We start from the raw sequence: 56,795 nt of genomic DNA, 5'->3' as shown, positions 1-56,795 counted from the left end.
AACCAATAATTACTTCAATATCGTTCAGATGAAGCTGGACGCGCTGGGTGATTCCGAATAGTTCATCAACGTGATCGCTGCTCCCCTGAATCTCACCAAATCCATTCGATCATCGCGATGTTCTGTAGCGGTGGCAATGCTGTTGACAGCCTGCAGCAGCATCACCAATCCATTGGATACCCGGCTCGTCGAATCGATGAGTACGCAGATATCCGATATTTTCGTCAAAGATGAAGTGGTCGAGTATGACAAGGAAGAACTGGAAACGCTGAAGAAAGCCGACCGTATCCCTCTGAAATGGAAAGGCAAGGTCGAAGAGAATCAGATCGCATCGTTCTATAGCGCATTTGATAATGACGCTTTGTATGTCGCCGACGAATCCGGAAAGCTCACTAAATACGATGTGGCGAGCGGCAAATCCGTGTGGGAAGTCAAAACCAAAAGCAAATTTTCCGCCGGCGTCGGTATCGGCGAGGGCCTCATCCTGGTAGGCACCTTCAAGGGTGAAGTCATCGCTTATAACGACACAGGTGCGATGGTATGGCAGACATCGGTCAGTAGCGAAATTCTCAGTCCCCCGCAAATCCAGAATAACGTGATCGTCGTCCGCACGCTGGATGGCCGGATTTATGGGCTGGATGCGCTGGATGGCAACCGCAAATGGGTGTATCAAGGTGCGACACCGTCGTTGACGGTGCGCAGCACGGCGGGCGTGACGCTCGCGCATGGCGCAGTGTTTGCCGGATTCCCTGGCGGCAAGCTGGTCGCTTTGAGCTTGTTTACCGGCAATCTCGGCTGGGAAGTCACTGTTTCGCAGCCCAAGGGCGTCACCGAACTGGAACGCATGACCGATGTGACCAGCGCGCCGGTCGTGAATAACCAATTTGCGTGCGCCGTCGCCTATCAGGGCCGGGTGGCCTGTTTTGCTATCAATGACGGTTCCCAGATCTGGGGACGCGAATCATCCAGCAGCGCGGGTTTGACGATGGATCGAGACTATCTCTACGTGACCGAGGAAAAAGGCGTGGTGGCAGCGTATGATCTGATCAGCGGCGCCGGCATGTGGAAACAGAGCCGATTGGGCAGCAAAAAATTGACCCGCCCGACCATCGTCGGCGCGTATATCGTGGTCGCGGATGATCAGGGTTTTGTGAATGTGATCCGGAATTACGATGGCGGTCTGGTAGCCCGCTCAAAGACCGACGGCAGCATGATCAGCACTGCGCCGACACCCCTGCCGGATGGATTTGCGGTGCAAACGATCGAAGGCGGCGTCTATGCATTCAGTACCCAATTCTAGCTATTCACGGTAAATGTTCGGTTTAAAACCATAAATTTCAGCCGCAGCATAACTCAACGCAGTAGTTTTTCAGAGCTTTCCTAATTTTAATTCATCGCAGCGAATGCCCATCCATAGCCGTCAATCATGAAGCCCACACTTGTTTTAGTTGGCCGTCCCAATGTCGGGAAGTCAACGTTATTCAATCGTTTGACCCGCACGCGCGATGCGATCGTCGCCGACATACCCGGCTTGACCCGCGATCGCCATTATGGTCATGGCCGCATCGGCGATAAGCCCTATCTGGTAATGGATACTGGCGGATTTGAGCCGGTGATCAAGGAAGGCATCCTGCATGCGATGGCGAAACAGACCCTGCAGGCCGTTGATGAAGCCGACAAAGTGCTGTTTATCGTCGATGGCCGACAAGGCGTGACGGCGCACGATAAAATTATTGCTGAACAATTGCGTAAATCTGGGCAAAATATTCTATTGGTCGTCAATAAAACTGAAGGCATGCGGACAGCGGTGGTGACGGCGGAGTTCTTTGAATTGGGGCTGGGAGAACCGTGTGCGGTTTCCGCGATGCACGGCGATAATATTCATGAGCTGGCAGATTGGGCTCTGGCGGATTTTCCCGATGCCGAAGAAGAAACGCCTGCCAGCGATCATCCCAAAATTGCCATTGTCGGCCGTCCGAATGTCGGGAAATCCACGCTGATCAATACGTTGCTCGGTGAGGAGCGAGTCATTGCGTTTGACCAGCCGGGGACGACGCGCGACAGTATTTATGTCGATTTTGAGCACAAAGGCAAACAGTACACGTTGATCGACACGGCTGGGTTGCGGCGCCGCGGCAAGGTGTTCGAGACGATCGAGAAATTCTCGGTCATCAAAACCTTGCAGGCCGTCGAAGATGCCAATGTGGTGGTGCTGGTGCTCGATGCGCGCAATGAGATTTCCGATCAGGATGCGCATATCGCTGGCTTCATCCTGGAAGCAGGGCGCGCGTTAGTGATTGCCGTCAATAAATGGGATGGCCTGGACGATTATCAGCGCGATACCGTCAAGCGTGAAATGAGCCGCAAATTGGCCTTTCTGAGCTTCGCGCAATTGCATTATATTTCCGCATTGCATGGCACTGGCATGAAGCATCTGCTGCCGTCGATCGACCAAGCGTACGCTGCTGCAATGGCGCATTTGCCGACGCCCAAATTGACGCGTGCGCTGATTGCGGCCGTCGAAAAACATCCACCGCCGCGCGGCGGCATGTCGCGCCCGAAAATGCGCTATGCCCATCAAGGTGGCTCCAATCCGCCGCTCATCATCGTGCATGGCACGATGCTCGACCATGTGCCGGAAACGTACCGGCGCTACCTGGAAAACACCTTCCGCGACGTATTCAAATTATTGGGCACACCGCTGCGCGTCGATTTCAAGACCGGTCACAATCCCTACGCCGACAAAAAAGCACCGCCTCCCACCGAAGATGAACTGCGTCGTGCCCATAACCGGCGGCGGCGCAATCGGAAGAAATATGGATAGGTCAGCAATAGTCCTGTTGCTGGTTAACTCGTTTGCTTCTATTCGGTAGAGATATTTTTTATTCGTTGAGTGCGGTGTTTTGTCGCATTGTTGTTCTCTTGTTTGATGAATAGATAAAAATCTTATAGTTAATTTACAGTTATTAAATTCTAGAAAAATTATGGAGTACGAGCTTAGACCTGCTCGGTCAGAAGATTATTCATATTGCTATCGCTTAACTAAGCGGAATATGTTTGAGCTTTTTTGTCGCCATTGGGGAAGTTGGGTTCCTCAAGAATTCCGACGGAGGCTTGTATATAAGAATGTGATAATGGTTTTTATTGATGGAAAAAGAGCAGGTTATATAAATGTTATTAAAGAGTCGCTCCCTCTTTATATCGTTAATTTCCAGCTGTCTTCTTTATGGCAAAATAAAGGAATTGGCACAAATATACTGAAGTATTTATTTGTCCATTATCCCGATTGTTGCATTCAGCTTACAACCTTTGAAGATAATCCAGCTAAAAGGCTATATGAGCGTATGGGGTTTGTCATTATTGAAAAAAATGGCATGACTATAAAAATGGAAAAAAGGCCACATCATAATGTGAAAAATGCATGTTAAGTCTATTTCAACGCATCATGACTAAACGCAGCAGTTTTTTGAGCTTCCTTGGTTCTCATACTTGCAAAGTATTTGGGTTTCGCAGTGGTTTAACTAAGCGAATGAAATGCAGGTTCTTACATGCTAAAGCGATACCTGAGTATGTTCAGATATCGCCCAGAATTTATTGATGGGGTTGTTTAAAATGCTTCCCAGTCCTCTCCACCGGCTGCGGCAGCCTTGCGCGATGGGGCGGTCAATTTTTCCGATGTCGTGTCTGTTTTAACGTCGGCCACTGCTTTCTTCGGAGCTAGTCGACGATTGGGCAATTTGATCAACGTGCCTGATTGCTGTTTCTGTGCTTTTGGTGCGGCGGCAGTTGCAGCACTGCGATGCTCGAATTTGAACACGCTGACGGCCTGAGTCAATACATTTGATTGTTCCTTCATGGACTCTGCGGCAGCGGAAGCTTCTTCCACCAAGGCAGCATTCTGCTGCGTAGCTTCGTCCATTTGCGAGACTGCCTGATTGATTTGCTCGATTCCCGAGCTTTGTTCCTGCGATGCGGCAGAAATTTCACTCATGATGTCAGTGACTCGCTTCACGGCGGCGACGATTTCATCCATGGTCGTTCCGGCTTCGTCGACCAGTTTCGTGCCTTCGTCGACTTTTGCGACGGAATCATTGATCAATCCCTTGATTTCCTTGGCTGCGGCTGCCGAGCGTTGTGCCAGAGTGCGCACTTCGGTGGCCACTACTGCGAAACCTCTGCCTTGCTCACCGGCCCGGGCTGCTTCAACCGCTGCATTCAGCGCCAGGATATTGGTCTGGAACGCGATGCCGTCGATGACGCCGATGATCTCCACCACTTTCTTCGAGCTGTCATTGATCGAGCTCATCGTTTGCACCACTTGCCCTACCACGGTTCCGCCTTTCATCGCCACTTCCGATGCGCCGGCGGCCAGTTGATTCGCTTGGCGCGCATTCTCGGCATTTTGTCTCACGGTCGACGTCAATTCTTCCATCGAAGAAGCGGTTTCCTCCAGGCTCGATGCCTGTTCTTCGGTACGTTGGCTCAAGTCCATGTTACCCGATGCGATTTCGCCCGATGCCGTGGCAATCGATTGCGTGCTGTGGCGAACTTTGCCGACCAGGTCCAATAAATTATCGTTCATCGTTTTCAATGCCTGAAGCAAACGTCCCATTTCATTGGTCGAACGCACTTCAATCCGGGTCGTGAGATCGCCTGAGGCAACGGCATTGGCGATGGTCACGGCTTCGTTCAAAGGCCGAATGATGGCGCGCATCAGTAAAAATCCGGCAAGGACGGCGAGAATCAGGCCAGCCACAGTCATGCTATTGCTGAGCGTCACCAGGTTCTGGTAAGCGCCGTGCGCTGCCTTGTACTCATTCGATCCCAAGACGCGCTGCAAATCGAGTAATTTGAACATCGTGGTATGGGCTGCATCGAATTTGGCGAACATGTCATCATGCAGATTTTGCTGGGCTGCTTTGAAGTCTTTGTTCAGCGCTGCATTCATCGAACGGTCCACCGATTGCGACAAACTCTGCCATTGCTGCTCGAAGTCCTTGGCAAGCGCGGCTTCTTCGCTGGTCAACTTGGTCGCCATGTATTGTGGCCACAAGGTCGAAATTTCGGCAAATCGCTGGTCATTGAGCGGTTTTCTCTCCACCACGATGGCCGGATTTTCAGCATAACTGGAAATCACTGTATTGAAACGTATCCGTTGGATGCGATCCAGAACCACACCCAGGTCACCCAGCGGTAAAACGCGGTCGTCATACACGCCCTTGAATGCTGCATTCATCTGGTTCATTCCATAGACACCGAGACCTCCAGTGCTGACCAGCAGCGCAGAAAGAAATCCGATGACGATGATTAATCGAGACTGAATGGTCATATTGTTAAACATCATGATGCTCCTTGAAAAAGAATTGATGAAATCTGTTCGATAATTCGTCTAATGGGAAATCAGACCGATATCGCTGCTGCGCATCAATTTTTCGATGTCGATCAATATCAGCATCCTTTCGTCCACGGTACCCAATCCCATGATGTAGTCGGTTTCGATCACCGAACCCAGGCCGGGAGCCGGGCGCACTTGATCATCCGCCAGCGTGATCACGTCCGACACGCCATCGACCAGGATTCCCATGACTCGGTCTGCGACGGTCAGAATGATCACGACCGTGAATCGATCATGGGCCGCATGATCCAGATTGAACTTGATGCGCATATCGATGATGGGCACGATGGTGCCGCGCAGATTGATCACGCCTTTGATATAGTCGGGTGAATTGGCGATATGCGTGATTGCATCGTAACGGCGGATTTCCTGGACTTTCAGGATCTCGATGCCATATTCCTCACTGCCGAGCCGGAACGTCAGATACTCATTCGTGATCCCATCAGATGCGATCAGTGGCGCTGCTGCTGTACGTTTTGTTGCTTGTCCTGGTGTTGCCATGGTTCCCTCCCATCATCGAGATTCAACTGAATTCGTTTTTTTAATCAGAAGAATGAGTATCTTCCATGAATAAAAAAACACGTTACTGCATGGAACGAACTATACCGAGGGGAGGGTGTTCAATTGTTGAGAGAATGTAAACTCTTTGCAAATTAAGCGACACAATGGCATTTGTGGGCTGCGCCGAGACGCATGGCGCACTTTAATTGCAAGATATAGAACAGATCAGCCGCATTACTTCTCGTCGGCCTGGGTCACGATCGTTATACGCGGTGTCAGGTTATAGGTCAGTTTGGTGATGCCCATTGTGGTGTGGCCAGGCTGCGCTCATAGCTCAAATACGCCCGCGAAGAAAGCCGTTTCTCCACCACGAAATTTGTTGGCTTTATTGCAACACTGCTTGAGAACTTCAATGTCATGAGGCAGTGTGCGTCGATTGCATTATTTTTACTCCGCTATGTATTGGGGAAACTTCATTCCAATATTCATTAGCTTCCAATCTCATGGTTCTGAGAAAATCAACGATTTTTATCCGATCTCTAAAATCCTTGCGATAGAAGGGACACCTTCAGCATTCCACACAAACAGCAGGTAAAAGCCTGGCGGTGCTATGTTGGCTGTTTTTGGAGACCGGACGGTGACAATGTTCCCGCTTCGTGAAATGGGAAGATTAAAAAAACGGGTCTCACTATTGAAAGAATGTGTGACTGCACCGACACGCACCAGCGTGACTTTGGCAATGCTTTCGTCCGCCTGGAGTGAAAAATTTTCATCCCAGCCGATCATCGATGTCGGGGCATCAATGATTTCCGGACGAAACGCAAATTCGCCGCTGCCATCTTTTTTGAACAGGTAAGGCGGATAATAGATTTCACCGTTCAAATGTTTGAAAGGACCTTCTGCACCTCCTCCGCCAGTCAGTACAGATCCATCAGCGAGAAGAATCGAAGCAGAATGATACAATCGTGCGGCCGCCGCGCTGGCTGTTATTGTCCATTTATTGGTTGTCGGATTCCAAAGTTCCGACGTTAATACCATACCGACTTTCGAATTGCCGGTCGTTGAACCGCCGTTAACCCAGACCTGGCCATTAGCAAGTACTGTCGCATTGCTGTGCTGGCGATCCTTGGATAACAAGCCAGCCGAGGATATGACAGGCTCACCAGTGCCATTGATATTAACGATGATTGCGGCGCGATTATTGCGGAGGGAGAGAATGCGCCCGGGCGCAAACATTACGCTCGGCAAGGTATAGTTACTGTTTATAGCTTTTGTTGCATATTTGGTGAGCGTACCGGTTCCTGATGTAACAAGCTTGTACATCAAACCATAATGGCTAAGAACGAATAGATTACCTTGCGGGTTTACCCAGGCACGAGGATAAAACCACGAGTCTCCGCCATATTCTCCATAAGCGAAATCGCTGCTTGCTGAACTCAGAGAACGCCAATTACCGTTTTTCGCACGTACTTCCGGTATGGACGAATAAGTTGATGGTCCTATCCAATATCTGTTGCTCCGACCACCCAGTATGGCATGTTCCCCATTTGCTAAGGTTATTGCGGTTCCATACCAGCGTTTAAAAGCCATATTCTTGCTCTGCCGTACCAGCGCATCTGCATTTGGATTAAAGATGTTGACATTATTATTTCCATAATTGCGCTCCCCTTTCACTGTAGCATCTCCGCCGAGAAGAAGCGCATGACCTGATCCGGGAATCAATGCTTGCGCGCCGCAGAAGATGTCGGTATTGGTGGTATTGGGTAGTGTTTCAAATGCATTGGCGCCAATACCTTCTGAAGGATTCCAGATGGCGTAATGCAATTTAGCGCCTTGTTCGCCTTGAGTATCAGTGCCATAAGCGAATATCCGCCCATCAGGCATGAGCATCATGGCGATCGGGATGATGGGCCAATCGTGCAGCGGACCAAATTTCCCTTTCAAATGAGCATCTGATACTGCCAGGGCGGGAGTTATGCTTGTGTAAATAGAAGATAAGATTAAAACAGTGAATAGGCGTGATTTAAGATACCGAACCATTGGCGCAGGAAAATAATTTTTGGACACAATAACACCTTCTGATATTAATTTTAGCGCTAGATTAACAGAGTTAATAAAATCTGATAAGTAGCCGAAGTTCATCAGCAAATTCATCAGATTATTTCCCCACCTCACCTATGTGTCAGTTCTGATTTTCAAGGGTGTGCTGCGCTGGGAGTATCGGGAAGGGGATCAGTTACAGCTTGCTGAAGAAATCATCGATGGCCACAAACGGGTACTGACGAGGCTCATTGGCAGATTGCCCTTTCAATAAGGAAAGCTGTTCGGTATCGAAGTAAACAAGCGCATTAATCAAATTGCAGCGTATAGAACAGATCAGCCGCATTATCTTCACCGGCCTGGGTCACGATCGTTATTCGCGGCGTCAGGTTATAGGTCAGTTTGGTGATGCCCATCGTGGTCGTGGCCAGGCTGCGTTCATAGCTCAAATACGCGCGGGATGAAAGTCGTTTTCCAACCACGCCGATCTGTCCGCTCAACGAGCTGCCGACACCGGCCTGCTTAATCGTCAATTCATCCAGACCGAAGGTACGGGTGATTTGCTCGGTGATGCCGCTGCCGGATTGCCCGCCCAGGATCGACCCGGCTGCGGCCACTAGCGCCGTGGCATCGAGACCGCCGGGATCGGGTTTCCGGCCAAGAACGATCCATGACAGTTTTTCGGTTTCCGAGACATTCGGCGTGGAAACCAACCTGACTTGGGGATGGCGTACCGAGCCGAGGATTTCAACGCCCGCTTCGACCTGCAATCCTTCGCGCACCGCCAGTACACTCAATGCCGGATCATCCAGCGGCCCCTGAAAGCTGACGATGCCCCGCCTGACCGTCAGATCCTGGCCGTACGCCTTGAATGTAGTGTCCTGTGCAGCTATGGTGCCGTTGACCTTGAGTTTGCGCTTTTTGTCGTCCAGTATTTGCAACTGGCCAGCGAGCCGGCCTTCCAACCCCGAAGCTCGGATGAAGAATCGTTCCCCGAGATTCAGATTCATGTCTAGATCCAGCGATAATTTTTGCTGTGCAGGATCTGGCGCAACATTGGTAAACACAATGTCATCAGACAATTCCGGACGATTCTCCGGAGGTTGCAACAATAACCCGGCATCAGCCGTCAGATGACCGGTGAGGCTTAAGCGTTTGGATTGCAACCGGGCCTGGCCGGATCCGGATGCAATGATCCAGTAATTGGTTTTGTGCGCGACCGGTAATTCGCTCAACGTGATATTCAAACGGCTTTCATTGCCGGTGAGTCCAAGGTGCCCTGCGACAGTCAACGAACCGCTTGTATGGTTCAATTGCACATTCTTGAGCAATCGATCCTGCGGTGGTGGAGGATGCGGACTGACAAAATGCAGTCGGTCGATCACCAGATCAGCCTGTTGGAACGTGGCGGAGAGATTGCCCTGCTGCAGATCAATGCCCTGTTCCAGCAATAAAATACTGAGCTCCTTGCCGGTGACCGTGCCCTGAATATCGGGCTTGCTGAGTGTTCCGCCAATATGCGCTTGAGCCTGAAGCCGTCCGTTCATCGAAATGCCCGCGCCCATCAGCGAATCCAGCCATTTCAAGTGATTGATTTGCGCGCTCACGTCGCCGGTCAGTGGCGCATTATCGGCAACCGACCAGCGCTGGTTCGAATGTTTGATCGGTACGTTCAGGCGCGCTTTGGCATTGCCCAGATGTTGGCTGATCAATTCAAACGAGCTCGCAATGGCGTCACGCTGCGCGGTGACGTGTAGCTGAAATCTTTCCAAACCGGCCAGCTGCGGTATGTCTCCGGGTAATTGCCAGTCTCCCCGTTCGCGATGGAGATGCAGATGGCCTTTTAGCCGGTTATCCGAAATAAAATCCCAGTTGCCGCCCATGTGCAGCGCCAGGGGAGGGATATACTGCGGATTGCCTGGGTAAATCGCAATGCCTGAGAAATGTCCCTGCGTTTTCCATGACTTGGGTGTCCACGCCAGATGCTCGATGCTCAAAAATCCGTCGGAAATGGCCAATACGGCATGGTCGAGCGTAAGGGAGTCCGCGCTGATCGATAACGACGTCGGCGCTTGCAAACGGATGGGTATTTTTCCGGACGAGGAGAGTTTACTCAATTGGCCCTGCCAGCGCAGCGCAGACAACTGCGTTTTCATTGTGATCCGGCCATTGGCTTCGATCTGCAGCGGAATGTCGTCATTGATCAGCGCGCTGGCGCTGATGCGATGATCGGACAGAGCACCGTTCATTCGAACATTCAAGTCCTTCAGCCGCGATGTTCCGCTCGCGACATATTGCGCGGCGGTCAGATTGAGCGTCACCGCGTCACGGTGCATCTGACCCTCTGCACTAAATCCGAATATCTGATGATTTCCCGACAACTGCAGCCGGCGGCTGGCGAGTTTTAGAACGATATCGCGCGCTGCCCGCTGTTTCTTTCCACTGACGTTCGCCTGCACATCGCCACTCAGACCAAATCCCAACTGTTCCAGCGCTGGCGCATTGATCGTGAGTTGATAGGCATCGTTGGTTGCGCCCAGGTCGCCATGCAGCGACAGTCGGTTCGACCCGATCGTCAGTTCTGCTTTGCCCTTGAGTTGTTCCCATCCGTTGAATCCGAGCTGACCGACGCCGGTTACTGCGGATTTGCCGAGCCTGCTTTTCTGAATCGTATAGTCGAGTGTTCCCGATGGTTCAGGAGATAATTGACCGGAAGCGTGAAACACCGCGTTCAGGTTGGAAGCCGGCGCTTGAATGAATTCGGCGATATTGAAATTGCTCAACTGTGCAGTCAGTTGGAACACGCGTTTTCCGCTGGGATCGAGTTTTCCATGTCCGGTTAGCTGAGATTGATTGCGCCGCAGCATGAATTGCTCGAGCGTGATCGCATCTTCATCGCGCATCACGTTGGCGGTTAAATTGAACGCGCGATCCTTGAGGTCGATGTGAGCGGATTGGCGGTGCGCATCTGTGGCAACAGTGATTTGCCCGGATACCCGGCCGGCATGGATGCGGCTGTCGATATGCTGAGGATTGACTTGCTTAACCTGGAGCTGTGCGGATGCCGACTGTTCTTTCCAATGCCAGGTCAGGCTGCCTTGGATGGCCTGACCGTTGCCGATTTCTGCGTGTAAATCGGTTAATTGCAACGTTTCGCGAAAAACTGCCGTCTGTGCACGGATGTGTGTGAATGGCAAGCCGTTCTGATCGATGGGGAGTGCGACTGTATTATGAATGTGAATAGTGCCTGCCAATCGCTCATCACTGCCGGTTGCCAAATGCGCGGTGATAGCTAGGCTGGCGCTGGGCACTTCAGAGAAAAAATGCGCTGGATTGAGTTGTTGTGCATCGACGTCGAGCTGCGTCAGCGGATTGGCTGAGAATGGCTGTAATTGGGCATTGAGTTTCGCGCTGGCACCCGGTTGCTCGGCAGTCATGCTGATAGTTATCTGCTCCAGATTTCCGCTCATCTCGGTGCGTATACTTTCCCAGGGCTCCGGACCTGATAAATCGATCTGACCGGATAGCGCAAAAGGCGCTTCGCCTTCGAGCTGGGCTTGCGCGCGAGCGATGCCCCAGGGCGTCAGGGCATGCAAGCGCGTCAGTCGATGGCGATCACCGTCGCTGTTCAGAGACAGCGTAAGGTCGGACATGATGTCTTCAGGAGCTTCTGCGCCAGCCGGCGTGAACTGGACTGCATCGATTTTCAACGCGTCCAGCGCAACACTGACGGGAAGACGAAGGCTGTCGGGTAGCGTGGAACGAGCCTGTTCCGATGACGGCGGCAATAGCTGGATATGCACGGATGCAGCCGACAAACGGTGAATATGGATTTGTCTCTGAAGGAGTTGATTGGGATACCAGTCGGCCCGGAGATGGCGGGCGGTGAGTACGTGCTTATCGCTGATGATATGAACGTTGTCGATGGATAGGTCGTGCAGCGTGCCGTGAACGCCGTCAAATTGTATCGTTCCGGAACTTAAGCGGCTGATCGAAGCAAGCGTCAATTGCAAACCGGCTGAACTATTGAATAGCCAATAGCCCGTCATGACGCCGACTATCAGTGTGGTCAATGCCCACCGCAACCATCGCCGAGCGCGCGAAGGTTTGCTGGGGATGGGGTGAGTGGGATCGGGTTGATCTGACATACAGTACCTAATACCTAAAACACAATCGCCATTGAAAAATGAAAACGCAGCGTGCCGGTTTCGTGGGAGCGGGCTAAGTCCAGCGCAATCGGCCCAGCCGGGCTGCGCCAGCGAATGCCACCGCCATAGCCCAGGAAGGGATGCATTCTATGCCAGCTATCTGCAGCACTGCCGATATCTGCAAATGCAGCGGCGCCCCATTGCTGCGTCAGCCAGTGCGTATATTCGACGGTACCGGTCGCCATGATACGGCCTCCGACGATGGCGCTGCCTTCCTGGACGCCGATACTTTTGAAATCATAGCCGCGAATCGATTGAATACCACCGGCCCGGAAAAGATATTCCTGGGGTATGCCGAAGCGGGAGGAAGCCAAAGTATAGCCCACTTCGGCTCGAAAAAAGATCACATCCTGGGAACCGACCGGCCACCAGCTTTGATGGCGTGCATAGGCGCGAATGAAATCCTGGTCGGATAACAGAAATTGCGTGCCGCCACCGATGCGGATTTCAGTCGCATCACCGCGGCGGATGTGGAGCGGATTGTCGATGATTTGGCGGCGCCAGCGCCAATCCAGGGTCAACGCCTTATTAATCTGATGAATGGCGCCGTCGGGACGCTTATCTTCGCGCTGCCAGTTCAACCCGAATTGCATTTGCGTCTCGGCTGTCTGAAAATTGCGGCTCAGGCCGATTTTCTGCTCGATGGTTTTCAAGTTTTCGATATCCGTCATTTGCAGATTCGCGCCGAGCGAATAAAACACATTATTCCGGTCGGGCAATGTATCGATCCCGGCAAAAAATGTCTGGCGCCTTTGTTCCAGGCGCAGCATGCTGGTCAAATTCCAGGCGCGATCGAGAAAATTATGATTGCGGTAATTGATTTCTCCGCGTCCGCCATTGTTGGAGCTGTAGCCCGCGCCGAAAGCAAAACGCTGTGACTGGATCTCGGTCACGGCCACCTGCACGGGCGTGGCCGCATGCTGGGCAATGTCGGTCGAAATCGTGACTGATACCGTGCCGAATTGCGGCGCCTTTTGCAGCGTGATCTGAAAAAGCTGCAATGCGTCGCGCCGGTACGCATCGCCTGCCTTGAAGGGAGCGAGATCGAGGATCATCGATTGATCATAACGCTCCAGTCCTTCAATGTGAATGTCGCCCAAATAAAATACCGGCCCGGAATCAATGACAATGGCAAGATTGGCGCGAGCGTGCTCAGGATCAATGCTGGCCTGGCTGGATACAATCTGCGCTGCGGCAAAATCTTCTTCGGCGACCGTGGCGAGTAACGTTGATTTTGCTTGCTCCCAATCACCAGAACGAAATGGCGCATCGCGCTTTAATGACCAACTCTCGCGTATGTGTTCGATCCGCTTCCGGTAGGCTTCACGATCCTGGGTAATATCGCCTTGGAAAGTAATCGATACGTCCCCGACGCGCATCAGCGGGCCAGCATCGACCTGGATTTCGTGCTGAACGCTGTCATCCAGAGCGCGATGGGACAGCGTAATCTTGGGCGAAAAATAGCCTTCGGTTGCCAATAAGCTGGGTATCTCTTTCTGAAGGCGGTAAAGGAACGTTTTTTCAGCGCTGCTATCAGAAAACGGTTCGGCCGGTAATTTGACGTATTTGAGCAGAAATTTTTGGATATCATCGGAAGCTGACAAAATGACCGGCCCCGGGTTCTTGGTTGCTTCGAGCGGAATAATGGCGAATGCGGCATCATGCATGAGCATGACGAACAGTCCGATGACGAACCGGCATAGGATCGCGGAATGTGCAGTTTTGCAGAGGTGACTGAACATGGCGGCTCGTTCGAATGCCTAGCATTTCAGCGCATGGATTACGCTGCGGAAAGGCGTTGAATTGCAGTGGCGCATGTGAGAAAGTCCCCGGAAGTTATGCAGAGCCATATTTTCAATGAAACAACCATCATCAATGAATTCACTTCACCTATGACAAAAGATTCTGTACTGCATTCCTGCCGTGTCCCGGATGTGCTGGATTGCCAGCAGTGCCAGCGCCTGGCCGGTTTTTTGCAATCCGTGCGAACGCAACATCCCAGTTACCATGCTCGTCCGGTCAGCGCGTTTGGCGAAAATTGGCCTAAGCTGTTGATTGTCGGTCTCGCCCCGGGCATGCATGGCGCGAACCGCACAGGACGTCCATTTACCGGCGATTATGCAGGAATTTTACTGTATCAGACATTGCATAAGTTCGGTTTTTCAACGCAGCCGGAATCGATTGCCGCCGATGACGATCTGCGGCTCATCGGTTGCCGCATCACCAATGCGGTAAAATGCTTGCCGCCGGAAAACAAGCCGACACCGCAGGAAATAAAGCAATGCAATCAGTATCTGGCAGCCGAATTGAAACTGTTCGCTGAGCATGACGGCGCGGCAGTGCTCGCACTCGGAACCGTTGCGCATCAAGCAGTATTGATGGGTTTGCAACTGAAAATGAAGAACTATCCTTTCGCTCATGGTGCCGTGCATGATTTGCCGGCCGGCGATGGTCTGAGACTTTATGACAGCTACCACTGCAGCCGCTACAATACACAAACCAAGCGCTTGACGACGGCGATGTTCGAGCAGGTATTTACTCGCATCATTGCCGATATCGAGCCCTAACCATTAAATTTCCAAGGAGACTTGTATGCCGTATGTGAATATCCGTGTGGCCGGAACATTAACGCGTGAACAGAAAAAACAGATTGCCGAGGAACTGACCGATACGCTGGAGCGCATTGCCAAGAAACCCAGATCGTATACGTATATCAGTTTTGATGAAATTCCTGATGAGAATTGGGCAGTCGCAGGCAAATTGCTGGACGGAGAGGGCTAAGTCCGTTGTCGAACGCTGGCTTCAATCCCAAGGAATTCTGCACTCATTTACCGCTGCAACCGGGTGTTTATCGTATGATGAACACTGCCGGTGAAGTGATCTACGTCGGCAAAGCAGTCAGCCTCAGAAAGCGCGTTTCTTCCTATTTCCAGAAGACTCATCTTGGGCCGAGAACTCAATTGATGGTGTCGCAAGTGGCGAACATCGAGACTACCGTAACCCGCTCAGAAGCCGAGGCGTTGTTGCTGGAAAATAATCTGATCAAGAGCCTGAAGCCGCGTTACAACATCCTGTTCCGGGATGACAAATCCTATCCGTACGTCATCCTGAGCGGGCACGAATTTCCCCGCTTGGGGTTTTACCGCGGCGTGCTGGATAAAACGCACCAGTACTTTGGGCCTTATCCGAATGCCGGCATCGTGCGGGAAAGCATTCAGTTATTGCAGAAGATATTCCGGTTGCGCACGTGTGAGGACAGCGTGTTTCATAATCGTACCCGGCCGTGCTTATTGTTCCAGATCAAGCGTTGCAGCGGGCCGTGCATCCGGCAAATCGATCAGCAAGACTATCAGAATGATGTTCAGAATGCTGAGTTATTCCTGCAGGGCAAGCAGACTGAGGTGATGGCCGTCATCGAAGCGAAAATGCAGCAAGCTTCGGAGCGGATGGAATACGAACAAGCTGCAGCACTGCGCGATCAGATTCAAGCACTGCGCAAAATCCGTGAAAAACAGTTCGTCGACAGCGGCAAGGCGCTGGATGCCGATGTCATTGCGTGCGCGCTGATGGAGGGTGGATCGGGGAAAGTCTGCGTCAATCTGGCCATGGTCAGGGGAGGGCGACATCTGGGAGACAAGAGTTTCTTTCCACAGAATGCCGACGATTGCACTGCAGCGGATGTGGTCGAAGCGTTTCTGGCGCAGCATTATTTGAACCGCAGCGCGCCACCCTTGATCATCGTCGGCGAAAAAATCAAGCGCGAAGCCTTTCAGCAACTGCTGGCTGCTCAGTGCGGACACAAAATTACGATTCAGTCCAATCCAGTGGCCGAAAAACGCGCCTGGCTGACGATGGCGACCGAAAACGCACAACAGGCGCTGAAACAACTGCTGAGCCGTCAGGCCAGCCAGGAAAAACGCCTATTGGCGCTGCAACAGGTATTGCACATGCCCGGTCTGAGCCGCATCGAATGTTTCGATATCAGCCATACGCTCGGCGAGGCGACTGTGGCTTCGTGCGTGGTGTATGACAATTTTTCGATGCGCAACAATGAATACCGCCGCTACAATATCGAAGGAATTACGCCGGGCGATGACTATGCCGCGATGCGTGAGGCACTGACCCGGCGTTATCAGAAAGTGGTCAGCGGCGAAGGTCAATTGCCGGATCTGATCCTGATCGATGGCGGCAAAGGGCAAGTCACGGCAGCGCAGGAAGCATTGCAGGAACTCGGCATTTCCGAAGCCAAGCTGTTGGGAGTGGCGAAAGGCGAAGGGCGCAAACCCGGGCTGGAACAATTGATTTCTCCAGCTTTCGAAAAGCCGTTACAATTGCCGAGTGAACATGCGGCGCTGCATTTGATCCAGCAGATCCGCGATGAGGCGCATCGTTTTGCCATCCAGGGGCATCGGGGCAAGCGCGCGAAAACACGTACCAGCTCCAGCCTGGAAGATATCAGCGGCGTCGGCCCAAAACGCAGGCAACGTTTATTGGGGCGGTTCGGCGGATTGAAAGGCGTACTGACGGCAAGCATAGAAGAATTGCAACAAACCGAAGGGATCAGCAGGAATTTGGCGGAAAAGATTTATAAAGAATTGCATTGAGCAAACGCTGAAAAGGGCAACATGGCCGAGAGTGGTCGTTTTCAGAGCTTCCTTAGATTCATCTTTCCATTTTTATCGACTATCGTATGCCTTACAATCTACCCAATCTATTGACGTGGCTCCGTATTCTGGCCATCCCGTTATTTGTCGGAATCTACTATCTTCCGCATGACTGGCTTTCTCCCGTCAATCAGAATCTGGTCGCCACGCTCATTTTCACAGGCGCTGCAGTAACGGATTGGCTGGACGGTTATTTGGCACGCGTTCTCGATCAAGCTTCCGCATTCGGTGCATTTCTGGATCCCGTGGCTGACAAATTGATGGTGTCTGCGGCGTTGATTGTGTTGGTATATCTGGGTCGGCTGGATGCACCGATTGCGTTAATCATTATCGGACGGGAGATTACGGTGTCGGCATTGCGTGAATGGATGGCGCAAATCGGACAATCCAAAAGCGTCGCGGTGTCTTTTCTCGGTAAAATCAAGACCTCCTCTCAAATGATCGCGATCCCTCTGCTGCTGTACCATGAAAATATCGGTGAATACTTTAATTCTCAACAGATTGGCACATGGCTGATCTATATCGCTGCTGTGCTGACGTTGTGGTCGATGTTTTATTATCTGAAGGCGGCCGTGCCACAAGTGCTCAGAAATGGATCGGACGATGCGCGTTAATGCGCTGAGAACTCCTGCGCTTAAGTCTGCTGCGTTAAAATGTTGCTCAAAGCGAAATCTCTGGAAACCGAGATTTATTGCCTGAATGTGCCTTGCTGGCCATCCATACTGCTGTTTTAAGATCTTACTTGAAGATTTGAAATTAACTTATTTCTGTTCTCGGCTCGAGGAATTTTTTGGTTTTCTGCCGGGCTTCAGAAAGACAGCAAGCATCCGTGCCTCGATTTGCATGGCGTTCAAGAAACCAAACAATGGATCGGAAACCCTTCTACCGCGAAGAAATTCGCATCAGGTTATCGATCTGCTCAATGTGAAAATTCCGGAGAACATTCATTCCCAGCAGCGCATCGCCCGGCATACCGGGCAGTATGCTCACGGTCACATTCGTGAGTTTGAATGGGCCAAAGGTGATTTCTGCGGCTGTTGCGGCGCATCCTTGCACCCGGTCATTTGCGGTAATCACGAAATGCGGGGTGCATTTTTGTATGCCTGCCCGGACTGCCATCTCAGCCGAGATGGCCACGAAGGTGGCGCCTGTATCAATCATGAACACCACTTCAGATCCATTGATGGCACCTGTGCTGAAATAATGCCCGTTCGTTGTTTGTTTGAGTTCAAGTTTTCCCGGGGCAATGATTTCGGATGAGCCGTTTTTTTCCTGTTCAGAGAGGTTGATGTGGCGGTAAGCCAACGCCAATTGAATGGGATCCAGCCCGGCGCCGTAAAATTGCATCTGAGAGGTTACGCCGGGAATGATAGCCACCTTTTCCGATACGGAAACGTGTGCGCCATCCGAGAAGCCAGCAATCAAATTGCACCATTTTGAGCCGATCAGTAATTGCATGTCATACTGACCGATTGGGACACTGACTTGAAGGGCCTGGTCAGGAAAAATAAACAGAGCGAGCGATGGCCTCGAACTTCCAGGATTCGAAAGAATTACGGCTAGGGGATAGTTAAAGTCATTTTGGATTTCCAGGCCCGAATAGCGTACATCGGTGCGATTCATCACGGAGGGATCCATGATGAATGCGGATCCATGAGGTGGTAACGGTTCGCACAGGCTTGGCGCAGTTGCAGCGATGGTTTGTGTTGGCACGCTACGAGATTGGCGAAAATAATTCCACAACATTTCCTCATCGAAGGCAGCGAGCAGAGATAACGCGACCATCGTCCAGGCAAAGAGCGAAAAGATCAGGGATTTCCATCGAAAACCTGTCGAATGCCGCATTTTAGTCTTGTTTGTGGCAATAGCAGCATCGTGATTGGATTTTCGGGGAATCGTTTTTTGGGGGGGTATGGCCATTATTTTCTCTTCAGAATTTATTGTTTTTACGGTTGCAGTTCGTGTTTACTTGAAGAAAACATCAGGCTTCGCTCCGATTGTCTGGAACAGATGCATGGTTGCGCTGCATTCAGCGTTTATTCAGTATTCAATCTCTACAATTCCCGGAAAAGAGACAGGTTGGATGTAAGCCGCTGAGTGTTATCAATGTAAGTTATTTGAATAACCAAAAATGATGAGATATTTTTTTGATGAGCTAGTCAGTTTCAGAATGATCGACTGGAAAACAGCAGGTGGGTTAGCGCTGGCATTCATGGTGATAAGTGCTGATATTGCCTGGGCCCGGGGTGGACATGGTCATCATCGCCATCGCCATTTCGATTTTGGGATCAGCATCGGTGGACCTGGCTTATGGTACGGTCCGGGATTTTATGGGCCAGGGTTTTATGGAGGATATTCTTCACCGTTCTGGAATACGCCGTATTACCGTCCACCGCCGCCAGTCGTGGTGCCGATCACGCCGCCCGTTTATATTCAGCAGGAACAATCCAGGATGGCTCTGCCTCCAACCGGTTATTGGTACTATTGCTTAAACCCTGAAGGTTATTATCCGGATGTTCGGGATTGCTCAAATGGATGGATACCAGTAGCTCCCCAATCAACGGCACAATAGAATGCAAAGGCAAGCTGATGAGAAAACTTAGAAACTTATTTATTTTAGTGGGGGCCGGGTCGCTCGCAGCATGCGTGCATTTACCGTCGGGCCCGAGCGTAATGACTTTGCCGGGTTCAAATATGAGCTTTGATCAGTTTCGGTCTGATGAATCAGAGTGCCGTCAATACGCGCATGAGCAACTCAGCGGCAGTTCGCCGCGGCAGGCCTCGCGAGCGAGTGGTGTTGAGGGCGCAGTGGTTGGAACTGGACTGGGTGCTGCTGCGGGTGCTGCGCTTGGAGGTGGCGAAGGTGCAGCCATTGGTGCGGGCTTGGGATTATTGATAGGTAGCTTGATGGGATCCAGCACTGCCACGGCATCGGGTTATGCTAATCAAGAACGGTACGACAACAGCTATGTTCAATGCATGTATGCCAAGGGGCATCGCGTTCCCATCAATGGCAAAATCATAAATGGCCCATCAAACAACAGTGGCAGAAGAACTACTCCACCTGCAGCGGATTTTGTGCCGCCTCCCCCTCCACCCGGTAATCCCCCGCCACCGCCCCCTCGGTAATGATTACAGCGGAGGTTAGTGTAGACCGCCGCTGTCGTGATTATATATGTTGCAGAATGATGTGAAGTTCTTTTAATTCTGATGACGTTATTGTTGCGCTTGCCGCCGCTTGAGGAATTTATCCGTGATTAACGCCAACAGCAAAAAAGTGATCAGATACGGTATTGCTTTGAAAACCATTTCTGTGTAATTGGTCATTTGAATTCGTATAGGATATTCATATTGCAAAGGCGGAACCCCTTCGCCAGTTACAAACAACGTATATTGACCTTCGTCGAGATTAAATTCTCCTTTAATGATGCCGTCGGCATGATTGGTGGAATATAACGATGCAACGGTATCGCTTAAAGCTTGACCGCTACCTCTGACGATCTTGATGCCGATCGGCATATCGCGCAATGCCTGATCAACAAGATCCAGCACCCAGACAGTTTCACCTTCTTTGGGAATTTCAGTGCAATATTCCGCTTCCGGGTCATATTGAGGCTGATAAGTACTCAAATGCACCATGCTGCCTGATATATTGCGTACACATACATCCGCTTCCAGCGTCACTTTACCGTGCGCAGCGACCAAACCCGAATACAGTGAAATGGAAGCCAGGGCTGCTAAAGTCCATGTGTTTATTAGTTTCTTAATCATATAAAAAATCTCCTGCCTTGGTGAACGATGTTCTAAAGAAGCTCTAAAAAACGTCTACGCTCAGTCGCGTTGCGTGGAAATGAAACTCGAAATGCTGATTGATTTGAAATCGCGGTTCTTCACCCCGATTCCGTTCTCACTTGACTTTTGCTCGCTACTTTTTCAAAGCTTCTCTAATGAGTATGACTGCTTGTTTTTGGTTCCCTGGTCAAGCGCCACAGGCCGGATTAAGGAATAATCCGGTTATTGAGATTTCTTTGCTTTGGTTATTCCAGATGACGTCTGTCAGGTTCGAATAACGGGTGATGATCTGTGCTGCAATTCCACCTGAAAACAGGCCTGCCCAGCCCAGAATCACAAAGCCCCAATGCAGTGGCGCACTGAACAGTTCTTCCATCCGCAAGGCACAAAGGCGACGTTTTGCATGCCATCCTCTGCGGTTGGGATACAACTTACGGATGATTCTGAGGAAGCGGGAGGCTTCTTCTCGCCTTCATTCTCATGCAATTGCATGGGCCATTAATGAATGATGATGAGGCCAGCTATCGCCTTACACTCGCTTACGCCTGAAAATATAATCGTTCAGGACTAACTATGCATTGATATTTTTTGAACCGAAAAGGGGGAATGTCAACTTATCGGGAGACAATGAGGAAAAGTAATGCACGCTTCTGAGGGTTGGTCAGGATTTTTGTTTATCGTTTCATGCTGCAGAGATTTCTTATTGATAAAAAAACAGCGCTATTTCCATAGCGCTGTTTCAACGGAGAAAATGTAAAAACTAAGCAGTAGTATTGATATTCTGCCCGAGGTGCGAAGGCAACCTTTGTACGGACTGAGCATCGGGAATCGCTTCGATCAATGCGAGTGCGCCTGCAGCGCTCACATCCATTGCCTTCTTTAAGACAGCAACACTGACTGCCTGATTGGTACTGGCTTCAGACATTGCTGTCGCTACATTTGCTATACCTGTAACATCCATAGAAATACTCCTTATCTTTTACAGAGGTAATAGCGGCATTTGAGGAGGGATATTTAAGAAATAGCTCAATCTATTCATTCATTATGGATGTGCGTCAAGGAAACTCGGATTGATTGACTGTGCCAGCGTATTGCATTGGTGAGCAATACTCACTTTCTAGCCTATCGCTTCCATTCGTTCACCGAAGTAATCGGCGTTTTACTTGAGGAGCTGGTTGTTGGGTATCTAATGGTTCTTCATGAAGGTGGAAAAAAGTTTTCTGAGATGATCTCTCCACTCCAGACCAACGTTCAGCGGAACTTTGACCTGAACGCGGCTATTGTCCGCATGCGTTCCGTCCAGATACAGAAAATATTGACCCACTTCGCTCAGCTTGATCGACTGTGTAATGACTCCCGATTGATGAGGCTTGGCAGGAAGGGAAAAAACTTCGGATTCTTTGGAAGTTTCTTTTTCATTGGACTCCACTTTGACTAAACGCAGTGCAAGCGGGGTATCTCGCGCCGATTCCGGATACAACAAATCGATTGAAATATTGATCGTGCCAGGTTCGGGGATTTTTCCGCATTGAACGGGCATGAACGGAGATCGGATGGTATTGCTGGGAGCTTCATAGTCGTCAGGAAGATAATATCCCGAGTAACCAATCGTCAAGGAATCTGTTTCGACAGTGCAGGCACCGCCGCGAAACCCCTTGGGATACGTATCAGCAAAATCGCCTTGAGAACTGGCGCGATACAACATTCCAAACGCCAGGAACGAGCTGAAAATAGCCATCAACAATCCAATTTGGAATTTACTACGGGATGACAATTTAGATGGTGCCGACATCGGTATCCTTAAGTGTTTGATATATCATCTTGTTATGACTTAGCTCATCAAGAATTAAGGGCTTCTTGATGAGCAGTCAGTTGAAATTAATCCTGATGAGAAACAGTTACATTATTGCCGCATATTCAAACCGCGAGCGCCCCCTGTCGCTTTCGTGAATGCCTCAGGGAATCTCGCTTCTATGTGTGAATTATAATTTTTCGGCATGGTGACTGAGGTATTCTGCAACGCCCTCGGGGCTTGCTTTCATGCCTGGGTCGCCATGTTTCCAGCCTGCGGGACAAACCTCGCCGCGTTCCTCGAAAAACTGCAGTGCATCAACCATGCGTAACATCTCATCGACATCCCGACCCAGCGGCAGATCATTGACGACCTGGTGGCGCACGATGCCTTTTCTATCGATCAAGAACGAGCCGCGCAATGCGACATGGTTCGGATGACCGACGCCATATGCATGCATGACTTCGCCACCCAGATCCGATACCAATGTGATATCGATCGGGCCTATCCCTCCTTGCGTAATGGGTGTGTTACGCCAAGCAAAATGAGTAAAATGGGAGTCGACGGATACACCGATGACTTCTACATTTCTTTGCTGAAAATCTTTGGCACGATGCGAATGCGCAATGATTTCGGAGGGGCAGACAAAAGTGAAATCGAGCGGATAAAAAAACAATACCGCATACTTATCACGAATATGGTCATGAAAATTGAAATTTTCATCAAAATTGCCATTGGGTAGAACGGCAGGTTTAGTAAAATCGGGTGCCAAGTGAGTGACGAGTGTAGACATTTTTTCTCCTTGATGTCATGTTAAGGAATTTTTAATTATGAGGGAACATCCAATTTTGAATTACAAATATGAAGATTGATGAATATTTATTCATCACTTTTCTGAAGTATTTTTCTTCACGGCGTGTAGTATAAAAATTCGACATCGCTTTTGTCTAAAAAATCTGATCATGGATAACAAAAAATGAATAATGCTGATATCGTAGCTGACAATGTGCAGTTGCGTAATAAATCTGCACTTGAGATAGTGCAGTGGGGAGTTGCGCGAGGCAACGGGCATGCTTTGGTGACGACGAATTTTCGTCCTTTTGAAGCAGTTGTCCTGCATTTGTGTACTCAAGTGCAACCGGATATGTCGGTGCTGTGGGTGGACCACGGATACAATCGGCCTGCGACGTATCGGTATGCGCAAAAACTTCGTGATCGCCTTCGCCTCAACCTCAAACTATATTCGCCCAGAATGACCGCTGCGCATCACGACGCTGTTTATGGTGCTATTCCCACTATTGAGGATGAAGCCGAATTGAAGCGGTTCAGTGCCGTAATGAAGCTTGAGCCATTTCAGCGTGGTATGGAGGAGCTGGCTCCAGCCATCTGGTTTACATCGCTGCGCAAAGTGCAAAACGAGTTTCGCGCGGGATTGGACATTCTGTCGGAAGATAAGACGTATGGGACGCTCAAAATTAGTCCGGTCTTCTATTGGACTGACGCTGAGATGGAAGCCTATATGAAACAACATGATTTACCCAATGAATGGGATTATTTCGATCCTGCGAAAGCGGATGAGAAACGTGAGTGCGGCATTCACGTCAACTCATGAATGATTCCATGAAATGATCACATGGAGAGTCTGCGATGAACATGATAAGCCGGGTCTGGCATTTGACTGACCCTGTCGGTAACCACAAAGTTCAAGTATGTGACAACGATATTTCTCAAGAAGAAGTTGTTACCCGTTACATTCAGGGAGGCCTGATGAAGGGTGAAGCGGTGATCGTTCTGGCTCGGCCTGCTTTGCGCAGAGCACTCATGTCGAATATCGATGTGCTGGGTTTGGATGTCAAAGCCATGAGAAATATGGGTCAAATCAGATGCTTCGACGCAGAATTGTTGCTTTCAAGCTTGCAGATGAATGGCGTGCTTGACGAACGTGCTTTTCAGGATCGCATCATCACCTTACTGCAAGTGTCGCGGTCACAATTCGATCAGATTCACGTCTTTTGTGGGATGATCGATAGGGTGTGGAAAGAAAAGCAATCCATTACCGCAATGCAATTGGAATCGTCATGGGCCGATTTGGCACGGACGCAAGAATTCTCGCTGCTATGTTCCTACTCTTTGGATGGTCTGGATGCCGCACTTTATGAAGAGTCGTTGCAGCGTATTGATGAATGTCATCGTCATCTTATTTCCTGTGATTCATCTGAAGCGGCGACGGACCAAGCCGCACAGGATGCATTTGAAACCGCCTGGAATCGCGTGAAGGAAAGGCTGGCTACCTCCCCGAAGCTGCCCAGTGAAATCACCCAGACACTACTCAATTAATCCATCACGGCTCCTTTCGGGGCATGTCTCTATTCATCACCCTGCCGTTCAAGTTCGGTACGGTCAGCCTTTGAGGAATTTTATCTGATCCGCGGCGGTGAATGACGGGGATTTCAGCTTCACATCGTTGCATTATCCTTTCGTTTCGTTTCGTTTCGTTTCGTATCGCATCGCATCGCTTTATCTACGGGATGCTGTAGAGCATTTCAGCAGCAGTTTCTTGATCTGTATTGAGCAAGATCGTTGTTTTCAGAATCATTGATGACTACGCCCAGCTCCGAATTGAAATCAACTCAGAGGCTCAACCTCTTCTATGTACGCTAGCGAACTGTTTCTCCTTGAAATAAAGCATTTAATTGTTGAGGCACTGCAGAATGAGATTGATTGTTTAGTTTATAAAACAGCTTGATTGATCTGCTCTTGAGTAACCGCATGGAGACAATCCAATGGATAAAATAATGAAGAACTGTTTTGATCCTGCTTCGAGACATCGAGCGGGGTTGATGACTTATATATTGATACTGGTATCTGTCATGGCCGGTTGTGCAAGTGTTCCAGCGCCGACGGAACAAATGGCGGTTTCCAAAACTGAAATCGACAACGCATTGAACGGCGGAGGCAATGAAGCTGCGCCGCTGCAACTTAAATCGGCAATGGATAAGATGACGGCAGCCGAACGTGCAATGGCTGACAAAGAGTATCTGCGCGCCAGGCGCCTGGCGGAACAGGCACAGCTTGACGCCAAACTGGCAAGAGTCATGGCGCGTTCAGCCAAGGCGCAAAAGGCGGTAGATGCCTTACAAGATGACCGCAGCGTGCTGCGCAATGAATTAGAACGGCAGATTCCGTAATCGTCAATGGAGCCCATGATGAAGAATAATAAATATCTTTCTTTGAACATCGGATTAGTGATCTTTGTCTCTGCGTGCACTTCGATTCCCCAGAATGCAGCGCTGACAGAAGCTCATAATAATTACAATACAGTCCGCACAGATCCACAGGTAACCAGTATGGCTGCGCTGGAACTGCAGGAAGCCAGCAATTATCTGGAGAAAGCGGATCATGCGTTGAAAGAACGTAAAGAAGATGAGGCAGTCAATCATTTGGCCTATTTAGCCAATCAACAGATCGCCATTGCACGCGAGACTGCAAAAGCAAAAAGTACCGAATCGCAAATTGCCGAGGCAAAGGCAAAACGCGATCAAGTATTATTGGCAGCTCGAAGCGCTGAAGTTGATGAAGCCAAACAGCAGGTAATTGCCAGTCAAATGCTGATTGATCAGCAACAACGGGAACTGGCAGAATTGAATGCGAAGAAAACGGCGCGCGGCTTGATGGTTACGCTGGATGATGTATTGTTTCGCACCAATATGTCCCAGTTGGAGCCCGGAGGAATCCGTACTGTTCAAAAAGTAGCTGATTTTTTGAGGCAATATTCCCAGCAAAGAGTGCTGATCGAGGGTCACACGGATAGCACCGGCAGTCACCATTACAATCAGGCATTGTCAGAGCGCCGCGCCAACGCCGCCCGGCAAACGCTGATCGATAGCGGCGTCAATCCGGCTCGTATCGAGACCAGAGGATATGGCGAAAATTATCCGGTTGCGAGCAACGATAATGCGGAAGGTCGGCAACTGAACCGGCGCGTAGAAATCATCTTTTCAGATGAGCAAGGATATATTCCACCCCGATAGACAGGACAGAGAACCAAAGCCAGAAGTGAGTGACCGAACAGACTGTCAAAGATTTCACCGGTAAGATCGCTTCTGAATGCCAGCAAGTTTCTCATAAAATTGAATAAATGTTTATTTCATAGGGGTATCAAGCTGTTCGCTGCGTCATGGCCCGCATTCAAAAAGGCCAAAGGCGCACGAAAACCGACAGTATGTATTGAAATAAAGTATATTCTGGCTGTGCATCAAACCACCCTTCAAACAGGAGAAAATGACGATGAAAAATGTGAATAAAGTTGTCGAAACCGTATCTGATCTTGCTCAAGAAGCCATGGATAAAACCACCAAAGCCACCCATCAGGCTGCCGACACGATTGTTGAGAAAAGTGATCAGTTGAGAAGCGCCGAACAACGATTGCTGAAGGAAACCAGCAAATACATCCGCGATAATCCACTGACGTCGGTAGGCATTGCAGTAGGCGTCGGTTTTATATTGAGCAAATGGTTTAATAATAGCGACCGTTAAAATGTTCATATGACCAGGAAATAAGTCATTGAATCGATCTGGCGGAGCGGTTCAAAAATCACGGATCAATGGAGAAAATCATGGAAAATGCAAATAAAGCTTCAACGGTAGATAAAGTATCCGGTATGGCGCATGACGCGGTTAACAAAGCGACTAACGCGACCCATCAAGTTGCCGACACACTGGCGGAAAAAGGCGATCAGTTTAACGGAGCGGCGCATGAAGTGATCGACAGAGCGACCGAGGCTACCCATCAAGTGAGCGAAAGATTGGTTGAAAAAAGAGATCAATTGATCAGCGCCGAGGAGCGGTTGCTCAATCAAGGGTGCGAGTATGTGCGGGAAAACCCGCTGACATCGATAAGTATCGCCGTAGGAATAGGATTCTTGCTCAGTAGATTGTTGAGTAACCGTTAATTCAACCTCGTGCATTGGTTATATTTGATGAACGTTGGATAATCAAATTACCGATTTGAGTGCGTCTGCTACGATGAAATGCATAACAACAACGATTTGTGGAGAGTCTTGATCGCTACTATGGTCTACGAACGGATCATTCACTTTGCTGTGCCGATATCTGTGGAAAATAGCCCATTGATCCGTAGGCAACAATTTTGCATTTTTTGAGCGGACTGCGATATAGTCGTTGAATGATGGATCCCAATTCTCCCCCACGCGAAGCCTCAATGCAGGCTGATAGTCATCCTCCTGAGAAGGAGATTGGGTTATTGGATGATGCACGGTTGTTATGGCATGAGCTCGCTGAGTTGCGGCATGTGAGCTTTCGGCTGTTTGCGTTGGAAGCGCAGCGGGCGGGTCTCAGTTTGGTGGCAATGATCATTGCGGGAGTATTGATCGCGATTCTGCTCAGCGTCGTTTGGTTAGGGCTCGTGGCGGCTGCGATGCTGACGTTGAAATATTACGACCTCGTCACGGATGAGATCAAACTCATTTTGCTGGCTGTGCTGATCAATGCGTTGATGGTGCTGATATTGATGATCGTAATACGCAGTAAAAGTTATTATTTGCGTTTTCCAGCGACTGTTCGCAGTCTTCAGCCTAAACAAGAACAGCTGTCGAATAGGGAGAAACCGTAATGCCATCCTATGATTCATCGGAAAGGGCCTTCAAATCGTTATCGGCCCAGATCCGGGAAACCGAGGCGCAAGTCCTTGAATGCCGCGAGAACGTGAAAAGTTGTGCCGGAGTCCTTCTCCAGAAAACCCAACAACAGATGATTGCACCGTCAAGTTTACTGTTGGCGGGAGGAATGGGCTTCATCATCGGAGAACTGATGAAGCTGAAAACGTCCCAGCGTCATGGGCAGGGGAAAGATTCTGCTGCACAGGGTAATGTCCCTATTACCCAGATGCTGATGGATGCGCTGAATACCTTTAATACGATCAGTTCGATATATACCTCCGCGCGTGCTTCTATGAGACCCGAAGAAGAACGAGATGAGTGAATCTCAATTTTTGGACGGGTGTTCATTGATCCGTGAGGGGCTGGAATTGTTCCATTCTTTGTGAAGAAAACGATCATGGGCAAGATACTGGACGTTATCATCATTGGTGCCGGAACCGCTGGACTCGCTGCTCTCCGGGAAGTGAGGAAGCGCACCGAGGATTTTCTGATTGTCAATGATGGTCCGTGGGGCACGGTATGTGCACGAGTCGGCTGCATGCCTTCCAAGGCACTCATCGAAGCGGCGAATGCCTTTCATCGCCGCACGGCTTTTCCGGAATTTGGGATCCACGGATCAGGTTCGCTGGAAATCAATATTGCCGACGTTTTGCATCGCGTGCGGCGATTGCGGGATGAATTCGTAGCCGGCACGACCAAGGTCACGACCGATTTGGGCAAACGCGCCATTTCCGGTCGAGCGCGGTTGATCGCGCCAAACCGGGTCGAGGTCAATGGACAAGAATTGTGCGCGCGCAACATCATCATTGCCACCGGGTCGAGTCCGGTCATACCTGAAGCCTGGCATCCCTTTAAACAACATATCCTGACCACGGACACGTTATTCGAGCAGGATAATTTTGCTCCGCGAATGGCGGTAGTAGGCATGGGTCCGATTGGCGTAGAGATGGCTCAAGCGCTGTCCAGATTGGGTATTGACGTCGTGGGATTCGGCCGCAGTCCCCGCATTGCCGGCTTGACCGATCCCCATGTCAACGCCGTTGCGACAGCGTCACTGAGTCAGGAATGGCCGATATATCTGGGAGAAAAAGCCGAATTGACCGAGAAGAATGGCAAAATCCATGTTCGCGCAGGCGGTACCGAAGTCATCGTTGATAGCGTGCTCGCCGCCTTGGGCAGACGTCCCAATATCAGCGATCTTGGCTTGGAGGCATTGGGCATCACCCTCGATGATCATGGCATGCCGCCCATCAATCCTACTACCATGCAGGTGGCCGATCTTCGAATATTCATGGCGGGCGATGCCAATGCCCGAACAGCGCTCTTACACGAAGCCGCTGATGAAGGGCATATTGCCGGCATCAACGCAACACGCTCAATCCCGATATGCTTTTCGCGCCGCACCCCGTTAGCCATTGTGTTTTCTGATCCGAACATTGCAATCGTCGGCAGTCGATATGATGTATTGGACAGCGGTACGACCCTGATCGGTGAAATTACATTCAGCAATCAAGGACGCGCCCGCCTTGGGCAGCGCAATAAAGGAATGCTGCGATTGTATGCGCACGCTGACAGTGGTCGCTTGCTCGGGGCTGAGATGTGCGCCCCAGATGGCGAGCATATGGCGCACCTGTTGGCGCTGGCAATTGATCGTTCGCTGTCGGTGCGCGAATTGTTGCGCATGCCATTTTATCATCCGGTACTGGAGGAAGGTCTGCGCACCGCTCTGCGGAACCTGGCAGCCCAGCTTCCGGCGGGCAATGGATCCGATCTCACGATGTGCGAAGCCTTTAATCTGGATGCTCTGGATTAAAAAAAGCATTTCCTGCGTCTCTCTGACTCTTTTTTACTCAAACTGGTCAGTACGCAATCGTACATTACCCCTCTGGCAGTTCTGCTATTTTATAAATATAACGTGTTTATAAAATCATAAAATGTCAGATAACAAAGGGTTATATATCGTATTGATCAGCGTTCACGGATTGATTCGTGGCAACAATCCAGAACTCGGCCGAGATGCCGATACCGGGGGCCAGGTGAAGTATGTGCTCGAGTTGGCAACCGCATTGGGGCGACACAGGGCGGTCGCGCGAGTCGATCTGCTGACCCGACTGGTAGCCGATACCGCGGTATCTCAAGAATATGCCCATGCGCATGAAGTATTAGCGCCGCGTGTCAATTTGCTGCGCTTTCCCTGCGGCAAGGAAGGTTACCTACCCAAGGAGCAGTTATGGGAAACGCTTGATTGTTTTGCAGATACCGTCAGTAGTTATCTTCGGGAGCAAAGTCAGAAACCGGACGTGATACACAGTCATTATGCCGATGCCGGTTACGTGGGAAGCCTGTTGTCGCGCCAGCTCTCCATTCCGCTGGTGCATACCGGACATTCGCTCGGTCGCAGCAAGCGACACCGCCTGCTCGCGAGCGGGTTGAAGCGTGATGACATTGAGCGGATGTACAACTTGTCGCGGCGCATCGAGGCTGAAGAAACCTGCCTATCCACGGCTGAGTGCATCATTACGAGTACGCATCAGGAAATTGAGGAGCAATACAGTTTATATGATTTCTATCGCCCGGAAATGATGCGCGTCATTCCGCCCGGCACCGATTTGAACCTGTTTTTCCCCATACAGGGAAATGAGCATGAAAGCGGCATAGCGCATGAATTGGCGCGGTTTCTAAAAGAGCCGGATAAACCGATCATTCTGGCGATCTCGCGCCCCGACCGGCGTAAAAATATCGGCAATCTGTTGAGCGCGTATGGCGAAAGCACCGATTTGCAGGCACGAGCCAATCTGGTCATTGTCGCCGGCAATCGCGACGATATTCGCGCAATGGATGAGGGGAGCAGAAAAGTACTTGCGGATATTCTGTACTTGATCGATTTGTATGATCTCTATGGCAAAGTTGCTTATCCCAAGCATCATGCCGCAGAAGATATATCGTTGTTGTATCGGCTCGCCGCGAAAAGCCGGGGTGTTTTTGCGAATCCTGCCCTGACAGAGCCTTTTGGTTTGACGCTGATAGAAGCTGCCGCCAGCGGTCTTCCCATCGTCGCTACCGAAGATGGTGGCCCGCAGGACATCATCGCCAATTGCCAGAACGGTTATTTGGTCGATCCATTGGATTGCGCGGCGATTGCAAACTGTTTACTGGACGTGCTTGAAAATGAGGATGACTGGCAGCGCATGTCGCAAAAAGGTATTGCCGGGGTCAGTGAGCACTACTCATGGTCGGCGCATGTCGATCACTATCTGCACGTGATCCAGCCCATCATCCAGAACTTCGCTTCGATCCAACGCATGGCGCTGAAACGGCGCAGTCGGCCCAATCAGGACCGCACTCTATTCTCGGATCTCGATCAGTGTTTGATTGGCGATCCTGAGAGCCTGGTTCAGTTGGTTGATTTGCTGCGCGTCAATAACCGATGTTGCAGCTTTGGCATCGCCACGGGCCGGCGGCTCGATTCTGCCCTGAAAGTGGTTCGTCAGCATGGCATTCCGCGGCCGGATGTGTTCATCACCAGTCTCGGGACAGAAATATACTATACCCAGCAAGCCATCAGAGACAGCGCTTGGCAAGACTACATCGACCACCAATGGCGCCCCGACAAGATTCGCCAACTTCTCAAGGAGGTTAACGGCTTGCAATTGCAACCAAAAACCGAGCAATCGGATTTCAAGATTTCATATTTCTACGACGCACAACATGCACCGGCCATAGAAGTGATTCGACATATACTGCTCAAGAATGAAACCGATGCGCAGTGCATCCTGTCGTATGGGCAGTTTCTGGATATTCTGCCTCTGCGGGCGTCCAAAGGATTGGCGCTGCGTTGGTACGCCGAACAATGGGGAATGCCCGTGCACAATATTTTAGTGGCTGGCGTCAGTGGCGCCGATCAGGATATGTTGCGCGGTAATACGCTGGGGGTCGTGGTTGCTAATGGCCATGGCGACGAGCTTAACATTCTGGGTGAACAGGAATCGGTCTATTTCGCTCAACAATCCTACGCCGCCGGCATTATCGAGGCGATCGACCATTATCAGTTTTTTGCGGATTGCCATGAGGCGCGGCAATGACATTGCGATTATTCTGTACTGATCTGGATGGTACGCTGATACCGGATGGGTATTGCGCAGAATCGCCCGGGGCGCGTCAGGCATTCGCACGTTTGATCGCGTGGCATGGCATTCAATTGGCTTACGTATCAGGCCGGAACCGCCTATTAGTACAGCAAGTCATCGAAGACTATCAATTGCCTTATCCGCACTATGTCATTGCCGATGTCGGCAGTTCAATCTATTCATGCTACGGACACAACTGGACGCTGATGCAGGGCTGGCATCAATATATCGGGCTCGATTGGGTAGGCTGCTCAGTCAACGAATTATATGATTGTTTTGCAAAAATTCCGGGATTGGTGTTGCAGGAAAGTGAGCACCAAGGACGGTACAAACTGAGTTTTTATGTATCACCCGAGATTGATCACACCGCATTGATCCGGCATATGCAAGCTTTAGCGGCCACGCATCAGCTTGCCGTCAGCCTCATTTATAGTGTCGATCATGCGAACAACCTCGGCTTGCTGGATGTCTTGCCAGCCGCCGCGAACAAGCTCGCGGCTATCCGCTATCTGATGCTTCAACTGGGGCTACGACCAGATGAAGTGGTATTCGCCGGTGACAGCGGCAATGATCTGGATGTGCTGAGCAGCGAATTGCCCGCCATTTTGGTGGCGAACGCGCATGAATCAGTGCGGCATGAAGCATTGCGAAGGGCTGAGCAAGCCGGTCATCGCGATCAACTATATGTAGCGCAAGGCGTGAAGGGGAAGGGTCATTATGCAGACGGTATTATCGAAGGGATCCATTTTTATTTTCCAGACTTGAGAGGAGTCGGCAAATGAAGCCGGTGATATTCGGCGAAGTATTGTTTGATTGCTTTGATGACGGCAGCCGGGTATTGGGTGGAGCACCGTTCAATGTCGCTTGGCATCTTAACGCATTGAGTCAAAAGCCGCTGATGATCTCCAGCGTAGGCAAGGATCAAGCCGGTGATGAAATTCTTCAGCGTATGCACGCATGGAACATGGACAAATGTGGGCTGCAAGTTACTCCTCGATTTCCGACCGGTTCGGTCGAGGTCGAACTGCAGCACGGCGAACCGAACTACACGATTATCGAACCAGCCGCGTGGGATGACATCCAGGCTGATCTATTACCCCATATGCTCCATATGCCTGCAGCAATTTTGCTCTATCACGGCACGTTGGCATTGCGCAGCAATACCAACCGTTGCGCTTTGCAACAGCTCAAGCAACATTCCCGCGTACAGCTATTCATCGATGTCAATTTGCGCGCTCCTTGGTGGGACAGGCAAGACGTCCTGTGCTGGCTGACCGATGCCGATTGGATCAAGCTCAATCAGCATGAATTGCAGGATTTATTACCAGCCATTTCCGGCGAAGCTGCGGGGATACGGCATTTATTTCATCAGACTCGCGCCCATTCGATCGTGCTGACGTGCGGTAAGGACGGGGCGAAGCTGTTTCAACGTGATGGCAAGCACTGGCAAATAAGGCCGGAACAGGCTGTCGTGGAGCAGGATGCGGTCGGCGCCGGGGATGCCTTTGCCAGTATTTGCCTGCTGGGAATTCTGCAACGTTGGCCGACGCAACTCATGCTGCACAGAGCACAGGATTTCGCAATGGCAGTGATCGGGTTGCGCGGCGCGACCACGGACGACCCATCGTTCTATCGAAATTTCCGGCAGAAGTGGGAGGTGTGATGTACGAACAAGTCTCGCATTCGTTGCTCAACAGCATACTGAATACCTTGCCGGCTGATTTGATCAAGTCGGATCTGCGGCATTTTTATACTCGCCTGGGGGCAAACTTTTACGCCATCTACAGCCTGATGAAGCAATTGTACGGTCAGCGGGATGATTTTAACGAGCACATGCAAAAGCTGGTCGAAGTGATGGCCCGGCAATATCAGAAACGCAGTCAGACATTACATGAGCTTGATCTGATGCGTGAAAAGAACCATAACTGGTTTCTTGATCAACAATGGGTGGGCATGGCGCTCTATAGCGATGGGTTTGCGGGAGATCTGCAGGGATTGCGCAGCAAACTCAGTTATTTTCAGGAGCTGGGAGTTAACATGATACACATCATGCCCATACTCAAATGTCCGGAAGGCGCATCGGATGGGGGGTATGCCGTCAGCGACTTCCGTCAGGTCGACCCGCGGGTCGGTAGTAATGAGGAACTCGCGGCTTTGGCTGCCGATCTGCGCAAACGCGAGATATTATTGATCCTGGATGTCGTGGTGAACCATACTTCACGCGAACATGAATGGGCGCAGAAAGCGCGGATGAGTGATCCGCGCTTTCAGGCGTATTACTACACCTTTCCGGATCGGGAAATTCCCGATATGTTCGAGCACACGATGCCGGAAGTGTTTCCTCAGACGGCGCCGGGCAATTTCACCTGGGATGCCGACATGCAGCGCTGGGTGATGACGGTATTCCATGATTATCAATGGGATCTCGACTATCATAATCCGGCGGTATTCATCGACATGCTCGACATCATTCTGTTCTGGAGCAATCAGGGGGTGGATATCATTCGTCTGGATGCCGTGGCATTCCTGTGGAAGAAAATCGGCAGCACGTGCCAGAATGAACGCGAATCCCATCTGATATTGCAATTGTTCAAAGATTGCGTGCAAGTCAGTGCGCCTGCGGTGTTATTCATTGCGGAGGCGATTGTGGCGCCGGTGGAAGTCATCAAGTATTTTGGAGAAGACGCCATCAACGCCAAGGAGTGCGAGATTGCCTACAACGCTACGTTCATGGCGCTGCTCTGGGATGCGATTGCGACGAAGAATACCCGGCTGCTATGGCGCAGCATACAAAATCTGCCTGCCAAACTCGAGCGCGCGACTTGGTTGAACTACATCCGTTGTCATGATGATATCGGTTTGGGGTTCGATGATTCCGATATCGCGGCGGTGGGGTACGAGCCCAAAGCGCATCGGCGTTTTCTGATCGATTACTATACCGGCGGTTTTTCAGGTTCTGATGCCCGTGGTATCGCGTTCGGCGAAAACAAGCGAAACGGCGATGCTCGAATCGCAGGCTCGCTGTCATCCTTAGCAGGCTTGGAACATGCTTTGCAAAGCGGCGATGCCGCCCATATCGATCACGCTATTTCAAGGATATTGCTGCTGCACGGCTTGATCCTGAGTTTTGGCGGCATTCCGTTGCTGTATTATGGTGATGAATTGGGGACGCTGAATGATTATAGCTATCGCGATAATGTTTCGAGAACGCACGATAGCCGCTGGGTCAACCGGCCCAAATTGGATTGGAACCGGGCTGAGAAACGCCACGAACCGGGAACGATTGAATATCGAGTGTTCACCGCTCTCAAGAAATTGATCGCCATTCGCAAGGAAATTCCCGCGTTTGCCGATTTCAACAATCGGTCACTGCTTGAAACTGCTGATGAGCACATTTTCGCTTTCAGTCGCTTTACCTTGCGCGATGCTTCAAACCCGATTGTGGTCGTGGCTAATTTCGATGTCCAGCCGCATGGTATCGCCTCTGACGAAATGGCCAAGGTAGCAGGAGCGCATCTGAATCAATTCAGGGATGTCATCAGCGGTGAAGTGATCGCCCTGCAGCAGGGCAAACTGATGATCCCAGAGTTAGGGTTGTATTGGTTGAGGGTAGGGCATTAAAACGATGTACCGTTGGATAGTACTGAGAAAACTTTGCTGGATTTTTGTTGCGCCGAAATGTGAGGCAAGACCAGTTGTTGCATGATGTCTCAGCGCCCTATATCTTACTCATGGTGTCCGCTTGGCATTCAAGGGTGTTTTCACAATTCTTTTTCTCGATCATTTTGGAGATGATTTCCACACCCCGCGTATGTTCGTGATCGCCAAGCTCACTTGCAGTAGGGCCAAGGCCCATGCCGAATGCGGAATTGCCCAGATGAACCAGAGCAGATTGCTCAACAGCAGCATCCAGAATCCCCAATTACGGTTATCTTTCCTCTCTGCTCCGACATACCAAGCCGCCGTAATCGTAACAACCATTGCAGGCCATTGAATATAATTTAAAAGATCTTCTGGAATGTTCATATGCGATCTGGTCGAAGAATAGGTTGCTGAAAAAGTTTACGTCCTATGCGGTGCCGGGCACAATCTGCGGATGATTCTGCGAGCCATCCGGCTTTCTTGTCCCTGGATGCTGTGCTTCTCGATTGCCTAGACTAATTGGACGCTGATAATCGCAATATCTCAAATTCAACACTTGGCCTCGGCTTTGAAATGCGTTGTTCAGGACGATGAAGTACGGTTGCGGTACCTCTGTGTGGCAAAAGCCGCGACATGCTATGGCTGCAGCAACAACACCTTTCAGTTCTGGGGATTGAACTCAGCAGGTAGATGCTCTCAAAGAACGAGGCCTGACTCGTTTGCACGAAAGTGCCTTTCTGATCCAGACTCAATAATCCCTCAGAAAAACCGTTTATTTCTATCATCAATAAATTCGTACAAAAGAACGCGCCCAAATATTACAAATAGCCTTCAAGGCCCTATCGAGTATCAGCCCACCTTTTTAAAAAAGCTGCACGGACTCAAGGTTACTTGTTCGGCACGAATCGGCCCATCCGTATCGCGAAATTTTTATTGAACAAATATTCCCTGGTGTCAAATTAATACTTAACACTTATCCACTCCGGAACTATACTTGGAAAAACTGCCCATTAAAAATGAGTAACTTACCTCAAAAACCATCCATAAACTCAAATCAAGCCGAATTTGAGTTTAAAGATATGCAACTGAAGGTAGGTGACAAACTGCTACTCAACATACGCTCTAACCTCTATATTACTTGCTGCTCAAATAACGGCAACTCTTGCATGGTGACGCTGATCGGCTATGTTCCGAATAAATCATTGCTCGTTACCATGCCTAAACCTGAACAGCATGGAGAACTTCCTCTTATTCCGGGTGATCAATTTTTAGTGCGATTATTCAGCGGGCAATATGCGTTCAGTTTCACGGTCTTTGTTGACAGTATTGTCAAAAAACCTTTGCACTATATTCATTTATCTTTTCCCACCAAGATTCTGGGACAAATCATCCGTAAGTCCAGGCGTATTCGAACTCAAATTCAAGCTACTGTGAATGAATTATCTTCACCTCTGGTGATTACCAATCTCAGTATCACCGGCGCTGAAGTCAGAACTCAGGTGAATCTTGGAGGATCCGGCACCACCCTTTCGCTCTCATTCCAAATTGAATTTGAGGAAAAAAATATTTCCATTCAACTACAATCCATTATCCGATCTGTCAGAATGACGCCGGACGATGATGAATTATCATCGTATGGAATTGAATTCATTGATTTACAACCTGAACAAACCTTTGCCCTGCGCAGCTTCATACATCAGGAACTCGTAAGAAATCCTGTACAGATCATTTAAAAAAACGCTGATGAACTCGGCGAACGAGAGGAATCGATAAGTGCGCGAATCTCAACAACGATACAATTCTCACCAAGAAGCGATTCGCTCGCGCAGTCAATTCATCAGCTTCCTTAACGACCTCGTAGAAATGGTTGATCACTCATAAATCAACCATTTCTTATCAAAAAACTGATTCTTGTTGCCAATCGTTGCTATGCTTCGTTAAGGCTTCAGGATCTGCCCGTCTTTACTTTCCTTGTTTTCCTCAGATACGGATTCATTTTTTCCGTCATCAGCCAACTTGCTGCCGACATAGCTTCCGACGGCACCGCCCACTAGAGCAGGCATGGCCGATTGCAGCAGTGAAGGACTCTGAGCTGATGCGTTAGCAGCGGGTGCAGAGGCTGGATTTGCACTGCTTGCAGATGATTGGGCTGGCGCCGCCTGACTGGCCGGTTTGGCCTGATTGGTGGTGTCAGTTTTTTTCTGCTGCGCAGCCGCCGGCTTGGAACCGGTCGAGCCTTTCAAAGAACCGCCCTTGATCCCTTTGGCATGCACACTACTAGCAAACATCATGGAAACCAATATTACAAAAACTAATTTGTTCATTTATATCGAGCCTGTTAAGTTATAGTTCTAGATAAAATTAAGGATGTGATTCTGTATCAATAATTCCACTTTTTCTGATATGACCGCCTCATGGGACCTCACTGTTGAGTTTATCACCCTGCTTGGATACAGCATTACTTCTTATCCAAAATTTTCTGCAACGCATACGCTTCCCGGACTGAAAAAAGGTGGGAAACATGTGCTGCAATTTTGAAAAAAATCACTGACCATGTCAATCACCCTGAAAAATCTCCCAACTCGACAACGGGAACATTCCCGAAAACAGTTCAGATAACAGCGCGGCCCCCGCATGCGGATATGCATGCTCTGTCACTAGTATTCATCAGTAAAGGAAACCTCCGAGAAGCATGGCATTATGAGCAATGTGCGGTCAGCACCTGTTCCACCGCCCGAATGATCAACACCAGCGAGACGGCGCCCGGATCCCGTGTTCCGATACTTTTCTCGGCATGAGGACGGGCCCGCCCAATTTTTGGCAGAAGATGCTGAGTGGCTTCCCCCGCTTCTTCCGCAACGCTTGCCGCAATCGTCCATGCTGCGGATATCGACGATCCACGTGAAATGGCTGCGGCATAGGCTGCGGAAAAAGGGTGCAGAACATCGACGAGGGTCTTATCCCCTGGCTGCGCTTTGCCGAGATCAACGACATGGTGCAATGCCGAGGCAATGCCGGCAGCAATTGAGGAAGCACTTGGCGCTGCTTGGTTACCGATGGCACTGCCCAGACTGCGGAGCATCACACCCCATAATGCACCGGAAGTCCCTCCCGCTTGATCAGCCCAGGCAGCGCCTGCGGCTGTCAGAAGAGACTCAACACCTGCTTGAGCATCCTGCGCCGCTTTGGCTGCTTTTATTGCCGCTGCGATCCCACGCTGCATGCCGATGCCGTGATCCCCATCGCCTGCCACGGCATCCAAACGTCCGAGCTCTTCCCGCTGCTCGTCGATCACAACTTGAGCAGCTTGCAGCATCGTAAATACCAACTGGGCAGCTCTCTGAGATTCTGCAGAGCCCGTGGTGAATGCTTCGATGGCATCAACTTTGTTTCTGTCCGCATTGACTTCAGGCACTTGGATCTCATCACATAGTGCCTGAGTTCGATGAAACGCCGGTGTGTCTGCCGTCGCCAACCATGTTTCTTCCAGCTCATCATTGAGCCAAAACAGAGTCAGTGAAACGCCTGCCATATCGAAGCTGGTGATTAATTCGCCAACCACGGGTTCGACGATGGTCAATCCGCGCGCCGACAGCAACCGATCGATCTTGCGATACACCACAAATAACTCTTCCTGCTTTACCGTTCCCAGGCTATTGAGTATTAGCCCAACACGGGCTCTCTCAGGATGTTCTACACCGGCAGGAATTTCGCACAGCAGTTTTTCCGTCAGAATCTGTGCCAATTCATCCGCGCTGGGAGCCTCCATGCGATACAGCCCTGATTCGCCATGAATACCCATGCCGACTTCCATTGTCCCCGCGGTGACTTCAAACAGCGGTCTGTTCGCGCCCGGCAGCGTACAACCGGAAAATGCGACCCCAAGTGTCCGAACGCGGTCATTTGCCTCAGCAGCAATACGACATACGTCATCCAGAGATTTCCCGGCATCTGAGGCAACAGCCGCAGCTTTGAGCACTGCCAGCATGCCGGCAATACCTCGACGGCGATGCCGCTCTGCCGTAGCGGCCGACGCAATGTCGTCTGTCACGATGACTGATCGAACATTAATACCGGTGGCGCGCAAATGTTCCTGCGCTTGGGTAAAATTGAGCACATCCCCAGCATAATTGCCATAACTGAATAAAATGCCGCCCCCCGCATCGACCGCCTCAGCTACCTGACAAATCTGTTGCGCCGAAGGTGACGCAAATACCTTCCCCATCGCGGCGCCGTGCGCCAGACCGCCGCCGACGAATCCACCGAATGCCGGATAATGACCCGAACCGCCGCCAGTGACTACCACAACCTGGCCCTGCTTGGCTTTATGGCGTCTCATCACACCGCCATGAATCAATTGTATGTGACGGCGATGCGCGGTGGCGAACCCTTCGACCAATTCCTCTGCAAATGCAATTGGATTATTAAATAAGTAAGTCATTGCTTAAATGAAATTTTCGGACTCTCATTGGGGTGATGGCGTTGGAAATCAACGATGAATATAGCACTGAGAATAGCATCAGACAGACCACTGCTTCTCAATAACGAAGTTAGCTTAGCAGAACTGGGAACTTAAAACGACTTGCAGTGGGAATGCAGGAAGGAGAGGAAGAAACAGCGGACAGAGGCAATCGGCCTGAGAAGACTGCCTCATGTCGTTTAAATAGGGTTAATTGGTAGCATCCTTGATGGCTTCTTTAATATTTTTGCCAGCCCCCTTAACGCCATCACTGGCATCTTCTGCGGCATCGCGCAATTTTTCATTCGGACGGCGATCGAGCGCATCATTGGCATTATCGATGATTTTCTCTGTCGCGGTCTGATTCTGACTGCACGCCGGCAACATCAAACATGCCATGATGAGCAGCGAAAATAAGTATTTTTTCATGTGAGACTCCTGCAGTTATTTCGGTACCACGATGACTTTTTTATCGTTCATCTTATCTTCCGGAACGACGATGACTTTTTCGCTAGCGCCGGGAGGACCGGGAGGGCCTTGCGGTCCGGGCGTATCAGAACCAAAGGAGATGCAGCCAGTCATTGCAGAAACAGCCAATGCCACGAGCAGAAACTTTAACATATTCATTCGGAACTCCTTTTTGAGATATTAAAGGATGGAAACAGAATATCGCGTTGCGATGACAGGCTCTGTCTGCTAACGCACATAGCTCAACAGTGCGTGACTTTGAATTCAGCAATGGGCGATTCATGTGGAAATGCATCATAAACGGCTTGCAATATCCGGGGACTCCTATACCTGATTTCGCGTTGATTCTCTGCACATGAGCATTTTCAGGGTCATCCTAGAAATGATAATGGGCTCCCACGCCAAAATACTCGACATTGTTCCTTAGGAATTGCCCACTGGGCGAATTACCATTGAAATACTCCAACAAAATTTGCAATTTCCGGCCGAGCACTTGTAAATTATCGAACTCCACACCGGCCCGCGCCGAAACATCCGTGTTCCAGTTATTTTCTTGAAAATTCTTCAGATCGACGGCGATGATGGGACGCAGCGGCGCAGCATTCAAACGCCAAGGACTGCGAAACTCAACGCCATATTGCGTCATCCAGACTTTCAGTGACGATGGTTCTTTATGAAACAAACCACCCCCTCCTGCATATAAACGCAGGCCATATGGGAATTCGTACGACAATCGCAGATCGGCACCTTCATAACTCAGATTGATGCGCTCAAACGCGGAATTCACCCTCCGCAGTAAAAATTCATCCCCGAGATGCGAACTCTGGTGAAAAATACGCGCAAATGCAGAAAACTGCTTGGCACGCACGCTGGAATACACCGATGCGATAAAATCGGTATTGACCAGATCCGTTGAGGAAGCGCCTAAGTTAAAATCGCTGAATACTGCCGCCTGGAGTCCTGTTTCCCATTGCACTAACGACTGCCCCACATTTCCCCGATAAAAAGGGATCGTTTCGCCAAAACTGACAGAACCGATATTTCTGCCTTCAAAGTTGTCATTGAAAAAATGCCGGTATGAAGCTGAGAAATGCGCCCAGCGCGGATCAGCCAGCAACGGTTTGAATAAATGCCCGCTGGGTAAAAGGCCGGTCGGCATCAAAGTCGGTTGTGTCGTCGTAATGGCAACCGTTTTCTGGGCGGATTGCTGGATAGGTTGCGAAGGAGCTGTGGCAACGGGAACATCTGCAGAGACTTTATCAGCCAGCTCGACCTGATTGACGCCGGGGATTTCCGCTAATAAGCGCACCACTCTGGCTTGATCGGCAGCATCGATACTATCTCGCGGTAAAATGATAATTCCATTTTCGACGCTGAGCGCCGGCACATCGAGTTGCAAGCGGTACTTAAGCATACTGGTTGCATAACCGGCGATATACGCATCACTGGGTGGTGCCGCCTGGGCCAACGACATATAAAAAAAGGTGACGCCGGCAACAGTACTAGAACGTACAAAATTCATCGGAGGATAAGTTACTGAGGTGAATTTACCATTCGGATGGTCAGGTTATTCAGCACCGACTTGACCCCTTTCTGAACTCGCGCCACTTCGACCGCTTTATCACTGATCTGTTGAGAATCCACCGTGCCGTTCAATTGCACGACACCATTCTCAGTCGTCACGCTAATTTCCGAGACTTTCAGCAAGGGCTCATTTACGATCGCCGTTTTTACGTTCAATGTTACGACTGAATCATCCAGATATTGGCCGCTACTTTCAGTTTTTTCCGAAATAGTTTGTTTGGTTTCCTCGATTTTCTTGCCGGTTTTCTCGGCCATCTGCTCCAACTTCTGTTCTGCATTTTCCATCGAGCGATCCAGTTTTTGCCCTGCTTTTTCAGCTGAACCCTCTTTCTGACAACCCGAGAACGCACCTATCAAAAGTAAGCTGACTATGATCGCAATGAGCCGAGAACAAGCAGAAAGTGGGGACATAGATATTGTTTTCATCGTTATTCCTAGAAGTATTGTTTAAATGAGCGGTTCGTATGAAAGCGATTCCGCTGCGGGGAGATAACACAATTTATTTAGGGACCTAGGGTATCAACGGCGAGAATAAAGCTCTGTGCGATATCGCACAAAACGCCCGATCACTTTTGCTGATCAGTATCATTTGTATGTACGCTAACGAACAGAAGGCAATTGATTTAATGGACAGAATGCATGAACCAATGGTTGTGTTTTAGCACGACCAAAACGACAACTTACTTCCAAAGCATCCCATGTCAAGGAGAATTCTTTATGAATTTATCAACCCACGACAAACACGATATCCAGGCTTGTATAAGCGCGTGTAACCATTGTCATCAAGTATGCCTGCAAACCGCCATGAATCATTGTCTTGAGACCGGCGGAAAGCATGTGGAAGCCAATCATTTCAGGCTGCTGATGAACTGTGCAGATATCTGTCAGACATCGGCCAATTTTTTATTGAGTGGTACCCATCAGCATACGTTGTGCGAGGTCTGCGCCGAGGTTTGCGAAGCATGCGCAACGAATTGCGAGAAAATCGGCGATATGAACGAATGTGTTAAGGTGTGCCGAGATTGCGCTGCATCCTGTAGGCAGATGACGAATATAGGGCATTAAGAGTGCGTTAGAACATCTCTTGAATGAATATATACGGATTCATTGAGGAAGAACCTCGTTTAGTGGCTGCCGTCATTGAAATCAACCGGATTTTGTTTTTGTCAGTATGTGCGCAGCAGTATTAAAAATAATAACCAACAGGAGACTGAAATCATGAGATACATTATGAAATTATTCTTGGCTTCTTTCTTGGCTTTGTCTTTGCTAAGCTTGACGAGCTGCGGATCGACATCAAAAAAAGAAGGAACCGGAGAATACTTGGATGATACGGTGATCACTACCAAAGTAAAGGCAGCCATATTGAATGAACCCATGCTCAAATCTGCAGAAATCAATGTTGAAACCTTTAAAGGCGTGGTACAGTTGAGCGGTTTCGTCAGTTCTGCGGCCAGTATCGATAAAGCCGTGGAGGTTACACGAGGCGTAGCTGGGGTGAAATCCGTCAAAAATAGCATGCACTTGAAATAACGCACTTGTTGCTCGAGAAGCTATTCAACAGTGAAAACTCAACAGCTGGATGGTTTCTCCCCGCCATTGTGGAGTCGGTTCGTCAACGAACAGATCGATTCTTACAAAGCAAGTATCTTCTATAGTTACCCAGTTTTGATCGGGTTGATCTTATTTAAGTGGGGAGAAACAGGCAGAGGGATTTACAGATCACTCATCCTTCCATCGATTCCCCTTTGGAACTCATTCCTATCTTATATTCCTATACTGCATATCATTATAATGGAGCAATCTATGATAACTAAAAATTCGATATTATCTACCTTCCTCATCGGTCTATTCTTTTGCTGTACGGTTGCAGTCGCCGATGAAACTCATTTGAACGAAGCTATCAAACATACTGAGCAGGCATTACAATCCACTGAAGTAAAATTGATTGCTCAACATATGGAAGAAGCGAAAACGCATTCCGAGGCCGCGCAATCCGAGCAAGCTGCAGATTCCCACCTGAACGAAGGCATTAAAAAATTGGATGAAGCCGTCAAAGAAAGCAAATTGGGCGCAGCAGAGTTGGCCAAAAAAGCTGCCCAGGAAGCTTTGACGCATCTGAAGCAGGCCTCGATAGCAAAATGATGGCAGAACTATTACCCATGTTTCCAATGATCAGAAAGGTTGCATTGTCGTAACCTTTCTGCTTTTTATTTGCAGCGTCTGATCATGCACGCCCGATTTCCACTAATCATTATAATCGCCGGATACACTCCGGTCTGTGCCTTGCCGCAAATCAGAAAAGATTGCCCAAATGACGATGAATAAGGCCGCGATCGCCGGCCCTATCACCAGGCCGTTTAACCCGAACAATTCAAGACCGCCCAACGTAGAAATCAGCACGACATAATCAGGCAATTTAGTGTCTTTGCCGACCAAGGCCGGCCGCAGCAAGTTATCCACCAATCCCATAACCAGCGCGCCAAAAGCAATCAATAGGATACCTTGCCATACCACACCCGTTGCCAGTAAGTAAATCGCCACCGGCAACCACACCAGTCCAGCACCGATTGCAGGCAACAACGACAGGAAAGCCATCAGCACTCCCCATAGCAGGGGTGCATGAATGTCGAGAAACCAGAACATGAGTCCACCGAGCGTGCCCTGAAGGGCAGCCACGAGAATCCCACCTTTGACGGTGGCGCGAACGACTGTGGTGAACTTCGTGAAAATGGCGCGTTGCTGTTCGGCATGCAACGGAATGGCCTGACGGATATTCCTGAACAGCAGGTCACCATCGCGCAGCAGGAAAAACGACAAATACATCATGATGAAAAAATCAATGATGAAATGAAACGTAAATTGACCTACGCTGAGAACCTGTGCCACAAAAAACTGGCTTCCCTGGCGCAAACCCGCCACTATTTTTTGTTGCACTGCCCCGAGATTGGTCAATCCGGATTGCGCCATCATGTTTTGAACCCATATCGGTAAGGCATCCCACACCTGATGAAAATAAATCCCGAAGTCCAGTTTTCCGGCATGCAGCATGTCATACAAACCTGCTGCTTCCTGCATCAATGAAGTGGCAATCATCGCTAGCGGTAGAATCACCATCACGAAGACGATAATAATGGTAATTAGCGCGGCACCACTGGGGTTCTGCACGAGCGTATCTTTCAAGCGCCGGTACAACGGCGCAAACACGATCGCCAGCACGGTACCCCACAAAATAGCGCCGGAGAATGGCCATAACAGCCAAGCGAATAATACAGACGTAATGGCGAGCAATAGCACAAAGGTTCGCTCTTCAAGTTTTTGCATCATTATTCTTGTTTACGAATGGGTTAAGAGGATACAAGCGTAATACCCGACCTCGTCAGTGACAATCTCACCCCCAAAAGCATAACCGTTAAAGAAAAAATGATGTGTTCGATAATGCACATTCGCTGCTTCTAAATACATCAGCTTGAATAGCACAACCGGAAGGCTGTGGTGTTTCCTCGCGATAATCAATCAAATCATAAGCATGCCCTTTAATCTCTGCGGGTACAATTTCCCGCTCCTTGGGGGGAGAAAGCTGGTTGGAAACCAGCAGGTTGAGGGTGCAGTTAATACCCCGCTGCTTGCGGCGGGGTACTTTATTTCTGAACGGCTTTCTCTGCAAACTTCGTGCAGTGTTCAAATATAACAGTCTGAAATCAAGCACATGCCATCAAAGCCGCGCATGGCTGGATGAAGCTCATTGAGGACCCTGCGGGCCAGATCCTCTTGGCATGCGAGGATGACAACGACATTTTCCTCCGCCAGGAAGACGTCATCCGGATGACGTACATCGTCCACTTCAAGGTCGCCGATGTTTTTGATAATGGTATATCCACGTACGCCGGATTTTTCCAATAATTCTATTAAGTGATTGAGATGCGGCGTTCCAACCACGATCTCGAATTTCTTCATTAATCTCGAGTTACTCATTAATTTTTCTCCCAACATCACGCCATTGATTCGATAGTAGACAATCGTTTGAGTTTTTGCTGGTGAAGTAGCGATTCCTTTTTCTTACAGTAAGCTCCGAAAACGTAATGAGCCACAACCATTCAAGGTGAAACCGGCACCAACGCGCGAAGTTTATGAATGATCAATGAGTGTTCAACGCAGCATACTCAACTTAATCAAGCTGGGTAGTTCCTCAGGACCTCTTGGTCATACGCATCGATTCAAGGTATTCCTTCAGCACGATGGCATGGTTGATAGTCTCACTCTTGGCTGCATAGATCAGCGTCACCTGCTCATGCTCGGCCAGAATATCGATGACGGTAGTCACCGCGGAGTTTTGCGTCAGCTCTTCGGTATAACGCGAGCGAAATTCAGAGAACCTGATCGGATCGTGGCCGAACCACTTGCGTAATTCAGTTGAAGGCGCGACATCCTTCAGCCACAGATCAATTGCAGCACGCTCCTTCGTTACCCCGCGGGGCCACAGCCTATCCACCAGTATGCGGTATTCGTTTTTTGCCGCCTTCTCGTAAACTCGCTTGATCGTTAAATGATGCATAGTCCAGATTGAGTGATAAAACAGTTTGCCAGCTATAAACTGATACGTTGAGTCTGATGCCATCGCAGCTTAACCGAATCAAAGAATACAGCAGTTCTCAGAGCCCACCCTGATTGAATCCGGCTGTTTCATTGATGACTTACATGCACTCCACATTGATTGTCTGTCTGGTTCAGCGCCCTCGCGATGTTTTTGCAGTCTATAGACTGATTGACCAATTCAACACGAGGGCAGTTCAAACACCTAGCCCGAACTGTTATTTCGTTCTACCTGCGAAAGTTCGAGATTATTCATCTCAACTTTCGCAACCACCTGATGTATACCTGCAAGATACCCCGACGCAGTGTCATTGGACAGCGCGATCATGGCCGCCAATGAAAAGGTGATGGTATAAAGAAGCGTGATTGCATACACGACAAACAATTGCGGCGATTTCAATAAATCCTTAATTTCCATGATGTTCTCCTTGTTGAATAATCTGATCATCGATACCCTCAAAAGACTATGCCTATGCTGGTATCAATAACCTCATCGACAATACGCTCTCTCAGGTTGACAATAAAATCCAGAGTGATCGATCGACAACCCACTCTCCCTTATGGATCAAAAGCGCACTCACAAGGTCAAATGTTAATATTATCCATTTAAATACAATGGTCATATTTAGTAAATTAAAATATATAATATTAAACGTTTCACCTTGAATGAGATCATATCGAGACAATATACTTAAGAGAAGTCCCAAAATCCGAAACATTTTGTTTCTTTACTGGATACAATTAAATCATGCAAGATCTGAACCTTTTCATCATTTTCGCTCGGGTAGTAGAGGCGGGCAGCTTCTCCGAAGCAGCCCGCCGCATGGATATCTCACGCGCAGCAGTCAGTAAGGCCGTTGCTAAACTCGAGAAAGATCTGAGCACGCGCTTACTTCTCAGAAGCACGCGTCATATCAGCTTGACAGAAACCGGCATCGCAATTTCCGGGCATGCGACGCGAATTCTGGAAGAAGCCGAACATGCGGAGCGGGCAGTCAACAGCCTGCATGCGGAACCGAGAGGAACCCTGAAAGTAAGTGTTCCGAGCTCGTTCGGGACGCGCCATATTGCTCCAGCGCTCCCTTGTTTTCTGTCACGTTATCCGAAAATCAAAATTGATTTGACCATTACCGATCATCCCGGCGATCTCATCGAAGAAGGGTACGATGTTCAAATCCGCGTCACCAGTGAACCCGACCTTAATGTCGTGGCGCGCAAACTCGCACCCGTGCGCCGCATACTGTGCGCCACACCGCAGTACTTTCAACAATGGGGCACGCCTCGAACACCCGAAGATCTCACGAAACATAATTGCCTGGATTGCGCAGTATCAGCAGAGCAGGGCTATTGGCGTTTTTCCGGACCGGAAGGCAAGATCAAAGTGCCGATATCAGGTACTCTCCGCATTAATGATAATGATGCGCTGGCGCAAGCGGTACTGTATGGATCAGGGATTGCGCTGCTTCCGACGTATACGATCGGGATGGAATTGCAAAAAGGCCGGCTCCAAGCGATTCTTCCGGAATATCTATCTGTCGAGCGCCATATCTATGCCTGTTATCTGCCAAGCCGGCATTTACCGATCAAGATAAGCTCTTTCATCAATTTTTTATCGGAATATGTGGGAGATATCCCATACTGGGATCGTTCCCTGAAACAAACCCAAACAAATTTCGAGCGAAACTCGGAATTTGGCGCACACGAAGAAGTGATTAGTACACGGAACGCAACAAACAAGACATAGCAATAAGTTATGCGATGAGATGAGCACTGTATAACGAAGCGATTCGCTCACGCAATCTATCAATCAACGTTTCCTTGAAACTACTGCGTTCGTTGGGTTGAGCTGCGTGCCTGGCTGCTTGCCCCGTTTTCTGAACTTGCTGAAGTTGCTGATGGGCTATGAAAATGGCCAATTTCAAATCGGTATTTGAGGAATTCTTTTAGCTGCCGCCACTTTTCCAATGACACGATCCCATGCCGCTCTAAAGAGATCCACCGCTTCCACTTTTGCACTGGTTACCGTCATTTCTTCGTGCTCAAGGGGTAACAGGTGGGTATGAACTTTACATACATGTTCAAGCGACTCATCATAATGATTCGCATCGAAACTTTTGGATAGATACGTACAGAACAGCGAAAATTGATATTCTCTGGATAAATCGTCCCACAACATTTCAAGTTGCAACGCTCGATCGTATTGCCTTCTCTGCCACAAAATATCCACCATTTCCCCAAACGCGCGAATTTTGCGATGTTCGGCGTGAGCGATCTGAATGGGCCTTACGATCAATTCCTGAATCACCCGATCTTCAAGCGTTTCATTGATTAGTATCCTCGATAATAAAAACTCGGCATCCAAGAATCTGAGTTGACCCTGATTCTTGGAAAATTGAACATTTACCCCCATCGCGTTCAGGCGGGAAATGATGGCATTCCGCAGTGGTGCTCGTGCAATAATGATCACCAGCTCATTGTCGAGCAATCCGCCTTTTATAAAGTAGGCGACCGCTTCGGCTTGCATTGCTTCATCCTGGCAAATCTTCAAAAGATGGCTTCCGGCCAGAGGATTCAGCAGCGTTTCTTGCCATGTCCGAGGTTCATTCATAGTATTCTCGCTTAAATTGTTAAGAGCGCCGCTCATCCGATAAAATCACATCATCTATGAAAATGATAACGTACTCAGATGAATCGGAGAAGAAACATTTAAGCCATACCCGAACTTTGAAAAGAAGTGCAGGCCATTGAAAGGATTCATGCAATCCATTCTGGAAAAATAATGTAAGCACGCCTTACTCAAATTCTTATGGCAGAAGCATTACACATAATCATAGATGACTGAGAATTGCTCATGCAGAAGATCTGATCAAGTGTTGTAATTTTGCCTCGCTCTTCTCATGCTAGCGAACAACATCGAACATCATGGATCCCGGAAAAATTCTGAGCCGCGAATAAGCAGCGTTCAGTCAATCGAAATCAAGTATGAAAGCGCAAAGTAGCTATCAAAAATTTGCACAGGTATTGAAGTAAACTTTTTTTCAGCAACCTATTCTTCGACCAGATCGCATATGAACATTCCAGAAGATTTTTTCACAGCTTGCGCGTAGCAAAGGGGTTTATAGTGCAGAAACGATGTGTCATACAAAAGCGACTGGCTGCCTTCTTGGAAGAGGTCTCGTTAACTGATTTTCTCAGGACGATAGAAATTCACAGCGTTCGTAAAAAGAACTTTATCCGCGTTCTCTGCGCCTAGCGTTTCAATAATCAATAAAAGATCATTGTCTTCGTAGGGTCTAAGAGCGCGAGTGGAGGGAAGATCGGTGCCGAACATCAAGGCATCTGGATTGGCAGAAAACAAATCTTTCAGTGCGCTTTCAACCTTGAAATCAACTCTGCCAAAACCTGTTGCCTTCACATGCGCACCATTCTCTACGAGTTTGAGCAACGTGGCGAAACCTGTCTTTGAAAGACCTAGATGATCGATACAAATAGCGGGCAAAGCAATCAATACAGGATAAAGCTCGTCTAATTCCCGGGAATCAACGTATAGCTCCGTATGCCATCCGGCAAGCTCATGGATTCGCCTAGCAAGACTATCGAGATATTTAATTTCCTCTGAGCCGCCACGTTTCAGATTGAACCGGACAGCTCGAACGCCAGCACAATTTAATTCAAGAATTTCTTCATCTGAAACCGAGGCGGAAATTTGGGTAATGCCCACGAACGAAGGGCCAAGCTGTTTAAGCGCATCAATCAGATAGGTTTGATCGAGTGCCTGAAAAGAACCCGATACTACGGCCCCACCCGCAAGATAGTAGGCTTCCATCCGGTTAAGGTAATCTTCACACGTAAAGCTTGGTGGAAGATAATTATTGTTAGAGATTAATGGGAAACGATCATCAATAATATGCAGATGTGCGTCAAAAAGCCTGAAGTTTTTCAGCGACATTAATTCTCGTTCAGTATTAATATGAATTATTTCAAATATTTATAGATCAAGGTGCGCAAGCCGGTTTCAAATTCTCACGGCGGAAATCATCATTTTTAGCCAAGGCTTGTTCACGCATCGCATCGTTAGGGAATGTCAGATTGTTCAGCGCGTCCTCATAGCATTATCGCATCATTGCCGCATGATGGCGGGTATCTGTTGATCTCGCTGGGGCTTCTGGGTAAGAAGTGCCGAATAAATCTGGACTGGCTGCTCGGCAAGATGATCGCTATACCTGATCCTGGCACATCATTAAAAATACTGCTTTTAAATCTGTGGCGCGAATTTCGAGGGAAATATTATTTTATTTCGATTTGATTTTTTGGTGCGTGGTATGCGCATCAGGTAGAAAATCAGCGCATGACTTTTGAGGATTGTAAAATATGAGAAGATCTGTTTGGGCTATCCTATTATTAGCAATCAATAAATTAGTTAATGTTTATTAATATCTAGACCCAGATGGAAGGTTCTTCATCCATTTAGATAAGTACCTGAAATATTCCAAAGTGATGAGTGACTCTCATCGAAATCGTAGGTTTTCAATTTTTTACCGATAGCAACGATGAGACTGAGAACAATGAATGTTCCGATCAGTTTGATGAGGAATGTTCTTATGTCTTTATTCATATTTCCCTCAAAAATTTGTTGCGGTGTGGCATAAAAATGCTGACCAAAAAGCTGACCAAGCTATGCAAAAACATGACCAAATATGCCTAAATATAGTCAGTACTCATTAATTAATTGATTATATTGATAACATTGGCGGAGACGGAGTGTGAATCTTCGAACCGCATTTTGGAAATTTTAGAGGAATGGAACGACTATCTCAAGCATAATGTTCCGTACTATCAGGAGCCGTCACCATGAGCGGCTTCGACAGTGCACCATCAGTAGCTCAGGCATTTTCGGCGGCTGCTACACGACCACCTAAGAAGTCGAAACGACGCTATACCCCGCCGTTTTCCCTGCGTTTAACTACTCAGGAGCGTAAGCGGCTCGATGAAATGGCGGGCAATCAGCCGCTGGGGTCATATATTCGCAATCGCTTGTTCAATGAGCAGGCTGAAAAACGCCGCATGGTCAAAAAGCCTGCGCCTGATAGTGCAATGCTGGCTTTGTTACTGAGTGAATTAGGTCAATCACGACTGGCTTCCAATATTAACCAATTGGCCAAAGCTGCCAATATGGGAACATTGGATATAACGCCTGAAATCGAGCGTGAGATCGAACAAGCCTGTAGTGAAATCCAAGCCATGCGGGCATTGCTCATTACAGCGCTTGGCGTAAAATCGGTGGACGGCGAATGATCCTCGTCGGCAACCAGCGCGGCGGGTACAAGGATTTGGCTTCACACCTGCTCAAACAAGAAAACGAGCATGTCGAAGTTCATGAGGTGCGCGGCTTCGCCTCAAATAATCTTATGGCTGCGCTAAATGAAGCCCATGCCATCAGCCGAGCTACGCGCTGCAAGCAGTTTCTATTCTCCTTGAGCCTCAATCCGCCGAAGAATGAAAACGTTTCAACCGAAACGTTTGAGCAGACAATCGGTAAAGTAGAAGAAAAACTAGGATTAAACAATCAGCCCCGCGCCATCGTGTTTCATGAAAAAAATGGGCGTAGACATTGCCATGCCGTGTGGTCGCGGATCAAGGTGGATGAAATGAAAGCAGTACAGCTTTCTTTCCCCAAGAAAAAATTAATGGAATTATCGCGTGAATTGTATCTGGAACACGGCTGGACGATGCCCGAAGGACTTCGGCAAGCTCATGCCCGTGACCCCCTGAATTTTACGTTAGCGCAATGGCAACAAGCCAAAAGGATCGGCAAAGACCCGAAGCGGATTAAAGCGGTATTTCAAGAATGCTGGTTGCTCAATAAAACGCAGAAGGCTTTTGCAAATGCATTGAAAGAGCATGGCTATATGCTCGCCCGAGGTGATCGACGTAGTTTTGTCGCGTTAGACCACCGAGGCGAAGTATTTGCCGTATCCAAATGGGTCGGCATCAAAACCAAAGAAGTATGCGAGCGGCTGACCAATGAAAAAAGCTTGCCGTCAGTCAATGAAGCCAGAATTCAAATTGCCAGAGAAATGGCGACACGGCTGGAAGCAATCTCCCAAGAGCAAGAAAATGTACTTGATGCCCGCAGGATTGAGCTAGAAGAAAAGCGACAAATATTGATACACCAGCATCGATTTGAACGAAAAAAACTGCAAAATGCCCAGCAATCATACTGGCAGCACAAGCAGCAGGAATGGCGGAGCAATTTCAACACAGGGTTTCGCGGCCTGTTTGACCGACTTACAGGCAAGCGCTATAAAATCGAAGAACGCAATGAGCAGGACGCATGGAATGTCGAAATGCACCAGCAGAAAGAGCGCGACGCGCTCATTTTTCAGCAGCTAGAAACCCGCCGTGCCCTGCAATCGCGCATCGAGCGACTGGAATCCTTGAGAACTTATCGACTGGATGAATTAGAGCACGACAGATCGCAGTATCAGGCCATGCGCGAGCAGCGCCTCGAACAACCTGAGATACAACGACAAGAACAAAATCGGGATCGTCCGCAGCCGCGTCAGCGCGGCCATGAGTGGACGCGCTAATTAACTGGATCATATAGTTAAATGAATAGTAATGTAGGGGTTATTAACTGAGAAACTCAGAAAGTGCCGGGTATGCATGTTTTAGCAATCGAAGAAACACTGATGGAATATAATTTGATAAATAATTACGGGCAAAGATTGAGTAAGTTGCTCAATAATTATCGAGTGTCCAACGTATTCAAACTTTAAGGATCAAATTGAAGAATTGTTTAAAAGAAATAATATTGTGCATTACATTGATGTTTGCGCTATCTGCTAATGCGCAAGAATTTCCGCAAGGAAAATGGGAAGTGATGACTCAAACAATAATGCCTCACTTAACAACACCAATACCTGCGCATAAAGACATCATCTGTGTGAATGACAAAAATAAAGAGAGACCACCTATTGCTGTTCATGAATCATGTGAGTTTTCCAGCTATAAAATAGTAGGCAATGATGCTTCATGGCAAATGAAATGCAAAGGTGAGCTGAATATGAATGGCGCAGGAAGGATCATTTTTAGTACCGATGAATATAAGGGTTCTGCAATTGTTAAAATGAAAATGCCTCAATCAGAACCGATGGAAATAGATCACACATACATTGGTAAGAGAATCGGAGATTGTAAATGAATGCGTCATCTTTCTTACCGACAATGATAAGAGCATAGAAAAAATGAAAATCTATGTGATTACTTGTTAGTCATCGAGCAGAGATTTCATTAATTTTGTGACTATATTAAAAACCGCACAAAGCTCTGCTGGAATTATTATGTTTGAACCTTATTTAAGCCGCTGGAATTTGATTTCCGATGGTGAACCTATTGTCACGCGCGGCAGTTATTTATTGCCTGTGCGTATGGATGGGCACATAAATGGAAATCCTGCTATGCTGAAAATTGCCATGGATGCCGAAGAAAAATTTGGTGGTTTAGTCATGCAATGGTGGAATGGCGATGGCGCAGCGCGAGTATATGCTTACGAAGGCGATGCACTATTGATGGAACGGGCACAAGGAAAAAATTCTCTCATGAAAATGGTGTGCCAAGGTCAGGATGATGAGGCGAGCCGCATCGCTTGCAATGTCGTTGCCAAGTTACACAAACCCCGATCTACACCGCCGCCCGAACTTACTCCATTAAATATTTGGTTTGAAGCATTAGAATCGGCTGCACAGCGCGAAGGTGGCGTGCTTCTTGAAAGTTTAGCTGCCGCCCACGAGTTGTTGGCATCACCGCGCGACATCGTCGTGCTGCATGGTGACATACATCATACAAACGTATTAGATTTTGGTCCGCGCGGTTGGCTTGCCATTGATCCCAAGCGCATAATTGGCGAACGGGGTTATGACTACGCGAATCTTCTGTGCAATCCAGAATTGCCAACGGTCACTGACCCCATCAGATTTATTCGCCAATCTCACGTGATTGCGCAAGCTGCTAATTTGGAACGACGGCGCTTATTGCAGTGGACATTGGCGTATGCTGGCTTATCGGCTTCATGGTTTTTGGAAGATGATGATCGCCAAAGCGCAAATTCGGATTTTTTCATTGCTGAACTAGCTTTGCATGCCCTGTCAACGGAAACAAATAATCATGACGATCTCCATTGACGAACTGCGCATTGAACCTATCACATACGATAACGCGACCGATGCCAAGGCAATCGATGGAACATTTATTATCAATGCTCGCTTGTTACTTTCGACTTCATCCGCTGGCTTCCATTACGAGATAATCTCCATACCCGCCTATGAAGAGCGTTATAGTCACGCCGAGGCCGATCCACGAATACCGGAGAGTTATTTGAAGCATTCCGATCACGCTGGATTCTTGGCCTATTGGCAAGACCGTCCTGTAGGTTTTCTATTACTTTCGGAAAGCTGGAACAGAATGGCCATGATCGACGATATCCAGGTGAATGCTTCTCATCGTCGTCAAGGCATTGCAATAACCCTTTTGCAAAAAGCTGAAACTTGGGCGCATCAGAGGAACCTTTCCGGTCTGCGATTGGAAACTCAGGATACGAATGTCGCAGCATGCCAATTATATAAACATTGCGGTTTTGTTCTCGGCGGTATGGATCAATATCTATATGCCGCAATTCCCGAAAGCTCCAAGGAAATTGCACTGTTCTGGTATCGTTTATTCAATGTTTAAAATAAACCGCATAATTAAATCATACTTTAAAGCCTCATCGCGTCCTGAATTGGACGCGATGGCGACTTGCTGATGTTGGATTTCAGTGATTCCAATAAATATGAACGGTTTCATATCCAGTTTCGATGGTAAAAATATCGCCGCTCAAATTCATATCCCGGCCCATGCGCTCATAGTCAACGTAATAGGCAATGCTTTCCGGAATTTGTGTGGTTTCTTCGGTCAATTCCTGCGCATAATCAGCCAGTGATTTATAACAGCCGCAATAATTTTCCTCGGCGGCGGTTCTGGCTTCTTCCAAGTCGCCGCCAAAATGATTCAGCAATTCACCGCCGAAATCTGGATATTCGGCAATGAAGCATGCAATGCCATGCGCGGCTTCAATACCTGCATATTCGCTTAAGGTATAACCGCCAAATCCTTCATAATCATGAATGGCATATTCTTCCGAAAAGCCTTCCGGACTTTTAGCGAGCATTTCATTAATCTGCGCTTTGATTGCGTCCAGATCATCACAGGGATTGATCCAGATACCGTGCAAATATCCGGCGTTATAGGCGGCAAGATCGGCAACATAAATTCTAATTTCTACACTCATTTTTTCCTCGCTCTATTAAGGGTTAAAAAAACAACCCCCGCTGGGGTTGAAAACCCCAGAGAAAAGCGAGTGAAATGAGTGCAACACAGGTTCTGATGGAAGCAAGTCAGGGGGAACCGCCCGGTCTGCACAAACGCCGCTTGCGGCGTGCGGAAGATTGGGGGATGACTTGGTGGAGACAGGTTCTGTGTTAAATTGATTTATTCCCAGCGGGGGAATTAAAAAAAGGAAGTGAACCGATTACGGTTCACAATATGCGGGGCGTTACGGGGTGTCCCCGTAGATGGGGATGTCGGAAAACGCAGCTACGCTGCGGTTGCAGCAGGGGGAAGGATTTTCCCCTTTAAAACATAGCAAATATCTATATGAATGCCGGATTCCTTCGGATTACTCCCCCATTAAACCTTAGGCTATGCGATTCTAGGTACTTCAATATTGATCGTGCCGACGCACCCACTCCATCGGGTATTTGAATTTATCCTCATCACGCCCCTTGGGAGCGAGGTCGAGAAATTGGTAGGCAG

The 56,795-nt window shown here is 49.0% G+C and carries 60 protein-coding genes (1 of these 60 running past the window's edge); 33 read left to right on the top strand and 27 right to left on the bottom strand.

Going from position 1 to position 56,795, the window contains the following annotated elements; all coding sequences use genetic code 11:
• From ABF87_RS06565 to ABF87_RS06550, 4 genes are all read left to right on the top strand, one after another.
• Positions 1 to 61, top strand: the end of a protein-coding gene (locus tag ABF87_RS06565; RefSeq protein ID WP_160828332.1) for a tetratricopeptide repeat protein. 578 nt of this gene lie to the left of the window's left edge; only the last 61 of its 639 coding nucleotides appear in the window; its start codon lies off the left edge, out of view; its stop codon occupies positions 59 to 61.
• Between the two features lie 9 nt (positions 62 to 70).
• Entirely contained in the window at positions 71 to 1,300 is a 1,230-nt protein-coding gene (bamB, locus tag ABF87_RS06560; protein WP_345789888.1) for an outer membrane protein assembly factor BamB, read from the top strand.
• Positions 1,301 to 1,426: 126 nt separating this feature from the next.
• A complete protein-coding gene (gene der, locus ABF87_RS06555; protein WP_160828331.1) occupies positions 1,427 to 2,824 on the top strand; it encodes a ribosome biogenesis GTPase Der in 1,398 nt (465 codons plus the stop codon).
• Between the two features lie 160 nt (positions 2,825 to 2,984).
• Complete coding sequence (locus ABF87_RS06550) at positions 2,985 to 3,428, top strand: GNAT family N-acetyltransferase (protein WP_160828330.1); 444 nt, start codon at positions 2,985 to 2,987, stop codon at positions 3,426 to 3,428.
• Between the two features lie 179 nt (positions 3,429 to 3,607).
• Here the strand turns inward: ABF87_RS06550 and ABF87_RS06545 are convergent, their stop codons facing one another.
• The 5 genes from ABF87_RS06545 to ABF87_RS06525 all read right to left on the bottom strand — a co-directional run bounded on the left by ABF87_RS06545 (position 3,608) and on the right by ABF87_RS06525 (position 13,886).
• Positions 3,608 to 5,341 carry a methyl-accepting chemotaxis protein gene (locus ABF87_RS06545; protein WP_160828360.1) on the bottom strand — a complete coding sequence of 578 codons (1,734 nt, stop codon included), beginning with the start codon at positions 5,339 to 5,341 and terminating at the stop codon, positions 3,608 to 3,610.
• Between the two features lie 48 nt (positions 5,342 to 5,389).
• Positions 5,390 to 5,896, bottom strand: coding sequence for a chemotaxis protein CheW (locus ABF87_RS06540; protein WP_160828329.1), 507 nt, complete (start codon positions 5,894 to 5,896; stop codon positions 5,390 to 5,392).
• A 528-nt stretch (positions 5,897 to 6,424) separates the two neighbouring features.
• The gene (locus ABF87_RS06535; RefSeq protein WP_240143564.1) at positions 6,425 to 8,050 is read right to left on the bottom strand and encodes a galactose oxidase early set domain-containing protein; all 1,626 of its coding nucleotides are present in this window, start codon (positions 8,048 to 8,050) and stop codon (positions 6,425 to 6,427) included.
• Positions 8,051 to 8,244: 194 nt separating this feature from the next.
• Positions 8,245 to 12,084 (bottom strand): translocation/assembly module TamB domain-containing protein, encoded by a 3,840-nt coding sequence (locus ABF87_RS06530; RefSeq protein ID WP_160828328.1) that lies wholly within the window; start codon positions 12,082 to 12,084, stop codon positions 8,245 to 8,247.
• Between the two features lie 14 nt (positions 12,085 to 12,098).
• Positions 12,099 to 13,886 carry a BamA/TamA family outer membrane protein gene (locus tag ABF87_RS06525; RefSeq protein ID WP_160828327.1) on the bottom strand — a complete coding sequence of 596 codons (1,788 nt, stop codon included), beginning with the start codon at positions 13,884 to 13,886 and terminating at the stop codon, positions 12,099 to 12,101.
• A gap of 150 nt (positions 13,887 to 14,036) precedes the next feature.
• Between ABF87_RS06525 and ABF87_RS06520 the strand changes: the two genes are divergently transcribed.
• The 4 genes from ABF87_RS06520 (at position 14,037) to pgsA (ending at position 17,422) form a co-directional block, all read left to right on the top strand.
• Positions 14,037 to 14,711, top strand: coding sequence for a uracil-DNA glycosylase (locus ABF87_RS06520; protein WP_160828326.1), 675 nt, complete (start codon positions 14,037 to 14,039; stop codon positions 14,709 to 14,711).
• Positions 14,712 to 14,736: 25 nt separating this feature from the next.
• Positions 14,737 to 14,925: a 4-oxalocrotonate tautomerase family protein gene (locus tag ABF87_RS06515; protein ID WP_160828325.1), complete on the top strand. Its 189-nt coding sequence runs from the start codon at positions 14,737 to 14,739 to the stop codon at positions 14,923 to 14,925.
• Positions 14,926 to 14,930: 5 nt separating this feature from the next.
• On the top strand, positions 14,931 to 16,748 hold the full coding sequence (uvrC, locus tag ABF87_RS06510; protein ID WP_160828324.1) for an excinuclease ABC subunit UvrC: 1,818 nt from the start codon (positions 14,931 to 14,933) through the stop codon (positions 16,746 to 16,748).
• 86 nt (positions 16,749 to 16,834) lie between these two features.
• Positions 16,835 to 17,422, top strand: a complete 588-nt coding sequence (gene pgsA / locus ABF87_RS06505) for a CDP-diacylglycerol--glycerol-3-phosphate 3-phosphatidyltransferase (protein ID WP_160828323.1) — start codon at positions 16,835 to 16,837, stop codon at positions 17,420 to 17,422.
• Positions 17,423 to 17,690: 268 nt separating this feature from the next.
• Here the strand turns inward: pgsA and ABF87_RS06500 are convergent, their stop codons facing one another.
• Complete coding sequence (locus ABF87_RS06500; protein ID WP_160828322.1) at positions 17,691 to 18,728, bottom strand: retropepsin-like aspartic protease; 1,038 nt, start codon at positions 18,726 to 18,728, stop codon at positions 17,691 to 17,693.
• Between the two features lie 211 nt (positions 18,729 to 18,939).
• Between ABF87_RS06500 and ABF87_RS06495 the strand changes: the two genes are divergently transcribed.
• Both ABF87_RS06495 and ABF87_RS06490 read left to right on the top strand, forming a co-directional pair.
• Positions 18,940 to 19,380, top strand: a complete 441-nt coding sequence (locus tag ABF87_RS06495; protein ID WP_240143563.1) for a hypothetical protein — start codon at positions 18,940 to 18,942, stop codon at positions 19,378 to 19,380.
• A gap of 17 nt (positions 19,381 to 19,397) precedes the next feature.
• Positions 19,398 to 19,937, top strand: a complete 540-nt coding sequence (locus ABF87_RS06490) for a glycine zipper family protein (protein WP_160828321.1) — start codon at positions 19,398 to 19,400, stop codon at positions 19,935 to 19,937.
• An 87-nt stretch (positions 19,938 to 20,024) separates the two neighbouring features.
• Here the strand turns inward: ABF87_RS06490 and ABF87_RS06485 are convergent, their stop codons facing one another.
• The 5 genes from ABF87_RS06485 to ABF87_RS06465 all read right to left on the bottom strand — a co-directional run bounded on the left by ABF87_RS06485 (position 20,025) and on the right by ABF87_RS06465 (position 23,185).
• Positions 20,025 to 20,579, bottom strand: coding sequence for a hypothetical protein (locus ABF87_RS06485; protein WP_160828320.1), 555 nt, complete (start codon positions 20,577 to 20,579; stop codon positions 20,025 to 20,027).
• A 208-nt stretch (positions 20,580 to 20,787) separates the two neighbouring features.
• Positions 20,788 to 20,976 carry a methane monooxygenase/ammonia monooxygenase subunit C gene (locus tag ABF87_RS06480; RefSeq protein ID WP_240143562.1) on the bottom strand — a complete coding sequence of 63 codons (189 nt, stop codon included), beginning with the start codon at positions 20,974 to 20,976 and terminating at the stop codon, positions 20,788 to 20,790.
• Between the two features lie 384 nt (positions 20,977 to 21,360).
• Positions 21,361 to 21,561, bottom strand: coding sequence for a YjfB family protein (locus ABF87_RS06475; RefSeq protein ID WP_160828319.1), 201 nt, complete (start codon positions 21,559 to 21,561; stop codon positions 21,361 to 21,363).
• A gap of 225 nt (positions 21,562 to 21,786) precedes the next feature.
• Entirely contained in the window at positions 21,787 to 22,338 is a 552-nt protein-coding gene (locus ABF87_RS06470; RefSeq protein WP_240143561.1) for a hypothetical protein, read from the bottom strand.
• A gap of 244 nt (positions 22,339 to 22,582) precedes the next feature.
• Positions 22,583 to 23,185 carry a peroxiredoxin gene (locus ABF87_RS06465; protein WP_160828317.1) on the bottom strand — a complete coding sequence of 201 codons (603 nt, stop codon included), beginning with the start codon at positions 23,183 to 23,185 and terminating at the stop codon, positions 22,583 to 22,585.
• Positions 23,186 to 23,368: 183 nt separating this feature from the next.
• Between ABF87_RS06465 and ABF87_RS06460 the strand changes: the two genes are divergently transcribed.
• From ABF87_RS06460 to ABF87_RS06400, 13 genes are all read left to right on the top strand, one after another.
• Entirely contained in the window at positions 23,369 to 24,004 is a 636-nt protein-coding gene (locus ABF87_RS06460; protein ID WP_160828316.1) for a phosphoadenosine phosphosulfate reductase family protein, read from the top strand.
• A 35-nt stretch (positions 24,005 to 24,039) separates the two neighbouring features.
• The gene (locus ABF87_RS06455) at positions 24,040 to 24,729 is read left to right on the top strand and encodes an MEDS domain-containing protein (RefSeq protein WP_160828315.1); all 690 of its coding nucleotides are present in this window, start codon (positions 24,040 to 24,042) and stop codon (positions 24,727 to 24,729) included.
• A 446-nt stretch (positions 24,730 to 25,175) separates the two neighbouring features.
• Complete coding sequence (locus ABF87_RS06450) at positions 25,176 to 25,580, top strand: DUF4398 domain-containing protein (RefSeq protein WP_205012666.1); 405 nt, start codon at positions 25,176 to 25,178, stop codon at positions 25,578 to 25,580.
• Between the two features lie 15 nt (positions 25,581 to 25,595).
• Positions 25,596 to 26,423 carry an OmpA family protein gene (locus ABF87_RS06445; RefSeq protein ID WP_160828314.1) on the top strand — a complete coding sequence of 276 codons (828 nt, stop codon included), beginning with the start codon at positions 25,596 to 25,598 and terminating at the stop codon, positions 26,421 to 26,423.
• A 250-nt stretch (positions 26,424 to 26,673) separates the two neighbouring features.
• The gene (locus ABF87_RS06440; RefSeq protein ID WP_205012665.1) at positions 26,674 to 26,928 is read left to right on the top strand and encodes a DUF883 family protein; all 255 of its coding nucleotides are present in this window, start codon (positions 26,674 to 26,676) and stop codon (positions 26,926 to 26,928) included.
• An 80-nt stretch (positions 26,929 to 27,008) separates the two neighbouring features.
• Positions 27,009 to 27,344 carry a DUF883 family protein gene (locus tag ABF87_RS06435; RefSeq protein ID WP_205012664.1) on the top strand — a complete coding sequence of 112 codons (336 nt, stop codon included), beginning with the start codon at positions 27,009 to 27,011 and terminating at the stop codon, positions 27,342 to 27,344.
• A 233-nt stretch (positions 27,345 to 27,577) separates the two neighbouring features.
• On the top strand, positions 27,578 to 28,024 hold the full coding sequence (locus tag ABF87_RS06430) for a phage holin family protein (RefSeq protein ID WP_160828313.1): 447 nt from the start codon (positions 27,578 to 27,580) through the stop codon (positions 28,022 to 28,024).
• Positions 28,024 to 28,392, top strand: coding sequence for a hypothetical protein (locus tag ABF87_RS06425; RefSeq protein WP_160828312.1), 369 nt, complete (start codon positions 28,024 to 28,026; stop codon positions 28,390 to 28,392). The genes ABF87_RS06430 and ABF87_RS06425 overlap by 1 nt, the downstream gene beginning before the upstream one ends.
• 75 nt (positions 28,393 to 28,467) lie before the next feature.
• Positions 28,468 to 29,883 carry a dihydrolipoyl dehydrogenase gene (locus ABF87_RS06420; protein ID WP_160828354.1) on the top strand — a complete coding sequence of 472 codons (1,416 nt, stop codon included), beginning with the start codon at positions 28,468 to 28,470 and terminating at the stop codon, positions 29,881 to 29,883.
• Between the two features lie 121 nt (positions 29,884 to 30,004).
• Positions 30,005 to 32,152, top strand: coding sequence for an HAD family hydrolase (locus ABF87_RS06415; protein ID WP_160828311.1), 2,148 nt, complete (start codon positions 30,005 to 30,007; stop codon positions 32,150 to 32,152).
• Positions 32,149 to 32,979 carry an HAD-IIB family hydrolase gene (locus tag ABF87_RS06410; RefSeq protein ID WP_160828310.1) on the top strand — a complete coding sequence of 277 codons (831 nt, stop codon included), beginning with the start codon at positions 32,149 to 32,151 and terminating at the stop codon, positions 32,977 to 32,979. Before ABF87_RS06415 ends, ABF87_RS06410 begins: the two co-directional genes overlap by 4 nt.
• Positions 32,976 to 33,860, top strand: coding sequence for a PfkB family carbohydrate kinase (locus tag ABF87_RS06405; RefSeq protein ID WP_160828309.1), 885 nt, complete (start codon positions 32,976 to 32,978; stop codon positions 33,858 to 33,860). The genes ABF87_RS06410 and ABF87_RS06405 overlap by 4 nt, the downstream gene beginning before the upstream one ends.
• On the top strand, positions 33,860 to 35,818 hold the full coding sequence (locus ABF87_RS06400) for an alpha-amylase family protein (RefSeq protein ID WP_160828353.1): 1,959 nt from the start codon (positions 33,860 to 33,862) through the stop codon (positions 35,816 to 35,818). Before ABF87_RS06405 ends, ABF87_RS06400 begins: the two co-directional genes overlap by 1 nt.
• Before the next feature lie 159 nt (positions 35,819 to 35,977).
• On the opposite strand, the gene ABF87_RS06395 is transcribed toward ABF87_RS06400, so the two are convergent.
• Positions 35,978 to 36,223, bottom strand: coding sequence for a hypothetical protein (locus tag ABF87_RS06395; RefSeq protein ID WP_160828308.1), 246 nt, complete (start codon positions 36,221 to 36,223; stop codon positions 35,978 to 35,980).
• Positions 36,224 to 36,451: 228 nt separating this feature from the next.
• On the opposite strand from ABF87_RS06395, the gene ABF87_RS06390 reads away from it, so the two are divergent.
• Positions 36,452 to 36,529, top strand: coding sequence for a hypothetical protein (locus ABF87_RS06390; RefSeq protein ID WP_160828352.1), 78 nt, complete (start codon positions 36,452 to 36,454; stop codon positions 36,527 to 36,529).
• A gap of 326 nt (positions 36,530 to 36,855) precedes the next feature.
• Complete coding sequence (locus tag ABF87_RS06385; RefSeq protein WP_345789887.1) at positions 36,856 to 37,572, top strand: flagellar brake protein; 717 nt, start codon at positions 36,856 to 36,858, stop codon at positions 37,570 to 37,572.
• Between the two features lie 204 nt (positions 37,573 to 37,776).
• On the opposite strand, the gene ABF87_RS06380 is transcribed toward ABF87_RS06385, so the two are convergent.
• The 7 genes from ABF87_RS06380 to ABF87_RS15255 all read right to left on the bottom strand — a co-directional run bounded on the left by ABF87_RS06380 (position 37,777) and on the right by ABF87_RS15255 (position 43,202).
• Entirely contained in the window at positions 37,777 to 38,163 is a 387-nt protein-coding gene (locus ABF87_RS06380) for a hypothetical protein (protein WP_160828306.1), read from the bottom strand.
• A gap of 374 nt (positions 38,164 to 38,537) precedes the next feature.
• Positions 38,538 to 40,280, bottom strand: coding sequence for a dihydroxyacetone kinase family protein (locus ABF87_RS06375; protein ID WP_160828305.1), 1,743 nt, complete (start codon positions 40,278 to 40,280; stop codon positions 38,538 to 38,540).
• A gap of 228 nt (positions 40,281 to 40,508) precedes the next feature.
• Entirely contained in the window at positions 40,509 to 40,727 is a 219-nt protein-coding gene (locus ABF87_RS06370; protein WP_160828304.1) for a hypothetical protein, read from the bottom strand.
• Between the two features lie 15 nt (positions 40,728 to 40,742).
• Entirely contained in the window at positions 40,743 to 40,925 is a 183-nt protein-coding gene (locus ABF87_RS06365) for a hypothetical protein (protein WP_160828303.1), read from the bottom strand.
• Between the two features lie 217 nt (positions 40,926 to 41,142).
• Positions 41,143 to 42,288, bottom strand: a complete 1,146-nt coding sequence (locus ABF87_RS06360; RefSeq protein ID WP_160828302.1) for a DUF1207 domain-containing protein — start codon at positions 42,286 to 42,288, stop codon at positions 41,143 to 41,145.
• A gap of 11 nt (positions 42,289 to 42,299) precedes the next feature.
• The gene (locus tag ABF87_RS14965) at positions 42,300 to 42,776 is read right to left on the bottom strand and encodes a BON domain-containing protein (protein WP_160828301.1); all 477 of its coding nucleotides are present in this window, start codon (positions 42,774 to 42,776) and stop codon (positions 42,300 to 42,302) included.
• 300 nt (positions 42,777 to 43,076) lie between these two features.
• Positions 43,077 to 43,202, bottom strand: coding sequence for a hypothetical protein (locus ABF87_RS15255; RefSeq protein ID WP_275689433.1), 126 nt, complete (start codon positions 43,200 to 43,202; stop codon positions 43,077 to 43,079).
• A 366-nt stretch (positions 43,203 to 43,568) separates the two neighbouring features.
• Here ABF87_RS15255 and ABF87_RS06350 point away from each other — a divergent pair, with 366 nt between their 5' ends.
• Both ABF87_RS06350 and smbP read left to right on the top strand, forming a co-directional pair.
• Complete coding sequence (locus ABF87_RS06350) at positions 43,569 to 43,883, top strand: BON domain-containing protein (RefSeq protein WP_160828300.1); 315 nt, start codon at positions 43,569 to 43,571, stop codon at positions 43,881 to 43,883.
• 273 nt (positions 43,884 to 44,156) lie between these two features.
• On the top strand, positions 44,157 to 44,495 hold the full coding sequence (smbP, locus tag ABF87_RS06345) for a small metal-binding protein SmbP (protein WP_160828299.1): 339 nt from the start codon (positions 44,157 to 44,159) through the stop codon (positions 44,493 to 44,495).
• Between the two features lie 102 nt (positions 44,496 to 44,597).
• Here the strand turns inward: smbP and ABF87_RS06340 are convergent, their stop codons facing one another.
• The 5 genes from ABF87_RS06340 to ABF87_RS06320 form a co-directional block, all read right to left on the bottom strand.
• A complete protein-coding gene (locus ABF87_RS06340) occupies positions 44,598 to 45,677 on the bottom strand; it encodes an AI-2E family transporter (protein ID WP_240143560.1) in 1,080 nt (359 codons plus the stop codon).
• Between the two features lie 85 nt (positions 45,678 to 45,762).
• Positions 45,763 to 46,035: a hypothetical protein gene (locus ABF87_RS06335; protein ID WP_160828298.1), complete on the bottom strand. Its 273-nt coding sequence runs from the start codon at positions 46,033 to 46,035 to the stop codon at positions 45,763 to 45,765.
• Positions 46,032 to 46,325 (bottom strand): transcriptional regulator, encoded by a 294-nt coding sequence (locus ABF87_RS06330; protein WP_160828297.1) that lies wholly within the window; start codon positions 46,323 to 46,325, stop codon positions 46,032 to 46,034. Before ABF87_RS06330 ends, ABF87_RS06335 begins: the two co-directional genes overlap by 4 nt.
• 214 nt (positions 46,326 to 46,539) lie before the next feature.
• Positions 46,540 to 46,905, bottom strand: a complete 366-nt coding sequence (locus tag ABF87_RS06325) for a DUF488 domain-containing protein (RefSeq protein ID WP_160828296.1) — start codon at positions 46,903 to 46,905, stop codon at positions 46,540 to 46,542.
• Positions 46,906 to 47,148: 243 nt separating this feature from the next.
• Positions 47,149 to 47,361: a hypothetical protein gene (locus ABF87_RS06320; protein ID WP_160828295.1), complete on the bottom strand. Its 213-nt coding sequence runs from the start codon at positions 47,359 to 47,361 to the stop codon at positions 47,149 to 47,151.
• 330 nt (positions 47,362 to 47,691) lie between these two features.
• Here ABF87_RS06320 and ABF87_RS06315 point away from each other — a divergent pair, with 330 nt between their 5' ends.
• Positions 47,692 to 48,687: a LysR family transcriptional regulator gene (locus ABF87_RS06315; protein ID WP_160828294.1), complete on the top strand. Its 996-nt coding sequence runs from the start codon at positions 47,692 to 47,694 to the stop codon at positions 48,685 to 48,687.
• A 174-nt stretch (positions 48,688 to 48,861) separates the two neighbouring features.
• Here the strand turns inward: ABF87_RS06315 and ABF87_RS06310 are convergent, their stop codons facing one another.
• A complete protein-coding gene (locus ABF87_RS06310; RefSeq protein WP_160828293.1) occupies positions 48,862 to 49,551 on the bottom strand; it encodes an MEDS domain-containing protein in 690 nt (229 codons plus the stop codon).
• Between the two features lie 570 nt (positions 49,552 to 50,121).
• On the bottom strand, positions 50,122 to 50,892 hold the full coding sequence (locus tag ABF87_RS06305) for an amidohydrolase family protein (protein ID WP_160828292.1): 771 nt from the start codon (positions 50,890 to 50,892) through the stop codon (positions 50,122 to 50,124).
• 902 nt (positions 50,893 to 51,794) lie between these two features.
• On the opposite strand from ABF87_RS06305, the gene ABF87_RS06300 reads away from it, so the two are divergent.
• The 5 genes from ABF87_RS06300 (at position 51,795) to ABF87_RS06280 (ending at position 55,673) form a co-directional block, all read left to right on the top strand.
• The gene (locus tag ABF87_RS06300) at positions 51,795 to 52,238 is read left to right on the top strand and encodes a hypothetical protein (protein ID WP_164503174.1); all 444 of its coding nucleotides are present in this window, start codon (positions 51,795 to 51,797) and stop codon (positions 52,236 to 52,238) included.
• Complete coding sequence (locus ABF87_RS06295) at positions 52,235 to 53,533, top strand: relaxase/mobilization nuclease domain-containing protein (RefSeq protein ID WP_160828291.1); 1,299 nt, start codon at positions 52,235 to 52,237, stop codon at positions 53,531 to 53,533. The genes ABF87_RS06300 and ABF87_RS06295 overlap by 4 nt, the downstream gene beginning before the upstream one ends.
• Before the next feature lie 197 nt (positions 53,534 to 53,730).
• The gene (locus ABF87_RS06290; RefSeq protein WP_160828290.1) at positions 53,731 to 54,147 is read left to right on the top strand and encodes a DUF3617 family protein; all 417 of its coding nucleotides are present in this window, start codon (positions 53,731 to 53,733) and stop codon (positions 54,145 to 54,147) included.
• 139 nt (positions 54,148 to 54,286) lie between these two features.
• Complete coding sequence (locus ABF87_RS06285) at positions 54,287 to 55,126, top strand: aminoglycoside phosphotransferase family protein (RefSeq protein WP_160828289.1); 840 nt, start codon at positions 54,287 to 54,289, stop codon at positions 55,124 to 55,126.
• Positions 55,110 to 55,673, top strand: a complete 564-nt coding sequence (locus ABF87_RS06280; RefSeq protein ID WP_160828288.1) for a GNAT family N-acetyltransferase — start codon at positions 55,110 to 55,112, stop codon at positions 55,671 to 55,673. Before ABF87_RS06285 ends, ABF87_RS06280 begins: the two co-directional genes overlap by 17 nt.
• An 82-nt stretch (positions 55,674 to 55,755) precedes the next feature.
• Here ABF87_RS06280 and ABF87_RS06275 read toward each other — a convergent pair whose 3' ends face one another.
• Entirely contained in the window at positions 55,756 to 56,271 is a 516-nt protein-coding gene (locus ABF87_RS06275; protein WP_160828287.1) for an antirestriction protein ArdA, read from the bottom strand.
• Positions 56,272 to 56,795 lie beyond the last annotated feature (524 nt).

It is taken from the genome of Nitrosomonas sp. JL21 (genome assembly GCF_009833095.1).
Lineage (GTDB): Bacteria > Pseudomonadota > Gammaproteobacteria > Burkholderiales > Nitrosomonadaceae > Nitrosomonas.
This window is presented reverse-complemented; position numbering and strand designations above follow the sequence as displayed.

Bases quoted from the DNA above. Each gene is read 5' to 3' on its own strand.
- der (WP_160828331.1), top strand. From the start codon at position 1,427: ATGAAGCCCACACTTGTTTTAGTTGGCCGTCCCAATGTCGGGAAGTCA.
- ABF87_RS06550 (WP_160828330.1), top strand. From the start codon at position 2,985: ATGGAGTACGAGCTTAGACCTGCTCGGTCAGAAGATTATTCATATTGC.
- ABF87_RS06545 (WP_160828360.1), bottom strand. From the start codon at position 5,341: ATGTTTAACAATATGACCATTCAGTCTCGATTAATCATCGTCATCGGA.
- ABF87_RS06540 (WP_160828329.1), bottom strand. From the start codon at position 5,896: ATGGCAACACCAGGACAAGCAACAAAACGTACAGCAGCAGCGCCACTG.
- ABF87_RS06535 (WP_240143564.1), bottom strand. From the start codon at position 8,050: ATGAATTTGCTGATGAACTTCGGCTACTTATCAGATTTTATTAACTCT.
- ABF87_RS06530 (WP_160828328.1), bottom strand. From the start codon at position 12,084: ATGTCAGATCAACCCGATCCCACTCACCCCATCCCCAGCAAACCTTCG.
- ABF87_RS06525 (WP_160828327.1), bottom strand. From the start codon at position 13,886: ATGTTCAGTCACCTCTGCAAAACTGCACATTCCGCGATCCTATGCCGG.
- ABF87_RS06520 (WP_160828326.1), top strand. From the start codon at position 14,037: ATGACAAAAGATTCTGTACTGCATTCCTGCCGTGTCCCGGATGTGCTG.
- ABF87_RS06515 (WP_160828325.1), top strand. From the start codon at position 14,737: ATGCCGTATGTGAATATCCGTGTGGCCGGAACATTAACGCGTGAACAG.
- pgsA (WP_160828323.1), top strand. From the start codon at position 16,835: ATGCCTTACAATCTACCCAATCTATTGACGTGGCTCCGTATTCTGGCC.
- ABF87_RS06500 (WP_160828322.1), bottom strand. From the start codon at position 18,728: ATGGCCATACCCCCCCAAAAAACGATTCCCCGAAAATCCAATCACGAT.
- ABF87_RS06495 (WP_240143563.1), top strand. From the start codon at position 18,940: ATGATGAGATATTTTTTTGATGAGCTAGTCAGTTTCAGAATGATCGAC.
- ABF87_RS06490 (WP_160828321.1), top strand. From the start codon at position 19,398: ATGAGAAAACTTAGAAACTTATTTATTTTAGTGGGGGCCGGGTCGCTC.
- ABF87_RS06485 (WP_160828320.1), bottom strand. From the start codon at position 20,579: ATGATTAAGAAACTAATAAACACATGGACTTTAGCAGCCCTGGCTTCC.
- ABF87_RS06480 (WP_240143562.1), bottom strand. From the start codon at position 20,976: ATGGAAGAACTGTTCAGTGCGCCACTGCATTGGGGCTTTGTGATTCTG.
- ABF87_RS06475 (WP_160828319.1), bottom strand. From the start codon at position 21,561: ATGGATGTTACAGGTATAGCAAATGTAGCGACAGCAATGTCTGAAGCC.
- ABF87_RS06470 (WP_240143561.1), bottom strand. From the start codon at position 22,338: ATGGCTATTTTCAGCTCGTTCCTGGCGTTTGGAATGTTGTATCGCGCC.
- ABF87_RS06465 (WP_160828317.1), bottom strand. From the start codon at position 23,185: ATGTCTACACTCGTCACTCACTTGGCACCCGATTTTACTAAACCTGCC.
- ABF87_RS06460 (WP_160828316.1), top strand. From the start codon at position 23,369: ATGAATAATGCTGATATCGTAGCTGACAATGTGCAGTTGCGTAATAAA.
- ABF87_RS06455 (WP_160828315.1), top strand. From the start codon at position 24,040: ATGAACATGATAAGCCGGGTCTGGCATTTGACTGACCCTGTCGGTAAC.
- ABF87_RS06450 (WP_205012666.1), top strand. From the start codon at position 25,176: ATGGATAAAATAATGAAGAACTGTTTTGATCCTGCTTCGAGACATCGA.
- ABF87_RS06445 (WP_160828314.1), top strand. From the start codon at position 25,596: ATGATGAAGAATAATAAATATCTTTCTTTGAACATCGGATTAGTGATC.
- ABF87_RS06440 (WP_205012665.1), top strand. From the start codon at position 26,674: ATGACGATGAAAAATGTGAATAAAGTTGTCGAAACCGTATCTGATCTT.
- ABF87_RS06435 (WP_205012664.1), top strand. From the start codon at position 27,009: ATGGAAAATGCAAATAAAGCTTCAACGGTAGATAAAGTATCCGGTATG.
- ABF87_RS06430 (WP_160828313.1), top strand. From the start codon at position 27,578: ATGATGGATCCCAATTCTCCCCCACGCGAAGCCTCAATGCAGGCTGAT.
- ABF87_RS06425 (WP_160828312.1), top strand. From the start codon at position 28,024: ATGCCATCCTATGATTCATCGGAAAGGGCCTTCAAATCGTTATCGGCC.
- ABF87_RS06420 (WP_160828354.1), top strand. From the start codon at position 28,468: ATGGGCAAGATACTGGACGTTATCATCATTGGTGCCGGAACCGCTGGA.
- ABF87_RS06415 (WP_160828311.1), top strand. From the start codon at position 30,005: ATGTCAGATAACAAAGGGTTATATATCGTATTGATCAGCGTTCACGGA.
- ABF87_RS06410 (WP_160828310.1), top strand. From the start codon at position 32,149: ATGACATTGCGATTATTCTGTACTGATCTGGATGGTACGCTGATACCG.
- ABF87_RS06405 (WP_160828309.1), top strand. From the start codon at position 32,976: ATGAAGCCGGTGATATTCGGCGAAGTATTGTTTGATTGCTTTGATGAC.
- ABF87_RS06400 (WP_160828353.1), top strand. From the start codon at position 33,860: ATGTACGAACAAGTCTCGCATTCGTTGCTCAACAGCATACTGAATACC.
- ABF87_RS06395 (WP_160828308.1), bottom strand. From the start codon at position 36,223: ATGAACATTCCAGAAGATCTTTTAAATTATATTCAATGGCCTGCAATG.
- ABF87_RS06385 (WP_345789887.1), top strand. From the start codon at position 36,856: ATGAGTAACTTACCTCAAAAACCATCCATAAACTCAAATCAAGCCGAA.
- ABF87_RS06380 (WP_160828306.1), bottom strand. From the start codon at position 38,163: ATGAACAAATTAGTTTTTGTAATATTGGTTTCCATGATGTTTGCTAGT.
- ABF87_RS06375 (WP_160828305.1), bottom strand. From the start codon at position 40,280: ATGACTTACTTATTTAATAATCCAATTGCATTTGCAGAGGAATTGGTC.
- ABF87_RS06370 (WP_160828304.1), bottom strand. From the start codon at position 40,727: ATGAAAAAATACTTATTTTCGCTGCTCATCATGGCATGTTTGATGTTG.
- ABF87_RS06365 (WP_160828303.1), bottom strand. From the start codon at position 40,925: ATGAATATGTTAAAGTTTCTGCTCGTGGCATTGGCTGTTTCTGCAATG.
- ABF87_RS06360 (WP_160828302.1), bottom strand. From the start codon at position 42,288: ATGAATTTTGTACGTTCTAGTACTGTTGCCGGCGTCACCTTTTTTTAT.
- ABF87_RS14965 (WP_160828301.1), bottom strand. From the start codon at position 42,776: ATGAAAACAATATCTATGTCCCCACTTTCTGCTTGTTCTCGGCTCATT.
- ABF87_RS15255 (WP_275689433.1), bottom strand. From the start codon at position 43,202: ATGATTGGCTTCCACATGCTTTCCGCCGGTCTCAAGACAATGATTCAT.
- ABF87_RS06350 (WP_160828300.1), top strand. From the start codon at position 43,569: ATGAGATACATTATGAAATTATTCTTGGCTTCTTTCTTGGCTTTGTCT.
- smbP (WP_160828299.1), top strand. From the start codon at position 44,157: ATGATAACTAAAAATTCGATATTATCTACCTTCCTCATCGGTCTATTC.
- ABF87_RS06340 (WP_240143560.1), bottom strand. From the start codon at position 45,677: ATGATGCAAAAACTTGAAGAGCGAACCTTTGTGCTATTGCTCGCCATT.
- ABF87_RS06330 (WP_160828297.1), bottom strand. From the start codon at position 46,325: ATGAGTAACTCGAGATTAATGAAGAAATTCGAGATCGTGGTTGGAACG.
- ABF87_RS06325 (WP_160828296.1), bottom strand. From the start codon at position 46,905: ATGCATCATTTAACGATCAAGCGAGTTTACGAGAAGGCGGCAAAAAAC.
- ABF87_RS06320 (WP_160828295.1), bottom strand. From the start codon at position 47,361: ATGGAAATTAAGGATTTATTGAAATCGCCGCAATTGTTTGTCGTGTAT.
- ABF87_RS06315 (WP_160828294.1), top strand. From the start codon at position 47,692: ATGCAAGATCTGAACCTTTTCATCATTTTCGCTCGGGTAGTAGAGGCG.
- ABF87_RS06310 (WP_160828293.1), bottom strand. From the start codon at position 49,551: ATGAATGAACCTCGGACATGGCAAGAAACGCTGCTGAATCCTCTGGCC.
- ABF87_RS06305 (WP_160828292.1), bottom strand. From the start codon at position 50,892: ATGTCGCTGAAAAACTTCAGGCTTTTTGACGCACATCTGCATATTATT.
- ABF87_RS06300 (WP_164503174.1), top strand. From the start codon at position 51,795: ATGAGCGGCTTCGACAGTGCACCATCAGTAGCTCAGGCATTTTCGGCG.
- ABF87_RS06295 (WP_160828291.1), top strand. From the start codon at position 52,235: ATGATCCTCGTCGGCAACCAGCGCGGCGGGTACAAGGATTTGGCTTCA.
- ABF87_RS06285 (WP_160828289.1), top strand. From the start codon at position 54,287: ATGTTTGAACCTTATTTAAGCCGCTGGAATTTGATTTCCGATGGTGAA.
- ABF87_RS06280 (WP_160828288.1), top strand. From the start codon at position 55,110: ATGACGATCTCCATTGACGAACTGCGCATTGAACCTATCACATACGAT.
- ABF87_RS06275 (WP_160828287.1), bottom strand. From the start codon at position 56,271: ATGAGTGTAGAAATTAGAATTTATGTTGCCGATCTTGCCGCCTATAAC.